This window comes from Paenibacillus sp. FSL L8-0333, from assembly GCF_037965665.1.
GTDB lineage: Bacteria > Bacillota > Bacilli > Paenibacillales > Paenibacillaceae > Paenibacillus_AQ > Paenibacillus_AQ odorifer.
Window position 1 is genome coordinate 1,787,817 of sequence record NZ_CP150186.1, and the last position, 57,671, is coordinate 1,845,487.

Annotated in this window: 45 protein-coding genes (1 of these 45 only partly in view); 36 read left to right on the forward strand and 9 right to left on the reverse strand. The window is 44.9% G+C overall.

Features of this window, described 5'->3' with window-relative positions; translation table 11 throughout:
* The first annotated feature begins 253 nt into the window (after positions 1-253).
* On the forward strand, positions 254-1,171 hold the full coding sequence (locus NYE72_RS07775) for a DUF5692 family protein (RefSeq protein ID WP_036675614.1): 918 nt from the start codon (positions 254-256) through the stop codon (positions 1,169-1,171).
* A gap of 81 nt (positions 1,172-1,252) precedes the next feature.
* Here the strand turns inward: NYE72_RS07775 and NYE72_RS07780 are convergent, their stop codons facing one another.
* A complete protein-coding gene (locus NYE72_RS07780) occupies positions 1,253-2,116 on the reverse strand; it encodes a type II CAAX endopeptidase family protein (RefSeq protein ID WP_036675610.1) in 864 nt (287 codons plus the stop codon).
* A 521-nt stretch (positions 2,117-2,637) separates the two neighbouring features.
* Here NYE72_RS07780 and alaS point away from each other — a divergent pair.
* The 13 genes from alaS to NYE72_RS07845 all read left to right on the forward strand — a co-directional run bounded on the left by alaS (position 2,638) and on the right by NYE72_RS07845 (position 18,146).
* Positions 2,638-5,271, forward strand: a complete 2,634-nt coding sequence (alaS, locus tag NYE72_RS07785) for an alanine--tRNA ligase (protein WP_036675605.1) — start codon at positions 2,638-2,640, stop codon at positions 5,269-5,271.
* 315 nt (positions 5,272-5,586) lie between these two features.
* Positions 5,587-5,862, forward strand: a complete 276-nt coding sequence (locus NYE72_RS07790; RefSeq protein WP_036675601.1) for an IreB family regulatory phosphoprotein — start codon at positions 5,587-5,589, stop codon at positions 5,860-5,862.
* Positions 5,859-6,278: a Holliday junction resolvase RuvX gene (gene ruvX / locus NYE72_RS07795; protein WP_036675598.1), complete on the forward strand. Its 420-nt coding sequence runs from the start codon at positions 5,859-5,861 to the stop codon at positions 6,276-6,278. Before NYE72_RS07790 ends, ruvX begins: the two co-directional genes overlap by 4 nt.
* A gap of 13 nt (positions 6,279-6,291) precedes the next feature.
* Positions 6,292-6,600, forward strand: coding sequence for a DUF1292 domain-containing protein (locus NYE72_RS07800; RefSeq protein ID WP_038569507.1), 309 nt, complete (start codon positions 6,292-6,294; stop codon positions 6,598-6,600).
* Positions 6,593-6,901 (forward strand): DUF1292 domain-containing protein, encoded by a 309-nt coding sequence (locus tag NYE72_RS07805; protein ID WP_036675591.1) that lies wholly within the window; start codon positions 6,593-6,595, stop codon positions 6,899-6,901. The genes NYE72_RS07800 and NYE72_RS07805 overlap by 8 nt, the downstream gene beginning before the upstream one ends.
* A 174-nt stretch (positions 6,902-7,075) precedes the next feature.
* The gene (gene mltG / locus NYE72_RS07810; protein WP_235219365.1) at positions 7,076-8,125 is read left to right on the forward strand and encodes an endolytic transglycosylase MltG; all 1,050 of its coding nucleotides are present in this window, start codon (positions 7,076-7,078) and stop codon (positions 8,123-8,125) included.
* Positions 8,126-8,181: 56 nt separating this feature from the next.
* Positions 8,182-9,114, forward strand: a complete 933-nt coding sequence (locus tag NYE72_RS07815; protein ID WP_038569509.1) for a peptidase U32 family protein — start codon at positions 8,182-8,184, stop codon at positions 9,112-9,114.
* Between the two features lie 100 nt (positions 9,115-9,214).
* Positions 9,215-10,546, forward strand: a complete 1,332-nt coding sequence (locus tag NYE72_RS07820) for a U32 family peptidase (protein ID WP_036675585.1) — start codon at positions 9,215-9,217, stop codon at positions 10,544-10,546.
* Positions 10,547-10,865: 319 nt separating this feature from the next.
* Positions 10,866-13,052 carry a methyl-accepting chemotaxis protein gene (locus tag NYE72_RS07825; RefSeq protein ID WP_244886443.1) on the forward strand — a complete coding sequence of 729 codons (2,187 nt, stop codon included), beginning with the start codon at positions 10,866-10,868 and terminating at the stop codon, positions 13,050-13,052.
* A gap of 169 nt (positions 13,053-13,221) precedes the next feature.
* Positions 13,222-15,102, forward strand: coding sequence for a sensor histidine kinase (locus NYE72_RS07830; RefSeq protein ID WP_036675579.1), 1,881 nt, complete (start codon positions 13,222-13,224; stop codon positions 15,100-15,102).
* Positions 15,103-15,124: 22 nt separating this feature from the next.
* Complete coding sequence (locus NYE72_RS07835; protein WP_052096880.1) at positions 15,125-16,435, forward strand: ABC transporter substrate-binding protein; 1,311 nt, start codon at positions 15,125-15,127, stop codon at positions 16,433-16,435.
* 45 nt (positions 16,436-16,480) lie between these two features.
* Complete coding sequence (locus tag NYE72_RS07840) at positions 16,481-17,545, forward strand: LacI family DNA-binding transcriptional regulator (protein ID WP_038569512.1); 1,065 nt, start codon at positions 16,481-16,483, stop codon at positions 17,543-17,545.
* 40 nt (positions 17,546-17,585) lie between these two features.
* Positions 17,586-18,146 carry a GNAT family protein gene (locus tag NYE72_RS07845; RefSeq protein WP_036675574.1) on the forward strand — a complete coding sequence of 187 codons (561 nt, stop codon included), beginning with the start codon at positions 17,586-17,588 and terminating at the stop codon, positions 18,144-18,146.
* A 62-nt stretch (positions 18,147-18,208) separates the two neighbouring features.
* Here NYE72_RS07845 and NYE72_RS07850 read toward each other — a convergent pair whose 3' ends face one another.
* The 4 genes from NYE72_RS07850 to NYE72_RS07865 all read right to left on the reverse strand — a co-directional run bounded on the left by NYE72_RS07850 (position 18,209) and on the right by NYE72_RS07865 (position 22,965).
* Entirely contained in the window at positions 18,209-19,111 is a 903-nt protein-coding gene (locus tag NYE72_RS07850) for a manganese catalase family protein (protein WP_036675571.1), read from the reverse strand.
* Positions 19,112-19,606: 495 nt separating this feature from the next.
* Positions 19,607-20,779, reverse strand: a complete 1,173-nt coding sequence (locus NYE72_RS07855) for a glycosidase (RefSeq protein ID WP_038569513.1) — start codon at positions 20,777-20,779, stop codon at positions 19,607-19,609.
* A complete protein-coding gene (locus tag NYE72_RS07860) occupies positions 20,779-21,993 on the reverse strand; it encodes an AGE family epimerase/isomerase (protein WP_038569515.1) in 1,215 nt (404 codons plus the stop codon). Before NYE72_RS07860 ends, NYE72_RS07855 begins: the two co-directional genes overlap by 1 nt.
* Positions 21,994-22,014: 21 nt before the next feature.
* Entirely contained in the window at positions 22,015-22,965 is a 951-nt protein-coding gene (locus NYE72_RS07865) for a 1,4-beta-xylanase (protein WP_038569516.1), read from the reverse strand.
* A gap of 296 nt (positions 22,966-23,261) precedes the next feature.
* Between NYE72_RS07865 and NYE72_RS07870 the strand changes: the two genes are divergently transcribed.
* The 8 genes from NYE72_RS07870 (at position 23,262) to NYE72_RS07905 (ending at position 35,265) form a co-directional block, all read left to right on the forward strand.
* Positions 23,262-24,041 carry a response regulator gene (locus NYE72_RS07870; protein WP_036675560.1) on the forward strand — a complete coding sequence of 260 codons (780 nt, stop codon included), beginning with the start codon at positions 23,262-23,264 and terminating at the stop codon, positions 24,039-24,041.
* Positions 24,042-24,360: 319 nt separating this feature from the next.
* On the forward strand, positions 24,361-25,728 hold the full coding sequence (locus tag NYE72_RS07875) for an extracellular solute-binding protein (protein WP_038569518.1): 1,368 nt from the start codon (positions 24,361-24,363) through the stop codon (positions 25,726-25,728).
* Between the two features lie 128 nt (positions 25,729-25,856).
* The gene (locus tag NYE72_RS07880) at positions 25,857-26,738 is read left to right on the forward strand and encodes a sugar ABC transporter permease (protein WP_036675555.1); all 882 of its coding nucleotides are present in this window, start codon (positions 25,857-25,859) and stop codon (positions 26,736-26,738) included.
* Between the two features lie 3 nt (positions 26,739-26,741).
* Entirely contained in the window at positions 26,742-27,575 is an 834-nt protein-coding gene (locus NYE72_RS07885) for a carbohydrate ABC transporter permease (RefSeq protein WP_036675551.1), read from the forward strand.
* Positions 27,576-27,651: 76 nt separating this feature from the next.
* Positions 27,652-28,683, forward strand: coding sequence for a glycoside hydrolase family 130 protein (locus NYE72_RS07890; protein WP_038569519.1), 1,032 nt, complete (start codon positions 27,652-27,654; stop codon positions 28,681-28,683).
* A gap of 1,517 nt (positions 28,684-30,200) precedes the next feature.
* Complete coding sequence (locus NYE72_RS07895) at positions 30,201-31,163, forward strand: alpha/beta fold hydrolase (protein WP_339211677.1); 963 nt, start codon at positions 30,201-30,203, stop codon at positions 31,161-31,163.
* 47 nt (positions 31,164-31,210) lie between these two features.
* On the forward strand, positions 31,211-33,283 hold the full coding sequence (locus NYE72_RS07900; RefSeq protein ID WP_339211678.1) for a methyl-accepting chemotaxis protein: 2,073 nt from the start codon (positions 31,211-31,213) through the stop codon (positions 33,281-33,283).
* A gap of 164 nt (positions 33,284-33,447) precedes the next feature.
* Complete coding sequence (locus NYE72_RS07905; RefSeq protein WP_339211679.1) at positions 33,448-35,265, forward strand: penicillin-binding protein 2; 1,818 nt, start codon at positions 33,448-33,450, stop codon at positions 35,263-35,265.
* Here NYE72_RS07905 and NYE72_RS07910 read toward each other — a convergent pair.
* Entirely contained in the window at positions 35,223-36,416 is a 1,194-nt protein-coding gene (locus NYE72_RS07910) for an AI-2E family transporter (RefSeq protein WP_339211680.1), read from the reverse strand. The two genes, NYE72_RS07905 and NYE72_RS07910, sit on opposite strands and share 43 nt — an antisense overlap.
* 209 nt (positions 36,417-36,625) lie before the next feature.
* Between NYE72_RS07910 and NYE72_RS07915 the strand changes: the two genes are divergently transcribed.
* Positions 36,626-38,026: a polysaccharide deacetylase family protein gene (locus tag NYE72_RS07915; protein WP_076192865.1), complete on the forward strand. Its 1,401-nt coding sequence runs from the start codon at positions 36,626-36,628 to the stop codon at positions 38,024-38,026.
* A 178-nt stretch (positions 38,027-38,204) separates the two neighbouring features.
* Here NYE72_RS07915 and ilvD read toward each other — a convergent pair whose 3' ends face one another.
* Entirely contained in the window at positions 38,205-39,890 is a 1,686-nt protein-coding gene (ilvD, locus tag NYE72_RS07920; protein WP_036680967.1) for a dihydroxy-acid dehydratase, read from the reverse strand.
* 494 nt (positions 39,891-40,384) lie between these two features.
* Here ilvD and NYE72_RS07925 point away from each other — a divergent pair, with 494 nt between their 5' ends.
* The 8 genes from NYE72_RS07925 to NYE72_RS07960 all read left to right on the forward strand — a co-directional run bounded on the left by NYE72_RS07925 (position 40,385) and on the right by NYE72_RS07960 (position 51,569).
* Positions 40,385-41,338: a glycoside hydrolase family 43 protein gene (locus tag NYE72_RS07925; RefSeq protein WP_339211681.1), complete on the forward strand. Its 954-nt coding sequence runs from the start codon at positions 40,385-40,387 to the stop codon at positions 41,336-41,338.
* A 405-nt stretch (positions 41,339-41,743) separates the two neighbouring features.
* Entirely contained in the window at positions 41,744-43,489 is a 1,746-nt protein-coding gene (locus NYE72_RS07930) for an extracellular solute-binding protein (protein WP_036680971.1), read from the forward strand.
* 11 nt (positions 43,490-43,500) lie between these two features.
* Entirely contained in the window at positions 43,501-44,472 is a 972-nt protein-coding gene (locus NYE72_RS07935; protein WP_036680973.1) for an ABC transporter permease subunit, read from the forward strand.
* A 15-nt stretch (positions 44,473-44,487) separates the two neighbouring features.
* Positions 44,488-45,423 (forward strand): carbohydrate ABC transporter permease, encoded by a 936-nt coding sequence (locus NYE72_RS07940; RefSeq protein ID WP_036680976.1) that lies wholly within the window; start codon positions 44,488-44,490, stop codon positions 45,421-45,423.
* Between the two features lie 58 nt (positions 45,424-45,481).
* On the forward strand, positions 45,482-47,263 hold the full coding sequence (locus NYE72_RS07945) for a sugar-binding domain-containing protein (RefSeq protein WP_339211682.1): 1,782 nt from the start codon (positions 45,482-45,484) through the stop codon (positions 47,261-47,263).
* Between the two features lie 27 nt (positions 47,264-47,290).
* Positions 47,291-49,039, forward strand: a complete 1,749-nt coding sequence (locus NYE72_RS07950) for a sugar-binding domain-containing protein (protein ID WP_339211683.1) — start codon at positions 47,291-47,293, stop codon at positions 49,037-49,039.
* Positions 49,040-49,081: 42 nt separating this feature from the next.
* Complete coding sequence (locus NYE72_RS07955; RefSeq protein WP_339211684.1) at positions 49,082-50,476, forward strand: family 43 glycosylhydrolase; 1,395 nt, start codon at positions 49,082-49,084, stop codon at positions 50,474-50,476.
* A 145-nt stretch (positions 50,477-50,621) separates the two neighbouring features.
* Positions 50,622-51,569 (forward strand): ArsR family transcriptional regulator, encoded by a 948-nt coding sequence (locus NYE72_RS07960; protein WP_036680981.1) that lies wholly within the window; start codon positions 50,622-50,624, stop codon positions 51,567-51,569.
* Positions 51,570-51,658: 89 nt separating this feature from the next.
* Here NYE72_RS07960 and NYE72_RS07965 read toward each other — a convergent pair whose 3' ends face one another.
* Positions 51,659-52,699 carry a fucose 4-O-acetylase gene (locus NYE72_RS07965; RefSeq protein ID WP_036680982.1) on the reverse strand — a complete coding sequence of 347 codons (1,041 nt, stop codon included), beginning with the start codon at positions 52,697-52,699 and terminating at the stop codon, positions 51,659-51,661.
* A 193-nt stretch (positions 52,700-52,892) separates the two neighbouring features.
* Between NYE72_RS07965 and NYE72_RS07970 the strand changes: the two genes are divergently transcribed.
* The 4 genes from NYE72_RS07970 (at position 52,893) to mgrA (ending at position 56,316) form a co-directional block, all read left to right on the forward strand.
* Positions 52,893-53,636 (forward strand): alpha/beta hydrolase, encoded by a 744-nt coding sequence (locus NYE72_RS07970; protein ID WP_076104930.1) that lies wholly within the window; start codon positions 52,893-52,895, stop codon positions 53,634-53,636.
* Between the two features lie 34 nt (positions 53,637-53,670).
* A complete protein-coding gene (locus NYE72_RS07975; RefSeq protein WP_076104931.1) occupies positions 53,671-54,435 on the forward strand; it encodes an HAD-IA family hydrolase in 765 nt (254 codons plus the stop codon).
* Positions 54,436-54,469: 34 nt separating this feature from the next.
* Positions 54,470-55,210, forward strand: coding sequence for an NAD-dependent protein deacylase (locus NYE72_RS07980; RefSeq protein ID WP_076104932.1), 741 nt, complete (start codon positions 54,470-54,472; stop codon positions 55,208-55,210).
* A gap of 107 nt (positions 55,211-55,317) precedes the next feature.
* Positions 55,318-56,316, forward strand: a complete 999-nt coding sequence (gene mgrA / locus NYE72_RS07985; protein WP_036680989.1) for an L-glyceraldehyde 3-phosphate reductase — start codon at positions 55,318-55,320, stop codon at positions 56,314-56,316.
* A gap of 86 nt (positions 56,317-56,402) precedes the next feature.
* On the opposite strand, the gene NYE72_RS07990 is transcribed toward mgrA, so the two are convergent.
* Positions 56,403-57,269, reverse strand: a complete 867-nt coding sequence (locus NYE72_RS07990) for an AraC family transcriptional regulator (protein ID WP_036680991.1) — start codon at positions 57,267-57,269, stop codon at positions 56,403-56,405.
* 218 nt (positions 57,270-57,487) lie between these two features.
* Here NYE72_RS07990 and NYE72_RS07995 point away from each other — a divergent pair, with 218 nt between their 5' ends.
* A protein-coding gene (locus NYE72_RS07995; RefSeq protein WP_036680992.1) for a galactokinase crosses the window boundary here: on the forward strand, positions 57,488-57,671 show its beginning. 992 nt of this gene lie beyond the right edge of the window; 184 of the gene's 1,176 nt are visible here — the first part of the coding sequence; the start codon lies at positions 57,488-57,490; the stop codon falls past the right edge of the window.

Genomic DNA, 57,671 nt, shown 5'->3' on the forward strand with positions numbered 1-57,671 from the left:
CAAGGTTTTTTTTACATTCAAGTTAGGTTTGCAGTATATAGTTCTGTAGACATGCATTCTAATAGATTGCTCAGAAGAAAGGTAGAAACTTTGGCGAATCCTAGTGCTATGGTTGTGTAAACTCAACTTGAAATGAAACTAAAAAAACACTGATAAATCAACGTTTTAAGCGATTTGATCGTTCAAAGAGGGATGTACTATATTGGACCTGAGACACAGATTATATACACCAAACTACAAGGAGGAGTAAAAAATGTTTTTATTCGAATCGATTCCCTGGTACTCTGCGCTAATGTGGTTAGTAGTACTAGCAGGATTAATGTTTGTAAATGAAATCGCACGGAAGAGCAAGTGGTTCTCAATCATTCTGTTTATAGTTGTCCCTATTGTTCTTACCATAGCGGTCTGGCCGAATACGGCAGGCGAAGGCTCTAGTACCGGAACATGGTTTCACTGGGTAAAAGTATATTCTGCTTTGGCAGGATGTATAGGGTTTATGGCTATCCGTTATGTTAAAGGATGGGACAAAAATAAATATATATTAATGTTCCCGGCTATTATCCTTGCAGTTAACATTCTTGAAGCAGTTATTCGTGATTTCCAAGTGTACAGCTTGCAAGGTATGGTGGATGGCGTAATGATGGTAGGTGGTCCTTGGAACATTATGAACGGGATCGCAGGTATTCTGAACATTATTACGATTTCTGGTTGGATGGGAATTGTGATCAGTAAAGATAAGAGTAAAGATATGTTGTGGCCTGACCAGCTTTGGTTCTGGATCATTGCTTATGACATTTGGAACTTTGCCTATGTATATAATGCAGTTTCTGACCATTCCTTCTATGCAGGTGCAGCATTGTTGATTTCTTGTACCATCCCGGCGTTCTTCTTCAAAAAAGGGGCATGGCTGCAGCATCGTGCACAGACTTTGGCGATTTGGATGATGTTTACGATGTCATTCCCGGCGTTTGTTGGCGAGTCAAAGTTCTCTGTACAATCCTCTCATAGTGAAACCGCTCTGTGGGTAGTAAGTGCATTATCTTTAGCTGCTAATATTGCAGTGTTTGGTTATCATTTCTATAAAATTATCAAGCATAAACGCAATCCGCTTAAAGAGGAAGTTTATACGGATTTAGCTGCTTATAAGGCTATTGCAGAGGGTGCGAATTAATAGAAATAATATAATAATGAAAGAGGTTCCTCCAGCTTAAAGGGTGGAACTTCTTTTTGTGAGTAATTAAAGTTCTAATTATCAGAGCTCCATATCCGCCTGATGTTGCTGCGCGCGAAACTCTTTCCTTTTTATACAAAGCAAAAGACAGGTCAGTAATAACACACATAATAAAGTTGCCGTATACGTGAAATTGCTATTCCAAAACACTATCTGAATATTCATTAATGAGTGAACGCCGATCACGAAAAATAGATTTTTGGTTAAGATATAGAGTAGAGCGAATATAACTCCTAGAATTAGAAGCATGATAAAATCATAAACAAACTCCATTCCAACTAATCCTGAGTAAATCCGGTTTGGGATATGTATGGCAGCAAAGATCGATTGTGAAATCAGCATTGCCGTGATCATCCGTGTAGTCTTGTTGTTGATTTTTTTTAAGCATAAATAGATTTGAACGAGCAGGAAGCCGCGAAATAAGATTTCTTCCAATAAAGCATTTCCGAAGATTTGACCTAGAATTTCACCGAAAACTAAATTTGAATGACTGAAGATATTATTGTTAAGCGTTAGCTCTGAGTGATTCAAGTGTACCATACACAAATCTACTATATTTATAGCGAGCCAAAACAGAAAGGTGCCCAGCAGTCCAGCTCGTAATTTTTCTATTTTTAACCCAAAATCCCGGGGCGAAACTTTAGCTATCAGAATCAAAAAAATAATTACTTCTAAGAGAAGCCCAACTAGATTGGCGGCTAACGTTTCATTGATCCAGTGGTTTGTGTTTTTGGCGATAAAACTTAAATATCCATGCTCAAAAAGGATAAGATTAACCGCAAGAGTAAAGATAATATGAATAAAAATCAGGTTCGCTATAAAAAGGTAGTGTGTAGGCTTTGCTTCAAAAATCGATGATGGATTGAACTCCTTGGAGTGAAGCATCAACGGCAGTCCTCCTGAATACAAAATATTCCAAATTAACCTTAGATTTCACTATATCCTTTTTGAGGCCAAGTTTACTGTTACAAAAATCATGTGTTATTCTTCACATTCGCCCATCCCCAGATTGACAGAAGCAAGGGCACTGGCTATACTTGAAATGTTAAAATGCAAATCGGACAAATCGTTGATGAAAATGAAGTACACCGGAGGATGGCTTGGTCAGAGAAAAGGTTCCTTTACGAAACGTTTCGTAATGGCTGTGAGAACCTTGAAGACAGGCCGGTGGAAAGCTAATTTCGGAGTGTGAGATCAATGCTCACCGGGGGCGCCCGTTATCAGCCGCGACAAGGCGATCGTCTGCAATTGTCCCATGAGTGGGGTCAAGGCGATAACCAGGGTGGTACCGCGATATTAATCGTCCCTGAATTATTCAGGGGCGTTTTTTTGTTTTTATTTTTTAGGTATTTTGTAATTTCCGGTGTAAATGCCGAAGTAAAAAGATGAGACGGGAGCTGTAAATTATGAAAGCAAGTGAAATTCGTTCCAAATGGCTTAAGTTTTTTGAAAGTAAAGGTCACAAGATTGAACCAAGCGCGTCCCTCGTTCCTCACAACGATCCTTCGCTTCTGTGGATCAATGCGGGTATGGCACCTTTGAAAGTGTACTTCGATGGCCGGGAGGTTCCAGAAAATCCGCGCCTGACCAACTCACAAAAATGTATTCGTACCAATGATATTGAGAATGTGGGTAAGACACGCCGTCACCATACGTTTTTCGAGATGCTGGGTAACTTCTCCATCGGTGATTATTTCAAAGAAGAAGCTATCACATGGGCTTGGGAGTTCCTAACCGGCAAAGAGTGGATCGGCTTTGACCCGGAACGTATTTCCGTAACGGTGTACGCAGAGGATGAAGAGGCATTTAAGCTGTGGAATGAAAAGGTTGGCCTGCCTGCTGAACGCATCATTAAGCTGGGCGACGAAAATTTCTGGGATATTGGCGAAGGCCCATGCGGTCCTTGCTCGGAAATCTTTTATGACCGCGGAGAAGCTTACGGCAGTGATATGAGCGATCCGGAAATGTATCCAGGCGGAGAAAATGAACGTTGGCTGGAAGTATGGAACTTGGTGTTCTCACAATTTAACCATAACAAGGATGGCAGCTATACGCCGCTTCCGAATAAAAACATTGATACAGGTGCTGGTTTGGAGCGTTTTGCATCCATTCTACAGGATGTAGATTCCAACTTCGACACTGATTTGTTCCAACCTATTATTCAAAAGACAGCACAACTCGCGGGTGTAACTTATAAAGATAACGTTGAGCAGGATATCGCGCTTAAAGTAATCGCTGACCATGTGCGTACCGTTACTTTTGCAGTAGGGGATGGAGTACTTCCTTCTAATGAAGGACGCGGTTATATTATCCGCCGTTTGCTTCGCCGTGCTGTTCGGTACGGAAAGACCTTGGGTCTGGATCGTCCATTCCTGTATGAGCTGACTGAAACCGTTGGCGAAATTATGGGTGTCTACTATCCATCCGTTGTGGACAACCGCGAATATATCGCAAAGATTATTCGTACTGAAGAAGAACGTTTCCACGAAACATTGTCTGACGGATTGGCTATTTTGGGTGAGATCAGTGCTAAAGCAAAAGCAGAGGGTCTCAGCAATATTGCTGGAGCCGATGCATTTAAGTTATATGATACTTATGGATTCCCATTTGACTTGACCGAAGATTTCGCAGCGGAGCAAGGATTAACTGTAGACCGTGAAGGTTTTGATGCGGCTATGCAGGAGCAACGTGACCGTGCAAGAGCTGCACGTCATGATGGCGGCAGCATGAAGATTCAGGGAGGCGCACTAGCAGACCTGACGGTTAAAAGTGAATTTGTTGGATATAATGACTCGGTAACAGAGTCGAAAATCCTGGCTATTGTTGTGGGTGATGAATTGGTAGATGTCGCCGGCGAAGGCGCAGAATGCCAAGTTATTCTTGAAGCAACACCGTTCTATGCTGAGAGCGGCGGACAAGTAAGTGACACCGGTGTGCTTACTGGGAGTTCAGTTACGGCTAAGGTAAAAGGACTCTTTAAAGCGCCGCACGGCCAACACGTACATTTGGTAACTGTGGAAGCGGGAGAATTGAAAGTGGGCGAATCCGTTCGCGCGGAAGTGGATCGTGCAGAGCGTGAAGATATCGTGAAGAACCACACAGCTACCCATTTATTGCACAAAGCGCTTAAAGAAGTTCTTGGCGGGCATGTTAATCAAGCGGGATCTTTAGTGGAAGGTGCTCGTTTGCGGTTTGACTTCTCCCATTTTGGAGCGATTACTCCAGAAGAACTGAGCGATATCGAACATCGCGTAAATGCACAAATCTGGCGCGGTCTAGATGTAGTGATTGAGAACAAGCCGATTGATGAAGCTAAAGCAATGGGAGCAATGGCGCTCTTTGGTGAAAAATACGGTAATATCGTCCGTGTCGTTCAAGTGGGCGATTACAGTCTTGAGCTTTGCGGTGGTTGTCATGTATCCAACACGTCGCAAATCGGAATTTTCAAGCTGCTTAGCGAAAGTGGCATTGGATCCGGAGTGCGCCGCATCGAGGCAGTTACCGGACGTTACGCTTACCAGTTCACTGAAAGCCAGCTAGATTTGCTCAAACAATCAGCAGGCCTTCTCAAGTCTTCTCTGAATGACGTTCCGAAACGGATCGAAGCGCTGCATAACCAGGTGCGTGAGCTTTCACGTGAGAATGAATCTCTGCAATCCAAGCTGAGCGCTACTTTTGCTGCTGAACTTACAAGCAGTGTGAAGACAGTTGGCGCAGGTACGCAGCTCCTGGCTGTTGCTGTTCAAGCAGGCAATATGGATGCTTTGCGTTCTACAGCGGATGAATTGAAATCCAAGCTTCCGGATGCAGTGCTTGTATTAGGTGCGGCGATGGATGATAAGGTGAACTTTGTAGTATCTGTACCGCAAGACCTTGTGAAGAAAGGTTTCCACGCTGGTAAACTCGTTAAAGAAATCGCAGCGGTTTGCGGCGGCGGCGGTGGCGGGCGTCCAGATATGGCGCAAGCCGGCGGTAAAGATGCTTCTAAGCTAAACGAAGCATTGGCAAAGGCTGAAGAATTGGTAGCTTCCTTAGCCTAAGTTAAAATTACGAAACCATTTCTCTAACTAAACGTATTACGAGAAAACATAGCGGTACTGAGAGTTTGATATCAGTACCGCTACTCTTTATTAGCAGGATGTTAGATTATTCATGAAGAATTGTGCTTGACAATAGCTTAAAAGCCAAAAATATCATAATTTTTGTAGAGAAAATGCCAAAAAAAGCGTTAATAACGGGCAGGATTTCCTCGTTGGGGCATGAATATGTTATGATAAAGGAAGCAAGCGAGCTGCACAGTAGCAACTTTGCGAAGCCGTCCCAAAAGGCGATTTTGCAGAAGGAAGGTGTCACAAATGGACTCCATGGACAAAACGGTCAAATTCAATGTGAAGGGCGACGAAAAGGAAGCTTCTCCCCAGGAAATATTGCTAGCAGTATACGATGCACTGGTGGAGAAAGAGTATCATCCGATCAATCAGATCGTAGGGTATCTTCTTTCCGGAGATCCGGCTTACATTCCGCGCCATAACAATGCGAGAAGTTTGGTCCGGAGAAAAGAACGTGATGAGCTGATTGAAGAGCTGGTTAGATTCTATCTCGTCAATCACAGGGTGGACAATCCGAAATGAAGAAAAAGTTAGGTTTAGATTACGGCGACCGTAGAATCGGTGTAGCCACAAGCGATGTTTTTGGCTGGACGGCACAAGCTCTTGAAACGATTGAGCGCCGAGGTACGGGTAATGAGTTCGAACGCATTCGTGAACTTGTTGCAGAGCACGAAATTGGAGAGATTGTAGTTGGTCTGCCGAAGAATATGAACGGCTCAGTAGGACCCCGGGGCGAAATCTGTATTGAATTCGCTGATAAGCTACGGGAAGAGTTAGAAATGCCCGTACACCTTTGGGATGAGCGTCTGACGACGGTATCCGCAGAGCGGGTGCTGATTGAAGGGGACGTCAGCCGGAAGAAACGCAAGGGGATTGTGGATAAAATGGCTGCAGCCCTGATTTTGCAAAATTTTTTGGATGCTAACAGTAAAAGGTGAGGGGTGCGAGGATATGACAAACGAACAGATTGGCCAAGAGGAAGAACCGGAAATTATCTATATTCCCGATGAGGAAGGTAATGAAGAGGAATTCGAGGTCATTATGAAGTTTGAGGTTGATGGCTCGGACGCTAAGTATATGATGGTGGTTCCGCTAGACTCCGAGGACGAGGAAACCGATGAGGTATACGCGTTCCGTTATGTGGAAGAAGGCGACGATCTTCAATTGTTCATGATCGATAATGATGAGGAATGGGCGATTGTCGAAGAGACTTTCAACACACTGGTCGACGAGTTGGACGGAGGATCGGAGAATGACTGAGATATCCGCTGATCAAGCGGTGTGGACTTCACGGCTTAAAGAAGCATACGGAGAAACTGTAGAACTGGAAGATGAGCAAGGCAAATCTTCCATTTACGATATTATCGCCGAATTTGAAGTCGGTGATCGCGGATATGCGGTGCTGAAAGGCTCTGGCAAAGACGTGGAGTATGAAATCCTGCGTATCGTTATCTCTTCTGACGGACTTCCGGAATTGGAGAGCATTATGGACGATGAAGAGTGGGAAGACATCTCTGAGCTATACGATGAGATGACTTTTCCAGCAGATGGCGCTGAATAAATCTTAAACATGTACGTTACATTTATGATGGGCACGGAAGAGGGCGGAGAATTCCGCGCTCTTTTTGCTTGAAATGCGAGCAATATCCTGTATAAACATCAATTTAAGGAAATATATATTGAATTCTAGGCAATACACTTTTATACTTTATAGTCGGAAAGTGAGGAACCAGACTTGAAATCCGCAATCCGTACTGTGTTAATCATTATTCTTTTGCTGGCAGCAGCAGGAGGTGGGGGAGCATGGTACATTTGGAACGGGATGCAGCCGGTAGAGCCTGCAGGTCCTGCTGTAACATTTACGATAGAGAAGGGCATGGGAAGTGCGGAGATTGCTGATCTGCTTGAGCAGAATGGCATTATCCGTAAGAGTCTTTTTTTTAAGGGATATTTGAAATGGACTAAAGAAGGTTCTAGCTTCAAAGCAGGTACTTATATCGCTAAGCCGGGTGACAGCTATGATGAACTCATTGCGAGATTAAATGCAGGTGATGTAGTTAAGGAAGAAACTGTGGTCTTTACCATCCCCGAAGGATATACTGCTGAGCAGATCGCTAAGAAGCTCGCTGAAGCTTGGAATCAGGATGCGGCTACTTTTCTTGAAATTATGGATACTGGTGCAGGTTTGAAGGGGATTGATATTCTGGGTATCCCGCAGGATAAGAATCTTCGCCACCGTCTTGAAGGATATTTATTTCCCGAAACCTATGAACTGGCCAAGGATAGCACGCCCCAGGAAGTTGTAGAAGCACTTTTGGATCAGTTCCAGAAGAAGCTGGATACGATTCCCGACTGGCAGCAAAAGCTAGAAACGCGTGGATTGTCTCTGCATGAACTGTTAACCGTAGCCTCGCTGGTAGAGCGGGAAGTTGTGGTGGATAGTGAACGTCCGCTTGTGGCTGGGGTTATTTATAACCGCCTAAAGAAAGAACAGAAGCTGGAGATTGACGCTACCGTTCAATATTTACTCAATAAGCAGAAGGAAAGACTTTTGTATAAAGATTTAGAAGTTGATAATCCATATAATACGTATAAGAATATTGGACTTCCTCCGGGACCTATTAGTAATCCGGGGCTGGAGTCCATTCAGGCGGCACTCGAACCAGAAGCTTCTGAATATTATTTCTATGTGACCAAAAAAGATGGTACACAGGGCCATTTGTTTGCTAAGACCTACAAGGAACATTTAGCCAATATCGAAAAAAGCAAGCAAGAATCGAAGTAAACTATTAAAATGAAGAGTGGTGCGGTTGAAATAACTGTACAAGTAGGAGGTACAACATGACTAACAAACCGGAATTGCTGGTGACGGCAGCGTCCTTAGAGGAAGCTGCTGCTCTGCTGGATGCCGGAGCAGATGCGCTGCTCATTGGGGATGACCGTTTCGGGATGCGGCTTGCTGGACATTTCTCTCTGGAGGATACAGCGACTGTCGTAGAAATGGCGCATTCGCGAGGCTGCAAAGTGTATGCAAGCTTGGGTGGGCTGATGTCTAACCGTCTGCTGGATGAGCTTCCTGACTATGTGAAGGCTTTAGGTGAGCTTGGCATTGATGGTGTTGAATTCGGGGATCCAGCTGTGTTAACCACAGTGAAGAAAGAAGCGCCAGTAATGAAGCTGCACTGGAATGCGGAAATGACTTCCACCAACTATGCGACCGCGAATTATTGGGGACGCAAGGGGGCTTCTCGTGTCGTGCTGGCCCGTGAGCTGAATATGGATGAAATGACGGAAATGGTTCCGCTTTTGGAGATTGAGGCACAGGTGCAGGTTCATGGAATGACTAATATATACCATTCCAAGCGGAAGCTTGTTGAAAGCTATATGTCACATCAAGGCCGTCCTAGTGATGGAGGAAGTCTCGGGAAGGAACGCGGACTATTTCTGATTGAGGAAGAACGAGATGACCAGAAATTCCCGATTTATGAAGACGAGAACGGCACTCATATTATGAGCTCGGATGATATTTGTATTTTGGAGGATCTGCATATTCTGATGGCTGCAGGTATACACAGCCTTAAGATTGAGGGACTCTTGAAATCGATAGCGTATAATGTGACGGTTGTGAAGACTTATCGTAAAGCTATAGATCTTTATGCGGCTGATCCGGAAGGTTATGCCTTCGATGAGGAATGGATGGATGTAATCAGAACGGTGCAGGACCCTGAACGGGAGTTAAGCTTCGGATTTTTCTATAAAGAGCAAGTATATTAAGTTTGACAAAAATAAAGAGGTTATAGGTCCCCACGAAGATTAGGACAGCATTTTATAGCATGTGACTTAGCTTTGTGGGGCGATGGAGGGGAGAACAGGAATGGGAACCATGACAAAGCCGCAATATAAGGGCAAACGTTACCGTCTGGACAAACCGGAGCTCCTCGCTCCGGCTGGTAATTTGGAAAAATTGAAGTTCGCAGTACACTATGGTGCGGATGCTGTTTATATCGGAGGACAACAATACGGCTTGCGTTCCGGCGCAGATAATTTCAGCTTCGAGGAAATGCGCGAAGGTGTTGAATTCGCCAAGAAATATGGCGCTAAGGTATTTGTTGCAACAAACATTTATGCTCACAATGAAGATGTCGCGGGAATTGAAGAATACCTGCGTAACTTATATGAAGCTGGCATTGCTGCTATTATCGTAGCTGATCCAATCATTGTAGATACAGCACGCCGGTTAGTGCCTGGACTTGAAGTGCATTTGAGTACACAGCAGTCTACATTGAACTGGCAAGCGGTGTCCTTCTGGAAAGAAGAGGGGCTTCCGCGTGTTGTTTTGGGCCGTGAGACAAGCCTGGAAGAGATTGCTGAGATTAAAAAACATGTCGACATTGAAATCGAAAGCTTCATCCATGGTGCCATGTGCTCCTCATATTCGGGTCGTTGTGTATTGTCCAACCATTTCACCGACCGTGATTCCAATCGCGGGGGCTGTTGCCAGTCTTGCCGTTGGAAATATGATTTGTTTGAGGATGCACGTCCGGAAGGGACTTGGGTGTCTGAGGAAGAGCAGGCTGAAGCGAAATCTCCAGCTCCTCTGCTTCCAGGTGTAACTCAGATTCCACTGCATCAGCAAGGAGATAATCCCTTCTCCATGGGCTCTAAGGATCTGTGTATGCTGGAAAGTATACCTGAACTGATTGAAGTGGGCATCGACAGCTTCAAGATCGAAGGGCGAATGAAGTCAATCCACTATGTGGCTACTGTCGTAAATGCATATCGTAAAGCCATTGATGCTTATATGGCAGATCCGGAAGGGTATGAATTGAAGCAGGAATGGCTGGATGAGCTTAACAAAGCGGCTAACCGTCCGCTAAACACAGGATTCTTCTATGATACTCCGGATCATGAAGATCATATCTATGAGCCTGAAGAAAAAGCAGCTCCGTATGATTTTGCCGGACTTGTAATTGAATACGATGCTGAAAGTGGTACGGCACTAGTTCAACAGCGCAATCACTTTAAGCCAGGTCAGGAAGTAGAATTCTTTGGACCTAACGATACGTTCTTCAAGCAAACGGTTGGCGAAATATGGGATGAGAAAGGCAATTCGCTTGATGCCGCCCGTCATCCACTGCAACCTATTCGCATGAAGGTAGATCAACCAGTTGCATACTTTGATATGATGCGTAAGAAGAAGTTTTAATAAAAAACAGGGAAGCTTTTGGTCATCCAAGAGCCTCCCTGTTTTTCTTTTTGACAAAGCGAACAATAAGTTATATATATTAGGGATTAACAAATATATCCAAGGGAGGAGGTCCAACAAGCTATTTATTATGATTAAACATACATAGGTTAAAAGTTGTAAAAAAAGTCTCGTAAAGCTAAGGAAAAAGACCTAATACGCCGATATATATATTGGTTAACGCTTTCATGCGTATTCTAATATTAGCGGGTAGGTGATCAAGATGGGGGATCCTGATCAAGATAGTATTAGTGAAAAGCATAATGAGAGAAGGTTTAGCATGAATAAAAAGAATAAGAAATCGGCGATTACAGGAAAGAAGGAAACAAGCAAGATTGAAGGGGCAGGCAAGACACCTAAGTTTAATTTGAAGAATGGAATAGATTTACGGGGACAGATCAAAAGAGTTAATCCTATGGAATCTGTTGGCGTGAAGATATTCCTGATATTTTTGTGTGCAATTGTAATTGTGGTAATGGCACTTGGACTGCTATCTTATTCAAAAGCCAAGAAGACAATTAAGAACAACGTATCGGAAGCCTACCGTCAGACTATTATTCAGACCTCAGAGAAGTTAGATATTACTTTGAAGCAGTACGAGAACTTGGCTTTACAGCTTTATTTTGATGCGCAGATGCAAGAAGATTTGAAGTCTTTAGTGACTGCACAATCTTCCTATGAGAAATTTGAAGCTACAAGCGCAGTAAGTAAAAAGTTGTCCAGTCAGATTACAACGGATTCTAATATTCTTAGTGTTTCTTTGATCCCGGAGTCACCTGATCAAGACATTGTTACAAGTGGCAGTGGCGGCATTAAGTTAGATAACATTAGAGAACAAGAATGGTATAAGAAGATTGTCGACAACACTGCATCTTATGAATCCTACTATTCTAAAGGTGATGGTGATGCGGCCAAGAACATATGGTTCTCTACAGCTGTTCAAGGTGATGGAGACAAAAATATTGCTATGGCAAGATCTCTCAAAACCCTGGGCTCAGGTACAGGATACATAGTCATCCTTGTGTTGAAGAATACATTGCTGGAGGAATCATTCGCAAGTGTCCAGCTGGGAGATGGCTCTCGAATTCAACTTGTCACTCCTGATGGAACCGTAGTAGCTTCTTCGGATTCAAAAGACGATGGTAAACCTTCAGAGTTTGCTTTTATTCAGGCAAGTAAAAAAGATAACAAGAGTTTGGATGAAAAAGATACAAACGGGGAAGAAATCCTTGCTGTCTTTAATCCAATGATCCGGGCGGATTGGAAGTTGGCAGGGGTAGTCCCAACAGATGAGCTAGTGAAAGAAGCACGTCCGATTCTGTTGACTACTTTTATTGCGGCTGCTGGCGCGGCTCTTCTAGCCATAGTAATCGGGATTTGGATGGTGCGTATGATTGCTCGTCCTCTAGCTCGCTTGAAGGATCTTATGGTACAAGGTGCAGGTGGTGATCTTAGTGTACGTACAGAATATGTATCTAAGGATGAAATTGGCCAGCTGTCAGCTTCCTTTAACGTGATGATGGAGCGTATTACTGAGCTTGTATCGCAAACGACAGAAACCGCTCGGGATGTGCTGGAGACCGCTGGTGAGCTTGGTGAAGCCTCACGTAAGACAGCTATTTCTGCGAAGGAAATCGCAGCCGCTACGGAAGAAATTGCCGGTGGGGCAGGCAGCCTGGCGCTCGAAGCTGAACGTGGTAATGAGCTTACAGATGTGATAGCTACGCAAATGCAGACTGTGATTTATGCCAACACTGAAATGGATGAAGCAGCACGTGGGGTTGGTGAAGCTAGTGCTCAAGGTGCTAAGCAATTAACGGACCTGCTGGATCAGACCAGCCGCACTGGAGAAAAAACAAGTGCGCTTGTCGAACGTGTCAACCACCTGAAGGAGACCGTATTCTCCGTAATTAAGGTGTTGGATGTGATGAAGAGTATCACGCAGCAGACGAATATTTTATCATTAAATGCGACAATAGAAGCCGCTCGTGCAGGAGAAGCTGGTAAGGGCTTTATGGTAGTTGCGGGTGAAGTGCGGCAGCTTGCTGACCAATCGAAGCAATCTATTGCCCTTGTTGCTGGAATTACGGATAAGATCATGGCGGAAATGAACGAAACGGAAGCTGTATTATCCGAAGTAGCACCACTGTTTAAAGAACAAGTAAGCTCTGTGAAGAGTACAAGTGATATCTTCTTGTCCGTAAAAGGACAGATGGATGAATTCATAACAAGCTTAGAATCGGTAACAACAGCGATTAGCAGTCTGAATCATTCACAAGGTGTGTTGTCAGAGGCTATGGGGAATGTTAGCGCCGTAGCAGAACAGTCTTCAGCAACTTCCGAAGAAGTAGCTTCCCTCAGTAATGAACAGCAAAATGTAAGTGATCAACTCGTTTCATTATCTGGCAAGCTGGAAAGTGCTTCAGGTCAATTGAAGGACAAGCTGTCATTATTCACTATAAAATGAGTGGATTCATCACTAATCTCTAAATTGTTTACCTAACAAAACCGCTTCTTCAACATGAAGAGGCGGTTTGTTGTTGTGTAATGAAGAACTACACCGTATAATAACTTTGTTAGGTATTTGTTATAATTTAATAACAAGTTAGGTAAAAAGTATTAAGGAGAAGGACCAAATGAAAGGTAGACGCATCTCTGGCTGGTGGTCCGTTATCGGGGACATGAGCATGGAACGCAAGCTGCTCCTCGTCTTTTTAATTATCATTACCCTCCCGCTATCCTTCATCAGTGTATTTACCTTCAAGAGCTACTCAGAATCTATTCAGGGGAACACTATTGCTTATTCTGAGAAATTAATCGATCAAATGATGGATGGAGTAGACGATTATATCGAAGATATGAAGCGTATTTCATCTATGCCCGCCTATGTGAATGATATCAAACTTAATTTAATACGTTCAAACCGCTACCATGAGCAGAAAAAGATTATGGGAGGCGCAACTGGGAGTGCTACTTTATCACCCGGTGATTTTGATCTACTGTTGTCCATTCAACGGGGGATAGAGGGCAACATTTCGTTTATTAACAATATTAAGCGAGGCGCGAACTCGGTTTATATTTTTGACGCTTACGGAAATGGTTATTATTCTGCGAAGGATGGTGGCGTACGGCTCGATCTCGAGCAAAGCTATAAATACTGGAGCCAGCAGACTAAGGATTCCAGCGGAGAAGCATTATTGTTCGGTACTCAGGCGTATACAAGTAATCTGCAGAGCACCCGATATGCTTTTACCGTTGTTCGCAAAATCGTGGATGGCTTGTTAAATCCAATCGGGCTGATTGCGGTTGAAGCGAATATTAGCAATTTGGAGAATCAAGTTACGGAGCTGGATAAAGTCACCCATGGGAAGTCGTTGATTGTGGATGAGAAAGGAATGGTCATCTACGACAGCGACAAGAAGCTGCTGGCCACAGATATTTCTGATTCAGACTTGTTCAAAAGAGTTGGGGGAATTTCTGGAAGCTTCTATGATACAGTCAACGGAAAAGAGCGCTTAAATATATACTCTGGTTCTGCCAAAACCAATTGGAAGGTAATTATCTCTATACCTGTTGATGTACTGATGCGTGATGTGAAGGTGACCCGTAATACAACACTTGCTGCTACATTAAGTATCATTGTACTGGCGTTAATTATTTCGATTATTCTTTCCGTTGCCCTTACTAAATCGCTGACTCAAATGATTCAATTGATGAAAAAAGTTCAGGGTGGCGATCTGGATGTGATGTTCAGAGTTAAACGGCGTGACGAAATTGGTCTGCTGGGGCATCAATTCAATCGTATGTTAGCCCGAATCAGGCAGCTAATTCAGGATATCTACCGCATAGAAGAACAGAAAAAGGAAGCAGAGCTTCATGCGCTGCAGAGCCAAATCAATCCTCATTTTATCTATAACACACTGGAGTCGATCCGAATGACCGCTGAGCTGAATGATGATGTCGAAGCTGCGGATATGATCTCTATTCTGGGCAAACTGCTACGGTATAGTACAAGTGATCTGAGCGGTAATACGACATTGAAGCAAGAGCTTGGATATGTGCGTAATTATGTTGAGCTGCTTAACTATCGTTATCCTAACCGGTTTTTGCTGGATATTGATGTGCCGAAGGCGTTAGATAATTACTCTATTATCAAGCTGGTCTTCCAGCCCATCATTGAGAATGCTGCTTATCATGGCTTAGATGATAATAAGCCGCAAATGCATTTAAGCATCCACTGTGAGATTACAGAGCAAATGCTGTTGTTTCATATCAAAGACGACGGTATCGGAATGGATGAGAAGACTTTGGAGAAATTGAATGATGGGCTGCAGAACGAAAGTCCTCCTAAGAAAAGCATTAACGGGGGCATAGGCATGAAAAATGTACAGCAGCGAGTGCGTCTTCATTATGGAGCGGCATTTGGGATCCAGGTATATAGTGAGCTTGGACGAGGGACCGATGTTATTTTGTCGCTGCCATTACTGGAGCCGGAAATGATTGGCTTACCTGAGTAACGAAATAAGAGGGGGCTGTCCGTTGAAGGGGTTGAAATTAGAATGGACTATGCGAACCATACTGTTACTTCTCTTGGTGTTATTGAGTAGTAGCTGTGCCAATAACAATAAGCAGGCGCAATCCACTCCGCCTCCAGTTGGAGACGAGGTGATGTCTGACTTGTCCGGCACCATAGTCATGATGACCAATCGAATAGATCTGATTGAGAACGGAACTTTTCAAGGATACGCGGACCAGTTTAAACAGAGATACCCCGAAGCCAATGTGGAATTTGAAGGTTTGTCCAATTATGCAACGGATATTCTGGTACGGCTGTCCACGAAAGATGCCGGTGATGTACTGCTGCTTCCGGTGAATCTTCCGGCAAAGGAGCTGGATTATTTTTTCGAACCGCTGGATGAAGAAACCGCTGCTAGTGAGCGTTTCACTTCTTTTGCTACGTATAACGGGAAACGTTATGGGCTGTCCACTGGGACTACTACGGTTGGGATTGTCTATAATAAAAGGGCATTCGAAAAAGCAGGGATAACTACTGTTCCGAAGACACTGGATGAATTCTACGAAGCTTGTGCGAAATTAAAACAAGCGGGTATTATCCCCCTATATATGAATTATGGGGCCGTCTGGCCTTTACGTGAATGGGGGAACAGTCTGGTTAACTATATGACAGGCAATCCAGAGTATCTAAATAATATGGTAAATGAGGATAGCCCATGGCAGCTTGATAATGAGTGGGGGAAATCAATTTCCATTGCTCGAACCTTAATTGGTAAAGGCTACGTAGAAGATGAACTATTCTCGAACAATTGGGAGATATCAAAGACTAGGCTAGCTAAAGGTCAAGCAGGAATGTATTTACTGGGGAATTGGACGATTGGACAAGTCCTTGATGTGGGGGCTGAACCGGATGATATAGGATTCTTCCCGTTTCCTTATGATAATGGCAGCACTCATTATGCACCGATCAATCCAGATTGGTTCATGGGGGTTAGTAAATACACCAAGAACAAAGAGCTTGCTATGGCGTGGTTGAATTTTTTTGTAAAGGAGACTTCCTATCGGGATGACTGGGGATTCCTTCCGGCTGATGGAAGCTTGAATTCCTCTATGTCGCAGTACCGTGAGTTTTTATCTTATAAGCCTAAGCTACTTGATGCTACCGTACAAAGTGATGCGTTCATCGATCTGGCGAATAGAGCCAAGCTGTCCTTTTGGTCCGGGGATTACATTCAGGAGTTACTGGCTGCGCCTGATTTACAAAAGGCTTTTGACGAATTGAATGCAAAATGGAAGGAAGCGCGGGCAGGAACATCAGAAACTTCTCAGCCTTAAAGTTAGTACTACATAAATTTGATGACATTCTCTGGAGGGTTATATATGGCTAAAAAGGTCACTATGCAAAAAATCGCTGATCATCTCGGCGTATCCAAATTCGTTGTTTCCAAGTCACTTTCGGGTAAAGGCGGCGTTAATGAGACGACAAGAGAACGAGTGATTCAAGCGGCATCGCAGCTGGGTTATTTTACGCAAAAAAATGCTTTTGTCCAAGGCATAAAACGCACCCCTCCGGTAGGTGGCGGTGATCGGAATAAGCAATCCGTGCTTGTGTTAATGCCGAATATTCGTTCTCAGACGCAGGATTCCTTGTATTGGGGGAAAATTGTGGATGGTATTGCTATTGCGCTGGATCAGGAAGGGCTTGGGATGGTCATTATCTCTGAGAATCGTGCGGATAATTTCGTCAATATTTTGAATCCAAATGGAATCCTTGGCTTAGTAGGTGTGGGACAAATCTCTACTTCCTTACTGCTTGAGGTGCATCGTATTGGTCTGCCGATGGTGTTGATTGACCATGAAGATCCGCTAATTCCAAGTGATACCGTGTTTGCAAATAATGTGGATTCCATGGCTCGACTTACGAATCATTTGATGGGAACAGGCCATACCCAAATGCATTTTATCGGCAATATTGGATTCTCACGCAGTTTCCGCGACCGGTGGATTGGCTTCCGGAGTGCGCTGGAGGAGAGCGGAATAAGACTGCCTTTGGAAGATGATGCGAATCTTTTTCTGGAAGGGGTGGAGGAAGACTTATTTCAGGAGGATTTTAAAAGCTGGGTGAATAAGCGTAAAAAAGCCAAAACACTCCCGACAGCCTTGGTCTGCGCTAACGACTCCACAGCCCTTTCGGTCAGTGACATTCTTAAGGAAGAAGGGTTTAATATTCCGAAGGATATCTCAGTTACAGGCTTTGATAATATTGAGGATGCCTTAAGAGGAGTTCCACCGCTTACAACTGTTCATGTTCCTAAAGAAGCGATGGGCCGAGCCGCAGTGGAGAAACTTCTGAGCCGTATTCATAATCCTTCTGCGCCGCTTGAGAAAATACTTATCGCAGCGGACATTGTTCATCGTGATTCTGTGGATAAGCCGCGAGACTAGAACTATGTTGTGATTTGCTTGAGTAAGGGGGAGTTTAGCTATGACAGAACCAGTTGTCATGCCAAGGATTGAAGGCGAACAGATTCAACTACGAGGTGTACAAGTATCCGATCTGGAGGCTTATTATAATTTTTTGCTTGATGTTGAGATGGGGCAATTAACAGGATCACAAGGAGATTTCTCCCGTGAGCAAACAGCAGCTTGGATTCGTAAGATTAGTGTTCCAGCCGAGGATCGTGTAGATCTTATGATTATAGTAAAGGACACGGGTGAGCTCATTGGAGAAGTGGTACTAAATGAAATAGATCCGGACAATCGTAGTGCAAATATCCGAATCGGCATTTGTGGACATGAACATCGGGGTAAGGGTTACGGTACTGAAGCTATGACTCAAATGCTACGATATGGCTTTGAAACTTTGAAGCTGCACCGCATCCATCTCGGCGTATATACTTTTAACCCCAGAGCCGTTCATGTCTATGAGAAGCTTGGTTTTCAACGCGATGGTGTGGAGCGGGATGCTCTTTATGTAGACGGAGAGTTTCATAACATGATTCTGATGTCCATGCTTGAGGAGGAGTTCCGCAGTTTGTACAATTAAAAAAAGTGAATCTACGGTAAGGAAGATTGTAAGTAACTTCCTCACCAGATTCACTATGAATATTAGTCTGTAATATTTCCAGCCATTTTGAGGCGTTTGGCAATTTCTTTAAAGTCTTCGGGGGAGATTCCTGGAGCGAATTCCTCTTCGACTGCCGGAGCAACGGGGATCGGAAAACCTTTAGGGGCTCCCTGAATGACTTCAAGCGGAAGATTATCCTCCGGGTGGGTTCCCTTCCAAATCTGATCGATGGCGCCGAAGTCACTTTCACTCCAGGTGTATAGCTTGGTGTGCACGCCTTTTTCTTCATATTTTTTTGCTTCACTGAATGATTTATTATTTAACGAAGGAATCGGCACGAGCTTAGTTACATTAACACCTGTTGCCACTTCGATTGCTTTGGCATAAGCGACCACGTGGACACCACCACGGACTAAAAGGAATCCGACTACAGCGCGTGCAGCTGGATGGTCTGTCATTTCGTAGACCTTCATTTTATGTGTTCTGGCTCCGCATTCGAGGAAGAAGTTATGTAGCAGATCTTCCACTAGGTTGCCGCTATTAAATACGTTTGCTCCGGTCCACGGGTTCCCCGTTGAATCAAAAGGCATAGCCCCTTGTGCACCAGCCAGAAAGTGATAGGATAGACGCGCATCTTTTGCGGACCCTAGAGGGGTGGAATCGGGCTCTTTATAACTTGTTGACCCTCGAAGACATTTGTTGATGGCATGAGAAACCAGCTCGACGTGGCCAAGCTCTTCCGCTGTTATGCTCATCACCAAATCATAAAAGGGCTTCAGTTTGTCTTTTGAACGGAAATTAAAGGATTGAAAGAGGTAATTGTTAAGGGTCGACATTTCTCCGAACTTTCCGCCAAGCAATTCCTGAACAGCGGCAGCAGCATTGGGATCGGGCTTCTCAACTTCAGGAATCTCGATCATGATTTCATCCATACGTTTGAACATTAATATCTCAGCCTCCTTGAGGTTAGGGGTTACTGAGCTATTTTGAGCTTAATCTATAGGAATTACTCATGAATGGGTTGAAAAGTATGGATGTGCGTCATGTAAATGGCTTTTTGTGTCGAAAAGGCAAACTGCAAATACTATCAAATACGCAATCAAATACGCAATCAAATACGCATAGTAACCCGCTAACGGACACAGCTGACCCTATATGCAGTATTATCCGATATTTGCAATACTAACGGACTCCACAGCAGCTATCGTCCTAGAAAAAGCCCCAAATGGACCTCTTTTCAGGGAATAGCTTCATTGGAGTCCGAAAACTTACAATAAAGGCTAAATACATATGAATAACGTCAACTGAGTCCGTAAGCCATGTTGGATAATAGATATACGGTTAAGCAGACAAAGAATGATCAAAAAACGCAGAGCAGCGATCCTCCAATAATAGGAGAATCGCTGCTCTGTTGATTTCTAGGGTTTATGAAACCTTATTTACAATGCTAAATTACGGTCAATAAGAGCAATACGTTGCTGTACACAAGCATAAGAGCGAAGTGGATCCTCTGGAGTGTTCAGCACATAATCTAACATTTGGTCAACGGTAGTTGTAGCCACGTGGATACGAGTGTCGGAGGAAGCGTAGTAAATATAGATTTCACCGTTATCACGTGCAATCACGCCATTACAGAACACGACATTGGAGACATCGCCGACACGTTCTTCACCATCTGGTGCGATGAAATGACCGCCAGGTGAATGAGTGACTTTGTTTGGCTCATCCAGATCAGACAAGAAAGCATATAGCACGTATCGGAGTCCAGCAGCTGTGTTGCGTACACCATGAGCAATATGCAGCCAGCCTTTTGCAGTTTTGATTGGAGCCGGACCTTGGCCGTTTTTAACTTCCTTGATGGTATGGTAGTGGCGTTCATCCATGATGGTCTCACTAGTAATTACGGCATCTTCAATTGTATCCGAGAGTCCCCAGCCGATACCGCCACCTGAACCTGCATCGATAAAGCCATCTTGTGGGCGAGTGTAGAAAGCGTATTTTCCATCTACAAATTCAGGGTGGAGCACGACATTACGCTGCTGAGCAGAGCCTGTTTTGAGATCCGCCAGACGTTCCCAGGTTTTCAGATCTTTGGTGCGAACAATACCACACTGTGCTACTGCGCTAGAAAGGTCACCATGTGGAGCTTCTGGATCTTTGCGTTCTGTACAGAAGAGGCCGTAGATCCAGCCATCTTCATGGCTTACGAGGCGCATGTCGTAGACGTTGATATCAGGAACTTCTGTCTCAGGCAGCACAACTGGATGATCCCAGAAGCGGAAGCCGTCTACGCCATTGTCGCTTTCTGCTACAGCGAAAAAAGATTTGCGGTCATTGCCTTCAACCCGAGCAACAAGATAGAATTTGCCGTTCAGTGCAATAGCACCCGGGTTGAAGACGCCGTTGACGCCAATTCTTTCGGCAAAATTAGGGTTGGTGTCTGGGTTAAAATCATAACGCCAGATTAAGGGCGCATGCTCAGCAGTTAGCAGTGGATGAGTATAACGGTCATAAATGCCGTTTCCATAAGGAAGCTTTTCGTTCTTGCGGGCGATCAGGGCTTCATAACGTTCTGTTAATTGTTGTTTGCGTTCTTGGAATAATGATGACATTAGATAGTCTCCTTTATAGTTGATTTCAGTCGTGCGATCATTTCGAAGCAGGCTCTGCTGTTATGATAAGGACATTTCCAGGCGCTAACCTTTGATCCGTGAGGCAGGGGCTGAAGGTTCTCGTCCACGCCCCAGTACCATTCACCGAGCTTGTGATCCACCATGTATTTATCGATAAAAGTCCAGGAGGCTTGGGCAGCCTCATTAAATTTGCTGTCACCAGTCAGCTGATAAGCATTATAGAATCCAACAACCGCCTCAGCTTGCGGCCACCAATCTTTATCTTTGCTCAGCAGCCCGCTTGGGTCAGCTTCATTCCATATCCCACCATCGCTATCTATACCTTCCGCAAGAACGGCTTCTGCCATGGAGACAGCGACTGTTCGCACACGCTGCAGCAGCAGCTCTTCTCCAAGGGTTTCAGCAGCTTCCACCAGCAGCCAGCTTCCTTCGATGTCATGTCCGTAGGAGATAATATCTGATTTCACATTCCATGCCTCATCTAAGAAAAGATGAAAATGCTGGCCTTCCTGATCAATGATATGATCCAGCATCGTTTCGATTAGCTCGGTTAGCGTGCTCTTTAGCTCCTCCGACTTCCATACTCGATAGAGACCGGTATACGCTTCCAGAACATGCAGATGGGTATTCATAGATTTTTTTTCATTCATATCCTTGCTGCTGAGACTGAGGTTATCAGTGATTTGCCATTCCCGTGATAAAGCTTCGACATAACCTTTATAAATAGAATCATAGCCGTATTTCTCAACTAGCTGGAATAATTGAATCGCATCCTCTAAGACTTCTGGACGTCCGGTCGCATGGTAGAATTCAGCCAGTGCGTAGATAGCAAAGGATTGGCCATAGATCTGCTTTTTCTCTTGAGAAGGTCTGCCCTCAGCATCCACCATCCAGTATAATCCGCCATACTCTTTATCAATGAAGTGTTCCATCAGATAGGTATAAGCACGTTCTGCCATCGCCAGATATTCCGGTTTACCGTAGATCCGGTAAGCGCTCGCAAAGGACCAAAGGATCCGGGCATTAAGCACAAGGCTTTTCTCTGCGTTAGGAGTAATGTTCAGCTGATTGTCGATCTCACCTACAAAACCGCCGTTTACTTCGTCCTTCGTCTGTTTCATCCAAAAACTAAGAATATTATCCTGCAGCTCATCCTCAAGTTGGGTCAACCATAATTCTGGTGAATTAATCATTGTAATCAGTCACTCCTCACATTATTTGGTGATTTTTGAGGTGAAATATTCGTTGATGATCCCAGCGGCTTGCTTACCGTACATACAGTAATCATCATTCTGTGCTGCTTCTTCAATTGGATAAAGATGAGTAGGCCAATCCCAGAGCATAAAGCCCTGAACCCAATCTCTGTGCTCACAGCCTTGAAACATTGCCTGATAGAATTTACTTTGTTCTTCTTGACTTGGTTCGCCCTTTAAGGTCCAATCATTGGGAATCGCAGCGCTCCCGCTCCGGCTTGGGCAACCCGCTTCCATGAAAAAGAACGGCTTATTCTGTGAGCTCACCACTTGCTCAATCCGGTCGAGCTGAGCCTCCCAATCACTAGCTGGATAATACCCACTTGAAGAAATCACATCGAGCGCATCCCACCAGGTTACGTTATCCTCCTGATACTTATCGCAATTATAAGTAAGAATACCTGAGTAGACCTTCCGCACCTCGGCAATAAGCGAACGCCATTCGGCTTCGCGTCTATCCGTCTGTACAAGCTCACAGCCAATACAGAACATTTCACAGCCTGTTTCCTCAGCGATAGCGGCATAGTGCAGAATAAATTTAGTATAAGAGCTGAACCACTCAGACCATTTAGGCTCGCAAGGGACATCCTTATCAAAAAAGTTAATATGGGCACGCCAAGTTCCGTCAGCACAATTAACAATCGGCTTCAGGCATACTTTTAGCTGGAGTGACTTCGCTTTGCTGATAGCCCATTTCACTTCTTCGTCGCTAACGGTTGGAGCCTCCCAGTAGGGAATTTCCGTAGAATGAGCGGTAGCTTGAAGCGCACTGAGCGCAATGGCCGTCCAGTTCGCTCCGGTGACAGAGGACATTAATTCCAGCGAACACTCAGCTTCTTTTGTTGTCCATGAACCACGTCTACCTGAGAAACCCCAGGTTACGCCTGCAATGTATTCGTTGTTTAACATCATCGAGGATCCTCACTTTACAAATGGAAATAGATAAATTAGCAAACTTAATTTTGTTAGATAGTTATTATTGTTTTGTTAGTTTATAATAACAACTTAATTTAGTTATATACTTTTTCGTAGATGATTTCAAGGACAATTTGTAGTTGGAGCTGGGAAATTTGAATAACTTTAGTTATAGTAAATATAAGACTATAAAAGGGCGCAATCGTACATTGACGTAATGCATGGGGAGATACTATTCGTGATGATAGCGCAATCATAATAACTGGCGGATACAACTGGAGGGAATTACTTAAATGATAAATGTTATGATTGCGGACGACGAGGAAGTCATTCGCAGGGGGCTCGAAAAAATCACATCCAGAATGGAAATAGACGTACATGTAATTGGATCTTACGGAAACGGGTTGGAAGCCTGGGAACATTTAGAAAAGTTATCCCGAGAGGATATAGATCTGCTTATTACAGATATCAAAATGCCTAGGATGGATGGTTTTAAGCTGATTGAACAGGTTAGAGACCATATGGAGGATATACCTATTGCTGTCCTTAGCGGTTTTAGTGAATTTGAATATGCCCGTCGAGCGATCCGCCATGGGGTGATGGATTATTTGCTTAAACCGATTGATAAGACTCAGCTATATGAGCTGCTTAAGAGAGTAGAGGATGTAAAGAAAAAGAACGTGACGGAGCATGAGGAGATTTTCTCACAAGCTGCGGATGGTGGGGAACATTATGTAGTTGAGCAGACAAAAAGCATTCTGGAGAGAGAGTATGATCAGAACTTCGAGCTAGAACGCTTAGCGGAGATGGTGGGCATGAATGCGAGTTATCTCAGCCGTTTGTTCAAATTAAAGACGGGGCAGACGATCACAGACTATCTGATTCGGATTAGAATTTCTAAAGCTAAGGAACTGCTAATGGAGCATCCTGACCTGAAGAATTATGAAATTGCCGAGAAGGTGGGTTATAGCGATCCGGTATATTTTAATAAATTGTTCAAGAAAATGTGTGGTATGACACCTAAGGATTATAAAAGCGGCTGTAAATTCCCGAAAATTGAACGAGAGTTTTAGGCATATATAGGAAGCTATTTATTAGGAGGGCGAAAAGCTCTCTTTTTTTGTAGATATTTTTATAAATTAGATAACAAAATTATTATAAGTAAAACAAAAATAACAAATACAAGACCAGAAAAAGCAATTGAAACCATCGTTTTGCGTCAAAAATAGATTTATAATGGGTTTGTAAGCGATATCATCACTTGTTTTCAAGAGTAATTCAGATAATCCGGTATTAATGACTACTCTTTCAAGTTATGAGTGATGATAAAAGTTATTATATTTGTTATTTACCTAAAACTAGAGTTGAATTGAAGAGAGGGGTCGTAACAGCATGAAAAAAGGCAAAACAATGATGGGCTTGATGGCACTAACACTTGTGGCGGGATTGTTTAGCGGTTGTTCCTCAAACAACAACACTAACAATGAAGCTGCTAAAAACACAGGAAACAATGGTTCTTCAGCAGAGGCAACTGCTCCAGCTGATGGTACAGCAGCCAAGGATATCAAAGGGGATATCACAGTCATAACGCAAAGAACAGATATTGTTGATACCGTATTCAAAGAGTATGCGGCTAAATTCAATGAGAAATATCCTGATGTAAAGGTGAACTTTGAAGCGCTAGCTACTTACGAAGACCAAATTAAAATTCGTATGAGCACTAGTGATTATGGCGACGTTCTTTTGTTACCTACTAGCATAGCTGTAAAAGATATTCCTGATTTCTTCGAACCTCTTGGCAAGCTCGAAGAAATGAGCAAACAATACACAGGGCTGGAAGAACGTGCAGTAGACGGAGTTGCCTATGGTATTCCGATGACCATCAACTTTAACGGGATTATTTATAACAAACAAGTCTTCAAAGATGCCGGAATTACAGAGGTTCCCAAAACCCCTGAACAATTCTTGACTGCCCTGCAGACTATTAAAGACAAAACACAAGCTGTTCCTCTTTACACAAATTACGCAGCAGGCTGGACATTGACGCAATGGGAAGCGGATCTGGCTACAGTAGCTGGTGACCGTGATTATGTAAACATTGCTCAAGTGGCTAGCGACGACAACTATGTAGCGGGTCAACCACACTATGAATTGTACAAAATTCTGTACGATGCAGCACAAAAAGGTTTGATTGAAGAAGATCCAACTACAACAGACTGGGAATCTTCCAAAGCTGATCTAGCCAACGGAAAAATTGGGACTATGGTGCTTGGATCTTGGGCGATTGGCCAAATCAAAGGCCTGGCTACAAATCCAGACGATGTTGGATTTATGCCTTTCCCAACCAATGCGGATAAAATCCTTGTGCCGCTTGCTGGTGACTACAATCTGGGTGTCAGCATTCACAGTAAGAACAAAGAAGCTGCTAGAGCTTGGGTGGATTGGTTCATCAACGAATCTAATTACCCTACAACTGAAGGCGGCGGTATGAGCCCGGCTATCGGTGCAGAGCTTCCAGAAATCCTGAAACAATATGAAGGTACAGATGTAACCTTTGATACTCTTGCTCCTGCTAAAGCTGGTGAAGAAGGCTGGTCTGATGAAATCGACAAACAAGCTGAGATCGGTGCTTGGCAGCCAGACTTCAAGAAACGGATTATTGAAGCAGCGATTGGCAACAGAAAAGAATCCTATGATGACATCATGAAAGACCTGAACGACAAGTGGAAAGCCGCTCGCGCTAAAGTCACAGCACAGTAACAACTATAAGCTTCTTAGATGCTATAGGCGGTAGTGAATGTGGGAGGGGATATGCTAACAAGCATTTCCCCCTTCACATTTAAACGAGTCTTAAATAAATGAGGATGCTTTTTCTGGAGGTGTATCGGGTGTTTAAGTTTTCAAATTTGAGCTATAAAAATCAAAGAATCGCTATCATCATCTTATTCTCATTAGTGCCGATATTATTGCTGCTCACATTCGCTTATTATCCAGTCATCAGTATGTTTCGGTACAGCTTCACCAGTTGGAATGGATTGAGCAAAAATATGGAATATGTCGGTTTAGAAAACTACAAGACCATTTTTACAAAACCTGAGTATTTTTCTGTGTTTAAGGTCAGCTTGTATTATTTCTTTACCACTTTTATCCAGATGGCACTTGCTTTGTATTTTGCAACCATCTTAAGCTTTAGTGTTCGCATGAAAAACTTGTTTAAAGGGATTTTGTTCTTCCCGACCTTGCTAAACGGTGTAGCGATCGGTTTTATCTTTCTCTTCTTCTTCAAACCAGATGGAACGCTAGATACGATTCTTAATCTGATTGGGCTTGGCAGTCTGCAGCAGAAGTGGCTTCTGAATCCTAATTTGATTAACTTCTCGCTCGCAGGTGCATCACTGTGGAGATACATGGGAATGAACTTCCTGATTTTCCTTGGAGCTATTTCTTCTATCGGTAAGGATATCTATGAGGCCGCTGAAATTGACGGTGCAAACAGATGGCATCAGTTTATGCATATTATTTTGCCAAGCATTAAACGTATTCTGCAATTGAACTTGATTCTTGCGGTTAGTGGCGCCATTGGGGTATTCGAAATTCCATACGTCATGACAGGCGGATCAAACGGAAGTAGTACATTCGTTATTCAGACGGTCGATGTAGCTTTCAAATACAGCAAGGTTGGTTTGGCATCGGCGATGGCCGTGGTATTGCTGGGTATTGTTATCATAGTTACTATTTTGCAGCGCGTTCTGATCAAGGAGGAGAAATAAACTATGCATTCTGTAAAATATACCACTGCTAGTATATTCAAATATCTCACCTTGATTTTGGGAGCACTTGTAGCTTTGATACCTATCGTGGTCGTGTTTTTCGCTTCATTAAAGACCGGAACGGAATATGCTTCTACCGGACCGTTAACGCTGCCAGAGAATTGGTTGAATTTCTCCAACTACACAAAGGCTTTTGTAGACGGGAAAATGCTGCTCGGTTTTAAAAATACTGTCATTATCGTTGTGATTTCTATTGCGGGTGCCACGTTGACGGGTTCGATGATGGCTTATATTTTATCGCGCTTCAAATTTAAAGGCAGTAAGATCCTAATTAGTATGTTCCTGATTGCTACTCTGATTCCAGGCGTAACTACACAAGTGGCTACTTTCCAAATCATCAATCACTTGGGATTATTTAATACCAGATGGGCGCCAATCGTTATGTACTTGGGCACGGATATTATCGCTGTTTATATCTTCATGCAGTTTTTGGATTCGATCTCCGAGTCACTGGATGAATCCGCGATGCTGGACGGAGCTTCGTATTGGACGATTTATTGGAGAATTATTTTGCCATTGTTGAAGCCGGCGATTGTAACTGTAGTGATCGTGAAGGGTGTTAATATTTATAACGATTTTTACACCCCTTTCCTTTATATGCCGAAAACAGATCTGCAAACGATCTCCACAGCACTCTTTAAGTTTAAAGGTCCATATGGATCGCAGTGGGAAGTAATATGTGCGGCGATTATGATCGCAATTATACCTACATTGGTTGTGTTTACCGCCTTGCAAAAATATATCTACAATGGTTTTTCGCAAGGTTCTGTAAAGTGAGCTCAACAGTAAATTTAATAACAGTACTAGATAAAATAGCATACTGAAAAGTTGCATACATTTGGAGGGAATACTAATGAGTGAAGTAAAATTGGTTGGAGCAAGTGCAATTAACATCCCGAACATGCCTTGGCAAGAAAAGCCTGCTGGCTACGAGAATCCGATTTGGAGACATAATGATAACCCGGTTATCAAAAGAAATCCTGCAAAAGGTGTAGCCCGTATTTTCAATAGTGCGGTTGCTGCGTATGAAGGCAGTTTTATTGGTGTATTTCGTGTAGAAGATAACACGACTCGTCCGCATCTGCGTATGGGACATAGTGTGGATGGTTTGGATTGGAAAATCGATGATGAGCCGATCCGATTTATAGATGAAGAAGGTAATCCTTATCAGCCGCGTTATGCTTACGATCCACGTCTGGTGAAGGTTGAAGATACATTTTATATTATCTGGTGTACAGATTTCTACGGCGCAGCTATTGGTGTAGCTAAAACACAAGATTTCAAAACATTTATCAGCTTGGAAAACCCATTCCTGCCATTCAACCGGAACGGCGTACTGTTCCCTAGAAAAATCAACAATAACTTCGTGATGTTGTCCCGTCCAAGTGACAGTGGCCATACGCCATTTGGTGATGTGTTCCTTAGTGAGAGCCCTGACTTCGTATATTGGGGAAAACACCGCCATGTAATGACCAAGGGTGGTCAAGGCTGGTGGCAAAGTGTCAAAATTGGTGGCGGACCAGCGCCGATTGAAACTACTGAAGGCTGGTTGATGTTCTACCATGGCGTAACTGGAACCTGCAACGGTCTTGTGTATAGCATGGGGGCGGTTATTTTGGATATCAATGAGCCCTCAAAAGTAAAATATCGCTCGAAAAACTTTGTATTAACGCCAGAAGAATGGTATGAGGAAAGAGGTTTTGTGAATAACGTCCTGTTCCCATGTGCCACACTGCATGATGCAGAAACCGGCCATATCGCCATTTATTATGGCGCTGCTGATACTTATGTAGGCGTTGCTTATACAACGGTTAATGAAATCGTCAACTATGTCATCGAAACTCATGAAGAGGTTGGCGATGATGCAGGTTTAGGCAAAATCTAGTTGGACTTAATAACCTATATTTGCAGAGAGCTTGCTTGTCCGGAGAATTGCGTAGCGTAGAGTTCGAAAGAAGTGTTGGGATTGGTGTTGTTAAGTGTGCTCAGTGCGGAGGTTGCCATGTGCGGCCTCCGTTCTGTTGCAGAATGTGCAACAGAACAACTCAATATTGCTTGTAATAGATAAGTAGCAGGTGAGGGGGAATTCGTCTCTGTTGGCGGCTTTGTCAGTCTGTTGCTTAGTTACTCTGTGGCTTGGTTACTCCATGGCTTTGCTACTCAATGGCTCTAACGTAAATAGTTGCACTCTGTGCACTTAAACTAACATTTCTTTGGTTACTAGGTGATATAGTTGCACTTTGTGCAACTGTATCAGCCAAGTAACCTTCAAAAGCTCCTTTTAATGTTTTTTAGTTGTACAAAGTGCAACTAAAAGGGGAAAAAGACATATTCCGCTGTAATAGCTGCACAAAGTGCAACTCTATGGCTCTGACGTAAATAGTTGCACTTTGTGCACTTAAACTAACATTTCTTTGGTTACTAGGCGATATAATTGCACTTCGTGCAACTATATCAGCCAAGTAACCTCCAAAAGCTCCTTTTGCCGTTTTTTAGCTGTACAAAGTGCAACTAAGAGAGAAAACACACATATTCAGCTGTAATAGCTGCACAAAGTGCAACTATCCAGCCAGAAGCTGTTACTGTGCCGATTATAAAGAAGTTAATGGGCAAGGTGGAAAATGTGGGTGTTGTGGAGGTAAGAGGAAGATAGCGGATAAGTGGAATGTGAGTGGTTGTAGAGGTAATAAGAAGGTAGTAGGTACGTGGAGTGTGATTAGTTGTGGAGGTAATAAGAAGATAGCGGATAAGTGGAATGTGAGTAGTTGTAGAGGTAATAAGAAGGTAGTTGGTACGTGGAATATGATTAGTTGTAGAAGTAATAAGAAGATAGCGGATAAGTGGAATGTGAGGGGTTGTAGAGGTAAAAAGAAGGTTATAGGCACGTAGAATATGATTAGTTGTGAAGGTAATAGGCAAGCAGCGAGTGAGTGGTGAATGTGGATCTGTTGGTGATTCTGCTACTCTGTTGCTTAGTTACTCTAGGACTTCGACGTAAATAGTTGCACTCTGTGCACTTAAACTAACATTTCTTTGGTTACTAGGCGATATAATTGCACTTCGTGCAACTATATCAGCCAAGTAACCTCCAAAAGCTCCTTTTACTGTTTTTTAGTTGTACAAAGTGCAACTAAGAGGAAAACACACATATTCAGCTGAAATATAGCTGCACAAAGTGCAACTATCCAGCCTCGGAGCTGCAATTAAACTATTCAGTCGCAGAAAACGCAACTAACCCATCCCACTATCCCGTCCCACTATCCCATCGCAAATATCCATACACCAACGGAAAACCCATATTGGGTTTTCCGTTTCTATCTAGCATAGTAACTGTAACGATGCTTCGCGGTTACGAACAGTAAGCGAACAATATCGTTACATAACTTAAGGAGGAACAATATTTTGGGAAGCGACATGAATTTGTCACAGTTAAAGGAATATAACGGAAGTAGTCCAAAGCCGGGTGATTTCGAGCAGTTTTGGGAGCGGGCATTACGTGATCTGGATGCACAGCCGCTGGATTATGAGCTGGAGCCGGCGGAGTTTGTCAGTGAGCTTGCGGAGTGTTTCCATTTGTATTTTACCGGAGTTGGCGGTGCAAGAATCCATTGCAAATATGTAAGACCGAAGAAAAACGTACATAAAAAAGGCCCCGGTGTAGTGATGTTCCATGGGTACTCCTGTGACAGCGGGGATTGGATGGAGAAGGTGGCTTATGCTGCCCACGGGATTAGCGTCCTGGCGATGGATTGTCGCGGACAGGGCGGCCTCTCCGAAGATAATCTTACCGTAAAGGGCACCACGATACGTGGACATATCATTCGAGGGATTGATGATCCTAATCCAGATAACCTTTATTATCGCAATGTGTTTTTGGATACGGCACAGACTGCCCGAGTTCTGATGTCTATGGATGAAGTTGATCCTGAGCGTGTAGGTGCCTTTGGACTATCTCAAGGTGGAGCGCTGACTGTCGCTTGTGCAGCATTAGAGCCTCGCTTAAAAATAGCCTTGCCTGTGTATCCCTTCCTTTCAGATTATAAACGTGCTTGGGAACTGGATATTACCACCTCAGCTTATGAGGAGATCAACTATTATTTCCGGTTTTTTGATCCCCATCATTTGCGTGAGGATGAGATTTTTAATAGGCTCGGCTATATCGATATTCAGAATCTTGCGGAAAGAATTCAGGCTAAAGTACTGTGGGTTACCGGGTTATCCGATACGATTTGTCCACCTTCAACTCAATTTGCCGCATACAATAAAATACTAGCGTCCAAAGAGCTTATGGTTTATTATGAGTACGGTCATGAGTATTTACCATATCTTGCCGATCGGGCGTTGGAATTGTTCATGACCTTGTAAGAGATAAGCCAGCAGGCATAACTGAAGACAACGGTGGTGAACAATTGATGAAGTCGCAAGCAAAAAAAGAAAAGGCGCATTTCCAGCTGCACCCTGCCAAATCGATTGGGGTGCGGCTTTTTCTCATCTTCTTCATCTCAACAATGGTGCTCGTTCTCTCACTTGGCTACATTTCCTATTCCGTAGCTGAGCAAACGATCGAGAATAACGCGCTGTCAGCCAATCAACAGACAGTCGTCCAAGCTGCAGAGAAGTTTGATGTTGAATTATTGCGTTATGAGGACGGCCTAGGAAGAATTCTTTACAACAATGAGATTCAGGATGCACTCAAACAAGGGAATAATTCCACTACAAGTAATGAGGAACGTAATTTGCAGTCTAACCAGATTAGCGCCGAGCTGAATGCCTGGCTGACCGCATCAAAGGGGGTAGAAGCTGTATACCTCATCCCGATGAATCAGGAAGTCCCCACTTCGTCAGCGGGATCAAAAGACAGCACTTTTATCAAGGGATTCAGAGAGTCCTCATGGTTCAAGCAGCTTGAGGAGCAACCGCAAACATTGTGGATTCCCCGAACAGAACAGGGGCAAGCCGGAAATACTTCGGGTATGTTTCATTTGGCACAATCGATAGCTGGGGATACACAAAGCCCGGGATACATAATTATCTGTGATATTAGAATTAGTGAATTAGAAAATCAGCTTCGTAAAGTTGATCTCGGACCCAGCTCTTACATGCAATTGCTGACGGATAAGGATGAATTGATCGCATCGTCCCAGCAAGTGGGAACAGATACTTATCTAAGTCTGGGAGGAACCCTTCTTCATGGTTTGGAGCATGAGGCTGGGTCATTGCCAACGAAGGATGAGAAAGGAAAATCCATTCTGGCTGTGTACGGGACGATGGAAAGCTCCAGCTGGAGATTGCTTGGTGTTGTTCCGGCTGAGAATCTTACGAAGGACGCCCTTCGTATTCTAAAAACTACATATATTATTGTTGCGGTGGCTGCTATTGTCGCCATTCTAATTGGTTACTGGATGTACAGAATGGTATCTAAACCCTTGACCCGGCTTAAAGATCTAATGTCTAAGGGGGCAGATGGAAATCTTGGAGTACGCACGGAGATTACCTCACGAGATGAAATTGGTCAGTTGTCGGGATCCTTTAATAGGATGATGGAACGGATCACAGAACTGGTAATCCATACTAATGAAACCGCTCGGAAGGTAATGGAAACTGCCGATGAGCTTAGTAGAGTATCGCGTAAGACAGCGATGGCAGCCAAAGAGATTGCCGCTGCAACAGAAGAAATTGCCGGAGGTTCAGGCAGCCTGGCTTTGGAGGCGGACCAGGGCAACGAGCTTACGGGGCAAATTTCGGTGCAAATGAACAAAGTGAACTCAGCTACGCATGAGATGGATCATACCGCACATAGTATCGGCGTGCTTAGTGAAGAAGGTTTTAATGAGTTGAAAGAGCTGCTTGGCAAGACCAATAAGACGGGCGATATGACGAATAAACTTGTGCTGAAAGTGAATGAGCTGCAAGACACCACATCATCAGTGATGAAGGTGCTTGATGTTATGCAGAATATTACACAGCAGACGAATATTTTGTCTCTAAATGCAACGATAGAAGCGGCAAGGGCAGGGGAGTCCGGCCGGGGATTTATGGTAGTGGCCGACGAAATACGCCAGCTTGCAGATCAGTCCAAAGATTCCATTGCTGTGGTGGCTAATATAACAGACACCATTATGAAGGATATGAACGAGACCGTAGGTGTTCTCTCGGAAGTAGCCCCTCTTTTTAATCAGCAGGTGACTTCAGTGGAGAGCACTAGCGATATCTTCGTATCTGTACAGGATCAGATGCGTCATTTTATTACACGCTTGGAATCTGTTGCTTTATCGATGGATAGCTTGAGCCAATCCCAAAAGGTGCTGTCAAATTCCATGGGCAATATCAGCTCCATTGCAGAGGAATCATCAGCAGCTTCGCAAGAAGTGGCTTCGCTTAGCGGGGAGCAACAAAGTGTGAGTGATCATTTAGTGGAGCTGTCTGAGCAGCTTGAGCATGCGTCCCGGCAGTTGCAAGAAAAACTGTCCAAGTTTAATTTGTAACCTTGCATAACCTCAGTAATTATTTTCAATACAAAGACCAGTCTCCAATTATTTGGGACTGGTCTTTGTGCTATTCAAAAGGTTATAAAATAGCTAACTAAGCATGAGTGTAAATAATCCAGCGGGTGGGACATAATAAAGGCTATGAACGTCAGTCAGGAGGAATGGGATTGCACAATAATGTCCACAGACGCATACTCGGCGGACTGATTATTTTATGTTCAGTGGTAGCCGTGTTGGTCCTTAGGCTGGCGTGGATTCAACTGTTTATGAAGGAACAGACGGTCCCTGGAACGAAATATACACTTGCAAAGATGGCGGAAATTCAAAGCGAACGGGAGACTGTATTGGATACTGGGCGGGGGCGCCTGTATGACCGAAAGAGTGAACCCCTTGCCGGGGAAACCATTTGGACGGCTGCTTTTTTTCCTCAAGAGGCGAAGGCTAGGAATACCGTGACGAAGGTTGTATACGAAGAAGCTGAGTCCATGCACCGATTGGCAGCTATCCTTGGAGTGAGTTATGAGCAATTGCTAAACAAGCGCTCTTCCCTTAAAGAACCTCTGCTTTGGCCATCCTCAGTGGGAAAAGGACCGCTCGCACTTACATCCGCACAAGCAAAAGAAGTGAGTGCGCTGGGGATCGACGGAGTAGGCGTGCTTCCCTTTGCTCGCAGATATGATGGAAATTCAACTGGACGGCAGTGGCTTGGATATTTATCGGAAGCGGTCCCAAACACTGATGGGAAGGCATCGCCATCGGGGCTGAGAATTCCGATGATAGGAACGGACGGGTTAGAAAAGACCCTGGAGCCGTTGCTTCGAGGCGTCGGGCATACTGAGGCATACGCTCAGGTTGATGCGCGCGGGCAACGTGTCCCGGGCAGTCCCATTCAAGTGCGGGCCCCGGGCAATCCGTATTATCCGCTGTCTTTATATACAACGATTGATAAAAAGCTTCAGGAACAAATAGAGGAGTTAGCTGTCAAAGCTGGAATGGAGGAAGGAGCCGTGGTGGTGTTAGACACCGGAACGGGAGATATTGAAGCCATGGTATCTTTACCTTTTTACGACCCAGAGAAGATATCCCCTGAAGGGGGAGAGTGGAATAACCGGGCGCTGCAGGCTGCTGTACCTGGATCAATCTTCAAAATCGTCACAGCAGCAGCGGCACTAGAAGCCGGGGTCACCTCAGCGGATGAGCTCTTCTATTGTTCAGGGCAATATGAGAAATATGGATTATCTTGTCTAAAAGGAAAAGGACACGGCGCCCTCACGCTGGCGCAAGGGTTCGCCGTGTCCTGTAATACAGTATTTGCTGCGCTGGCAGAGCGCTTAAGTGGGGCGCAGCTTCAAGCGACAGCACTCGCGCTGGGGCTCGGAAGAGATATTAGCTGGCAAGCGGAGAATACGCTTGGTTTTCCAGTTCTTAAGCCACTATCCGGTGAGCAGAAGGGGACGATCTTCACTTCTTTGCTGCCGGATGATCCAGGCGCCAGAGTGCAGACGGCCATTGGGCAGCGAGATGTGCAAGTGACACCACTTCAGGCAGCCAACCTGGTAGTGACGTTACTGCATGGAGGGGAAGTGAGAGCGCCAAGAATTCTCCAGCGTGTGACCTTTGCAAATGGTCAAAAGCTAGAGGATCTGCCGGGTCATCTTTCCCCTTCAACTGCAGGGAGGATCTCAGAATCTACAGCCCGCCAGCTGCTGTCCTGGATGCGTAAAGTTGTTACGGATGGAACCGGCACAAGTCTGCAGAGTACGAAATGGCCGGTTGCCGGGAAATCAGGTACGGCACAAACCCTTGTTAAGGGTGTGCCGCGTAACAATCAATGGTTTATCGGCTATGGGCCGGTGGATCATCCCAGATATGCTGTGTCGGTAGCGGTTGAGAACGTTGCTCCGGACAGTTCACATCTAGCGGTTAAGCTGTTTGGTCAAGTGTTGGATTTACTATCATCGGTTCCCTCTGGAGCTTGAGGTTCAGGTGGTGGCGCAGAGCTGGTATGATTGGAAGCTGGACCGTTAGCAGCAAAGGGCGAAACGATAAATTCCTCTTGCGGAAGATAGATCCAGCTCTGAAGATACCCTTGTTGAATCAGTTCTTTTATCAGAATAAGCAGAATCGGCGACAGGATCAGACCGGCCATACCGAAAGCAGATGTGGACAGAATGACGAACGACAGCATAAGGAAAGCTGAGGATACGCCAATCGAATTCCCGGTAATCTTCGGCTCAAGCAGCTGTCTAACAATTAGTACAATGGCAAGGAGAATAATTAATCCAATAGCCAGTGAAGTATTGCCCACGATGAACAAATAGATGATCCAAGGGACTAAAATTGTGGTCACGCCAAGAAGCGGCAAAACATCAAATACCGCGCAGACTAATGCCATTGTGATTTCGTTGCCGGTTCGCAGAATAAATAAGCCGACCAGAACTATGACAAAAGTAATGCTGATCAGAATAAGTTGTGCTTTTAAATAGGACCCGATGGCTTTAAAAACATTGCCTTGTAAAAAGGCAAAGGCGTTCTTAAAAGTTTTTGGCATTTTGTCATGCGCGATTTTACGCCAATCTTTGATCTCCATGCTAAGGAAAAATGCCAAAATGATGGCTATCCCGAAATTGGCCATGAAGGTGGAGAAGGAGCCAAGAATACCGGCCATATATTTTAGAAAAGTAATCAGCCATCCTGTTAGGACATCCGTGGCATCTTTAAAGTAGCCGTTGACCTTGTTCGTAATATCGGGTGGCAAGTTATCTATTTTTTGCTGCAGGTAGGTCGTGGTCTCCACAAAATGCTGCTGCACCACATATGTATATTTAGGGAGGTTCTCTTGGAAGTGAAGGGCCTGGAACGTAATCAGTAGACCGGCACCAAATAATGTACCTAACAGCACAATCAGAAAGAGCAACACTGAAATAGCGGAGGCGAAAGGTTTACCAAGACCACGGCGGTTCAAGAAGCGGGCCAAGGGTTCGATAAGCAAAAATACAAAAAAAGACAGGAATACAGGTGCAGCTAACTGATACAGTTTACTAAAGGAGAACATAATTAAATAAACCGTGAGGACAATTAATCCGATGTCAAAAAATGTGCGCCAATATTTTTTGTATAACGGCAGCATAGATATAAACAACTCCCTTTTTTTATAAGTGGATATGCCAGGTTGATTACATTGTACATGATTTTACTTTAAAAGCGTCTATTTCTTTGATACATGTGTTAAAATAGGGGGTAACGTTTTTTTTATTCTACTTCACTTGGCCGTTTCACAGGTTCTGCTTGCAGACATTAGGCGAGCCAAAGTCAACTCTGGAAAAGCGGGGAATTAATATGCAGACTTTGCTGCTCTGGTTATTTTACATCTCATCATTTTATGCTTTTATCCCTGGTATGATCAGCCGGATTTTTGGTTACCGTGTCTTTCGTAAAGGAACTGGGCGAAATGAATTCGCTCTGACCTTCGATGATGGACCTGATCCTCGATTTACACCATTACTGCTGGAATTACTGAAGAGGTATGATGCAAAAGCGACCTTTTTTGTAGTAGGCTCTAATGCTGAACGTTATCCTGATCTTATTCAGCGTATCCATGATGAGGGACATCTCATCGGGATTCATAATTATGTTCACAAGACGAACTGGCTCATGCGGCCAGCAACCGTCCGCCGGCAGATTCAACGTACGAATGATATTATTTATAATATTATTGGCGAACGCAGTACGTATTACCGTCCACCTTGGGGCATTGTCAATTTATTTGATATTTCCAAACGACGCCAAGTTGAAATTGTGCTTTGGTCGGCAATGTTTGGCGATTGGCGTGAGAAGCTCGGCGCCGAAAAACTTACTGAGAAGATGCTGGCCCGTCTAAATCCCGGGGAAGTGATGTTGTTGCATGATAGCGGCACAACGCTGGGTGCAGATGCGGATGCTCCAGGGAATATGCTGGTGGCTCTTGAGCAGACACTGGAGGAAGCCCGTAAACGGGGACTCCGCAGCATTCGGATTGACGAAATGATTAAGATGGCTGAGACGTCACCTATCCGGCGCTTATCTTTTGGTAAACGGGTGCTTGTAGGACTTTGGTTAGCTTGGGAACAGGTATTTCAAGCTCTTTTTCATCTCCAAACGATTACTCCGTCAGATCCTTTCCTGCATTATCGGATGCGGAAATATCAGGGCGAACCGGTTGAACTCGAGGGTGGAGAACTGCTGCGTAAAGGCGACAAAGTCATTGAGCTGCACATCGATAATAAACAGTTGTTCGAATTAGGAATTCATTCACGTTCTTCCGCTCAACTAGCGATTCGAATGATCCGCAGAATGGAAAAGGATCTGCCCATTCTTGCTGAGATCATTGCCAAAGATGTGGATCTTGCAGAAGCCAAAGCGCTTTACGGAGTCAGCATGATTAACCGGGGACCGGAGAAATTCGGCTTTACCGTACGCGATTTGCCGGATGGCTTATTCGCACGTTCCTCCAAATTTTACTTAAGGATCCTGTTAAGTGTGATTCATCCAGCAGGTGGGGCAAGGCTTAAAGAACGGAGCGAGGTCCTTGTGCCGAAGCTTATCCTGATGCCTGTCTCAGAGCTGCTCAAAAAGATGAATCAACAGCTGCCTCATCATCCGAAAACTGCAAAAAAACGTAAATCGCAACAGGAAGAATCGTTGTCACTTAATGATTCGGTTGCGGATGTAGAAATGCCAGGTGCGACAGTAACAAATTGATTCATGATCTTATTGATAAATATTTTACAGTGGACATGTAAAGAGATGTTCTACAATCCAGCGATGGGTTGTGGAACATTTTTTTTTGTTGGGCTAATTAAAAAAGAGCAGCCCGCCAGTAAAAATACTAAGGTGGGACTGCTCTTGCTTGTTTTAATATTCTTTTCTGCTAAAGGGATTAGATCTTCAGCACAGCGCCGTTACTTGCGTTGGTAACCATTTTGGAGTAACGAGCCAGGTAACCAGTTTTAACTTTAGGTTCGAATTCTTTCCAACCTGTACGACGAACTGCTAATACTTCTTCTTCAACCAGCAATTCAATCTTCCGGTTGTTGAGATCCAGCTCAATGATATCTCCATCCTCAACAAAAGCGATTGGACCGCCTTCAGCTGCTTCTGGAGAGATATGACCGATACTGATTCCGCGGGAAGCCCCCGAGAAACGACCGTCTGTAATCAGACCGACCTTAGCACCCAGCCCCATACCCACGATTTGTGAAGTAGGCGCCAGCATTTCCGGCATTCCAGGTCCGCCCTTAGGACCTTCATAGCGGATAACGACTACATGGCCTTCTTTAACTTTACCGTTGGCGATACCTTCCAGTGCAGCTTCTTGGGAATCAAAGCAAATCGCAGGACCTTTATGATATCCGCCTACTGAAGCATCAACTGCACCAACCTTGATGATAGAACCCTCAGGAGCCAGGTTTCCGTAAAGTACGGCCAGACCGCCTCTTTCGGAGTAAGGGTTGTCGATAGTATGAATTACGGAAGTATCTTGGATCTCGTGTCCGATTACGTTCTCGGCTAATGTTTTGCCGGTAACGGTCATACATTCCCCGAACAGAGCACCTGGTTTCTTCAGCAGTTCATTCAATACAGCACTAACGCCGCCCGCACGGTCCACATCTTCGATAAAGATATCAGAAGCTGGAGCCAGCTTAGCCAGATATGGAACACGGTTTGCAACTTCGTTAATGCGTTCAAGCGGATAATCGATACCTGCTTCTTGAGCTAATGCAAGGGTGTGCAGCACTGTGTTAGTAGAACCACCCATTGCCATATCCAGTGCAAATGCGTTATCAAGGGATTCTTTAGTTACGATATCTCTTGGTTTAAGATCCAGCTTAATCAATTCCATCAGTTGTGTTGCGGATCTGCGAACAAATTCTCTACGCTCATCAGCAACAGCCAAAATTGTACCGTTACCTGGCAATGCCAGTCCAAGTGCTTCTGCAAGGCAGTTCATGGAGTTGGCAGTGAACATTCCGGAACAAGATCCACAGGTTGGACAACCGAATTGTTCTAATTCAAGCAACTCTGCATCGTTGATTTTGCCGACTTGGTGAGCACCAACGCCTTCAAATACCGAGGTCAGAGAGAGCTTGTTACCTTTACTATCTACGCCGGCTTTCATTGGGCCGCCGCTTACGAACATGGTTGGGATGTTAACACGCAGTGCGCCCATCATCATGCCCGGTGTAATTTTATCACAGTTAGGGATGCAGACCATGCCATCGAACCAATGCGCGGAAACTACGGTTTCCAAGGCGTCAGCGATGATCTCGCGGCTTGGCAGTGAATAACGCATGCCGATATGTCCCATAGCAATTCCGTCATCTACGCCGATCGTATTGAATTCAAAAGGAACGCCACCAGCTTCGCGAATCGCTTCCTTAACGATTTTACCGAACTCTTGCAAATGCACATGCCCTGGAACAATATCAATATAGGAATTGCAGACCGCAATAAACGGCTTTCCGAAATCTTCTTCTTTTACTCCGGCTGCTCTCAGGAGACTACGGTGTGGAGCACGGTCAAAGCCTTTTTTAATCATGTCTGAACGCATTTTCTTGGCTGCCATAATGACATTCCCCCCTAAATGAATTTCAATCAAATATAGTGTCGCATTAACGCAATGAACTCCAAAGACCTGCGTATATACGGTTTATAGAAAGAACGGGGACCTGCTTCCTCAATAAGAAAAGCGATGCCGTTTCTATAAAAAAAGCCGCTGTTTTGGTATAAACAGTTACCGCCTAAAATGAACGGAGAAGTCATTGTTATTAGTGAGTCTATCACAAAGAGCACGTTTTTTCTACCGGACAATGTGAAGTTTGTCGATTGACGCAAAGCGTGGGAAGTGGAGGAAAAGCTCATTTTCGAAAGGAAAGTGCTTTATTTGGAAAATGGATCAGGGTTCGGATGTATCTATTTACCACTCTAGACAACTTTAGGAGAGCTGAGTATGATGGGAGTTATTATTTTATGGGAGGTGCTGGAAAATCGGGATTTGTGTATTATTATCGCCGCGGTGGATCGTTTTTACGGGGATGAAAAGCTAAGGAGGGAAAGGGAATGTCACAGCGTACAACTTATTTAAATCCAATTGTAGCAAGCTCAGGAGACCCATGGGTATTCAAACATACCGATGGCTATTATTACTTTATGGCCACAAAAGCTAAATGTCTGGAGCTGACGAGATCTAGAACCTTGACCGGCCTTGCGGAGGGCGACAAGAAAGTGATCTGGTCTCCCGAACCGGGGGGCAGCTACAGTTACAATCTGTGGGCGCCGGAAATTCATCATTTGGACAACAAATGGTACATTTACTACACTGCGAATGACGGAGGAGGCGACGATTCACGACGGATTTGCGTGCTGGAGAATGAAGCGGCAAACCCGCTGGAAGGGCAGTGGGTATGGAGAGGTGCTTTGCAGACACCTGTCCCAGGGTTGGATGGAACAGTAATGTCTTTGCGGGATCAGCTGTACTTTCTGTATGCGGGATATGGTCATTTCCCTGATTATGGGTCGGCTATTTACATTATGCGAATGAGTAATCCTTGGACCTTGGATGGGGAGCATCACCTGCTTACCGCTCCAACTCTGTCATGGGAGAAGCAAGGTGGCATGGCGATTAACGAAGGTCCGGTAATTTTGCGGCGCAACAATCGTATTTTCATGGTTTATTCGGCAAGTACGACTTGGTCTGAGGATTATGCACTAGGGATGCTAACCATGAGCGAAGCGGCAGATCCTTTGCAACCGCTGTCATGGGAAAAATCAATGTCGCCTGTATTTTGCAAAAGTGTAGAGAACGGGATTTTTGCCACGGGGCACAATAGCTTCACACGATCTCCTGATGGCAAGGAAGATTGGATAGTCTATCATGCGCTTCCTTCCGCTGGAGCGGATGTGTCTTTGCGAGCAACCCGTATCCAGAAATTTGGGTGGAAGGTGGATGGCACACCGGATTTTGGGGTTCCTTGTAGGGATACGCTTGCTCAGACCGTACCGTCGGGAGAATAAGAATAAAACAGAAAAACAAGATTGAAAAGGCCATTCATTACAGAAAAACTGTAATGAATGGCCTTTTCATGTAATGCAGATATTTTTATTCGCTGTCGATAATAATTGACGAAAAACGCCTGTGTTATAAGGGGTTTTTCGCCAAAATACAGGATGTTTAGTACGTTTTTTTAATAGGTTTGTAGATGGTGTAGCCATATATTTGTTTGAGAAAAGTTCGTAAGATTACAAAATTATTGTATGAAAGCGTTGACATATGGATTTTGGATGCTTATAATTCGATCTGAGATACAGAAAAACTGTATTAATCAAGGGGAGTTATCTACAGGGCAAAAAGGAGCGTGGTTCCAAGCTTTGGATTTGCTTAAGGCGTTGTGGCAAATATTTTATAGTGGGAGGTTAAGTATGAAGAACAATGCAAAGCGTTTTTTTAGTCTTTTATTTGTGTTAATACTGATCATTTCGACTGTAACAGCATGTAGTGGCAACAGTGCAAACAATGGGGCTGATAACGGTGGCTCCAACAACAAAGAGAACGAGAGCACAGCCAAAGACCCGGTTGAGTTTACAGATATCAGCGCAGACATACGCGGCAATACAGCCCCAACGCAAGAGCAAATCGACGAAGTTAATCATTCCTTGAATGATACATACCTCGGCGACGTTTTCGATGAAGTCATTCCAAATGATTACTCAGCTTATCCTGTTAAAGGTGATGTGGTTCTGGATGTATGGATGCCTGCGAATTCCAATATTCCGGATATGAACAATCATGCTGTCCAGAAGCAGGTGGAGCAATTAACGGGAATCAAAGTAAACTTCATCACGCCGCCAATCGGCCAGGAAGCGGATGCCTTCACGCTGATGATCTCCTCCGGTGAACTGCCTGACATTATCATTGAGCCGGGACGTTATCCGGGAGGTTTTGAAGCGGGCGTAAATGACGGCGCTTATATCGATCTGACAGATCTGATGGAGAAAAATGCTCCGAACTATACGAAGTGGCGCAATTCGGATGAATCAAGAAGAAAAACCACGGTCACGGATGACGGCAAGCTGCTTGGCTTTTATGGCATCGCCCCATATTCAGAGTGGACTTGGTTTGGAACGTTGATTAAGCAAGAGGCGCTGGATAAAACAGGGCTTGAAGTTCCAAATACGATTGATGAATGGCATACCTTCCTGACAAAAGCAAAGGAAGTCGGATACAAAGCACCACTTAATTACGGCTCTACTTACGGCCAGATTTTTACCGGCATCATAAATGGCGCATATGGAGTATGGGATTGGACGTTCCTTGATGAGAATGGCAAAGTGGCCTGGGGGCCAGCACAGCCGAAAGCTAAGGAATATTTGACCACCATGCAGCAATGGAACAAAGAAGGATTACTGAACCCGGACTGGGCAACGGCAGACTTTAACCAGAGAATGGCGAGTGCCATTTCGGGAGATACCGCGATGATGATGGACTCTCCGGATACGATGTGGAGTTATTGGAAAGAGCAAAGCGGTATCGACTTTGTGGGGGCACTGAACCCGGTTCTAAACAAAGGAGATAAGTCCGCAACCACGTACAAAAATTTCAAAAGAGCGGGGATCGAAGCTGCGATCACAACGCAAAGCAAAAATGTAGAAGCGGCAATGGCTTGGCTTGATTTTAATTACAGTAAAAAGGGCTGGGAATTGATTAACTTTGGTGAATACGGCACGGTCCACCTGATTGATGACACGGGAATGCCTTATTATCCAGAGAACAGTTATATCTTTAAAGACCCTGAAGGCCAGCCCGTATCGACAACCTTATGGAAATACCGGATGCACAACTGGCCGGATATCCGGGATGAGCATCATTCCAACCCGCTGATCGCTGCCAAAGGAAGTTATTCGGGAGACATTCGCAAGAATTGGACAGAAAATATGGACACCAGTATGGCTATGCCACCTATTTCCTTTACCAAGGATGAAGCTTCGCGGGAAGCCGAGCTTGGAAACCAGCTGTCGACACTGCGCGGAGAGTATTTTGCAAAAATCATAATGGGAGACCTGCCGGTAGATGCCTATGATAAATTTTTGAAAGAAGCTCAGAGCATGGGACTGGAAGAGTTTTTGAGTATCCATCAGGCAGCCTTAGATCGATATAACAAACGATAGGTGGTTGTTTTATGGAAATATTACGAAAAAACAGAGCGATAAAGCCCATTCCTCAGGACGCCAAACCTAAAAATACCAAGCTAGTGATTAAGAAGGATTTGAAAAAGAACTGGTTTGTCTATCTGTTGGCCGTCCCTGTTGTAGCATGGTTCCTGATTTTCTGCTACGGGCCGATGTGGGGGGTTATGATCGCCTTCAAGGATTTTAAACCCCTGCTGGGGTTTGGCCAGAGCGAGTGGGTAGGGTTTAAGCACTTTATTGATTTTTTCCAAGGGCCTTATTTCTGGCGGGTCGTTAAAAACACCCTTCTCCTCAATGTTTGGGGGATTGCCTTTGGATTTACAGCCCCGATTATTCTGTCCTTGATGCTGAACGAAATCCGTGGGGTTAAGTTTAAAAAAGTGGTCCAAACGATCACCTATATGCCGCACTTTATTTCCCTGGTGGTGGTATGCGGGATCATTCATATCTTTGCCGCAGATGAAGGGATTATCACGCAAATCCTGCAATTTATTACCGGAAAAGAGTACTCTTCACTGCTCGGCTACTCTTCGTTCTTCCGGCCGATTTATACCTTCTCCGGCATTTGGCAGAGCATCGGCTGGGATAGCATCATCTACCTTGCGGCGATGAGTTCCATCGATACTTCATTATATGAAGCTGCTGAAATTGACGGAGTGGGACGGATTAAAAAAATGTGGCATATTACGCTGCCGCAGATCAGCCCAGTTATCATCATTCTGTTTATTTTTGCCATCGGCGGGTTGATGTCATCCGGGTACGAGAAGATTATCCTGCTGTACAATCCTCTGATCTATGATACGGCGGATGTTATTGCCTCTTATGTTTATCGTCGCGGTTTAAGAGAAGCCAGTCTTAGTTATTCTACGGCTGTGGGCTTGGTCAGCTCAATCGTTAACTTCGGGCTGCTCTGGATGACAAATACAATAGCCAAACGCAGGTCCGAGGTCAGCTTATGGTAAGAAAGAGGGACAGCTATGAAAGATAATTTGCAGCGTAAAACGAAAAAAAGACGAAAACATAAATCCATCGGCGACAGAGTGTTTGACGGCACGCTTTATACTCTGCTGACCGCATTAACCTTGGTGTGTTTTTATCCGATCCTGCATATCCTGTTTGCTTCCGTCAGCGACCCCGGCATGTTGATTGCTCATAAAGGGATTTTGCTGAAACCGCTGGGGTTCACTTTGGATGGCTATAAGCTGGTGTTTAAAGATAACAGTCTGATCAACGGCTATAAAAACACGATTATATATGTAGGGTTAGGCACATTAGTCAACATGATCATGACCATTCTGGGAGCTTATGTATTGTCCAGACGAGGTTTGTATTTTAAAAACTTCATCATGATCCTGATTACAATCACCATGTTCTTTGGTGGCGGGTTGATTCCTTGGTTCTTATTAATGAAGGATATTGGTTTGTACAATAATTTGTGGGCCATGATTTTGCCAAGTGCTTTAAGCACATGGAACATTATTATTTTACGAACTAGCTTTCAAGCCATTCCGCAGGAATTGGAAGAGGCGGCTACTATTGACGGGGCAAGTCAGGCCCATATTTTAACGAATGTGATTCTACCGCTGTCCAAAGCTACGCTGGCCGTAATCTTTTTATACTATTTAGTGGGGAACTGGAACTCATGGTTTAATGCGATGGTGTTGTTGAAGGACAGACAGCTGTTCCCGCTGCAGCTATTAATGAAGGAAATATTAGTAGCTAATGATGCAACCGCAACCTCGATCGGCAGTGCAGGCGGGGTAGTCATCGATAGTGCCCAGAGCCAGACGGCTTTCCGCGAGCTGGTTAAGTATTGCGCGATTGTCGTTTCTACGCTTCCTATATTAATGGTATATCCTTTCTTGCAAAAATATTTTGTTAAAGGTGTTTACGTAGGTTCGATTAAAGGATAGCGGGCAAAAAAACAAGTTCATCTTATATAGAAATTATTTAATAGGAGTGAAGTACACCATGTTGACAGAAGCAAGCAGCACATCCGTTCCACGTCCAGAATATCCAAGACCCCAATTTGCCCGTAAGGATTGGCTTAGCCTAAATGGAGAATGGGATTTTACGTTTGATGATGAAGATGTCGGTGAGGAAGAACAATGGTATCGGGCGGACACAAAGGGTTTATTTTCACAGGTTATTCAAGTGCCCTTTGCGTTTCAGAGCAAGCTGAGCGGAATTGAAGATCCTTCATTTCATGATGTTGTGTGGTATAGAAGAACTTTCGAAGTTCCTGAGGGTTGGAACGGGAAGCGGATTGTCCTCCATTTCGGCGCCGTTGATTATTTGGCAAAAGTCTGGGTGAATGGTCAGCTGGTGGCCGTGCATGAAGGCGGACATACGCCATTTCAGGCCGATATCACTCCTTCGCTGATCAAAGGAAATAATACCATTATACTGCGCGCAGAGGATTTCAGCCGCGATGTCACCTTGCCGCGGGGCAAGCAATATTGGCTGGAGCAGTCTGCTGCCATCTTTTATACCCGCACAACCGGAATCTGGCAGAGTGTCTGGCTTGAACCGCTGTCTGCAGTGCATCTGAGTAAAACTATGATGACACCTGATATAGACCGCAATGAAATCCGGCTTCGGACCTTTCTGCAAGGATTTAAGTCTGCTGATCCGCTCAAGCTGCGCATAACGGTATCGTATGACGGTGAAGTGATCGCAGAGGATCAATATATGATCAAGAATGCAGAGCAGCTGCGGGCTATCGGCTTGGGGGATTTTGCGGATCATGGTCTTGGACGTTTATGGAGCCCTGAGCATCCGAATTTGTATGATATTCAATTCCAATTGCTTCGGAATGAGGAAGTAATTGATGAAGCGGCGAGTTATTTCGGCATGCGCAAGGTGTCGATTGAAAATGGCAAGCTATGCTTGAATAACCGCCCATATTTCCAGAGACTGGTGCTGGATCAGGGGTACTTCCCTGACGGGATACTAACCGCACCTACAGACGAAGAGCTGAAACGTGATGCCCAGCTGACGAAGGAAATGGGCTTTAACGGGGTGAGGAAACATCAGAAGACAGAAGATCCCCGGTTCCTGTATTGGTGTGATAAGCTCGGCCTGCTGGTATGGAGTGAGGCAGCCAATGCTTACGAATATTCCGAGGAGTATGTCCGCCGCTTCACGAAGGAATGGCAGGAGATCATCGAGCGCGACTATAACCATCCTTGTATCCTGACCTGGGTTCCGCTTAATGAGAGTTGGGGGGTTCCCAATGTCCAGATTGATACACGCCAGCAGCAGCACGGATTGGCAATGTATCATTTAACGAAATCCTTGGATGAGATGAGACCTGTTGTGTATAACGATGGGTGGGAGCATATGACTACAGATTTGGTGACTATTCATGACTATGAGAGCCATCAGGAAGTGCTGGAGGATAGATACGCCACGGTTGAATCTTCTGTAAATGCGATGCCGGCCAACCGCAAAATATTTGTCGGTGGAGCTTCGTATCAAGGCCAGCCGATTCTCGTATCCGAGTTTGGTGGAATTGCCTTCAAGAAAAGTGAGTGGGAGGGCTGGGGTTATTCTGGGGCAGAGAACGAAGAGGATTTCCTGATGAAGCTCAAGGCTGTGGTTGACCCGATGTTCACTTCCCCGGTGATCCAAGGTTATTGCTATACCCAGCTGACGGATGTCGAGCAGGAAATCAACGGACTGCTCACCTATGATAGACAGCCCAAAGCTCCGCTTGAAGCGATCCGCAACATCATGATGCATATCAAATAAATAACATTTATTAAAAGGAGTTACACCATGACACAACAAGCAACGCTTCCGCGTCCTGAATATCCCCGCCCTGACTTTGTTCGACCAGAGTGGATCAATCTGAACGGCCAGTGGCAATTCGAAATTGATCATGGCAAAAGTGGGAAGGAACGCGGATACCCTGTTAACGAACATAATCTCTTAGGGACAATTACTGTGCCCTTCTGTCCGGAAAGCAGGCTGTCCGGCGTAGAATACAAAGATTTTATGGCTGCTGTATGGTATAAAAGGGAGTTTACCGTGCCGGAGAACTGGACAAATGGCAGAGTTATCCTTCATTTTGGCGCCGTTGATTATATGGCGGAGGTCTGGGTGAACGGCGTATCCGTAGGTACGCATCGCGGAGGATATACTCCGTTTAGCTTTGATATTACTTCTAATCTTTTAGCGGGCAGTAATGTGATTACTGTATATGCTGAAGACGACGTTCGATCGGGGCGACAGCCGCGGGGCAAGCAGAGTGAACAGTTCCATTCGCACGGCTGCGACTATACACGCACTACAGGAATCTGGCAGACGGTATGGCTTGAGCAAGTGCCTGAGACCTATCTGTCTAATCTGAAAGTTGTCGCTGATCCCGACAATGGCTGTGTGCACCTCGAAATGAAGGTACAAGGGAACGTTGCGGGGGACACGCTTAGCGCTGCTGCTCTTTATGGCGGCAAACCCGTCGGGGACAGCAGTGTGATTGTTTCCGGGCCCTCTATAAAACTTACGATTCCACTGTCAGAGATTCACTTATGGGAAGTTGGAAACGCCAGATTGTATGACCTGAAGTTATCCTTGCATTGTCAGGGACGGGAGAGTGATGTGGTCCATTCTTATTTTGGACTCCGCACGGTACGACTGGATGGGATGGCATTCCGGATCAATGGGAAATCCTTATTTCAGCGGTTAGTACTGGATCAAGGTTTTTATCCGGAGGGAATCTATACCGCTCCTACTGATGAAGATCTGCGCAGAGACATCGAAATCTCAATGGGGCTTGGCTTCAATGGCGCGAGACTTCACGAGAAGATCTTTGAGCCGCGTTATCTTTATTGGGCTGACCAATTAGGTTATCTTGTCTGGGGAGAACATGCCAATTGGGGGCTGAATATTACTGGAGCGGATAGCCTGTCTCACTTCCTGCCGGAATGGCTCGAAGGTATGCAGCGTGATTTCAATCATCCCGCGCTGATCGGCTGGTGCCCTTTTAATGAGACATGGGATCGGGACGGTGTGAAGCAGCATAACGCCGTGCTACAGATTGTTTACGACGTAACAAAACGTATGGATCCAACACGTCCCGTAATTGATACAAGCGGTAACTTCCATGTGGCTACAGATATCTTCGATCTTCATGACTATGACCAGAATCCGCAGACGTTCCGGGACAGATATGAACCGATGAAGCATGGCGGCGAAGTATTCAATACCTTCCCGGATCGCCAAACGTATGAAGGTCAACCTTACTTCATCAGCGAATATGGCGGAATTTGGTGGAACCCACAGCAGAAAGATGAAAAATCATGGGGGTATGGGGACAGACCGACCTCAGAGCAAATGTTTATCGAACGCTACGAGGGGTTGACGAATGTTCTATTAGATCATCCGCTGATGTTTGGATTCTGCTATACCCAGCTGTACGATGTGGAGCAGGAAGTTAATGGACTGTATACTTATGACAGACAGCCGAAGTTCGATCCTGAGCGTATCCGCCGCATCAATGCGCGTAAGGCTGCAATTGAAGATTAGAGGCGCTACGTAACTATTCATTCGAAAGGAATGTGATAGATTATGAAAGTGAATTTCCGGCAAAAATGTCTGGTAGCCTTAAGTGTTCTTCTTATTCTTCCAATGGGGAAGGTGACCTTAGCTGTCTCTGATCATAATGACTTTTACAACGTGGTTATGCAGGACGGGGCGGACCCATGGGTGTATAAACATACAGATGGCTTCTATTATTTCACCAAAACAACAGGTGGCAATGTTACTCTCTGGAAGTCAGCCCAGTTGACCACTATTGATGCAGCGCCTACTAAAGTTGTCAACACGGGCGGTAGCGGCATCTGGGCGCCTGAGCTACATTATATAAACGGAGCTTGGTATATCTACTATGCGATGGACGACGGAGATAACGTAAACCACCGCATGCATGTAATGGAGAACACAGCGGCAGACCCGATGCAGGGAACTTGGCAGTACAAAGGCCAGATCACAGATTCAAGCAATAAGTGGGCTATAGACGGTACTGTGCTGCAAGTGAACGGCGAGCTGTATTTTATCTGGTCCGGCTGGGAGGGGAATGTTAATGTGCGGCAGAATCTCTATATCGCGCATATGAGTAATCCCTGGACCATTGATTCCGAACGCGTAGAGATTTCAAGACCAACGTATAGCTGGGAAACGATTCATTCCCCAAATGTGAATGAAGGACCGCAGGTGATTATAAATGGAGAAGTCATTAGTTTGGTCTACTCGGCAAGTGGAAGCTGGACCAATGATTATTGTCTGGGACTGATCACCGCAGACATCTCCAGTGATCTGTTAGATCCGGCATCATGGAATAAACGCAATCAGCCTATCTTTTCCTCGGGCAATGGACTTTACGGACCTGGACACCATTCGTTTACTAAGTCTCCTGACGGCCAAGAGGATTGGATCATGTACCATGTCGCCAAATACAATAACGCTGGCTGGAACCGCGAGGTGCGGATGCAGAAATTCAGCTGGAATGCTGATCATACACCTAATCTGGGCATTCCCGTTGACCCTAATCTTCCGATAACTTTGCCTTCAGGTGAAACCATGCATACCCGCTACGAAGCGGAAAAAGGGACATTTGGCGGCGATGCCTATGCCTCTTCGAGTCCCAAGGGATCGGGTGGGCTTAAGGCGGGTCATATTGATACGCCGGACAGTTACGTGGAATTTTCAGTTGATACGGTTGCCGCAGGCGAATATATTCTTTTGGCTCGAACGGCGAATGGAACGGCTGGCGGGAATTGGTCGAATTTTCAGCTTAGTGTCAATGCAGGACCTTCCAGCCCATTCTATATCACCAATAAAGGGTGGGAGAATTGGGGGCTGTCCACAGCCCGGATTCAACTGAAAGCAGGCATGAACAAGCTTCGTTTTACCAAAGGCGAAGGTTACGGAGAAATTGATTTCATTGATATTAAGCCATTGTGAATCGAACAAACCTAAGAGACCTACGAGATGGCTTCCGGTTTTCCGGAGGTCATTTCTAGGTGAAAGAGCCTGTAGTTGTAATTGTTTTTCATCTCATTAAGAAGTAAGATTAGGATAATTATTAGGATACAAGGAGAGCTGATTTGTGCTGGAACTTAGCTTAAACGACCCGGAAAAATTAGTCACAGTAACGCATGCTTTATCAACCCGTTCTAGGGTTGATATACTTCGGCTCTTAAACTCCAAAAACTTAAATATTATTGAAATCGCTGAGAGGCTGAAGCTTCCAGTGTCGACGGTAGCAAGCAATATTAAAGTATTAGAAGCAGCAGAGTTAATTCATACAGAATTGCTTCCGGCTTCACGCGGGGCGATGAAAGTTTGCAGCCGGAATTATGATGATCTTCATATTGCCTTGAATTTAAAAGAGCCGATGCCAAAGGGATTAACTCATGTCTATGAAGTAGAGATGCCGATCGGTCATTATAGCGACTGTGAGGTATCTCCTACTTGCGGAATGGCTAATAGCGAGGGTCTTATTATCAAAGAAGATGAACCGTCGAGCTTTTATCACCCTAAACATGTCAACGCTCAGCTGATCTGGCTCCGCAAAGGATTCCTGGAATATTTGCTGCCTATGGATATCCCCTCCGGAGCACAAATTGAATCGCTGGAATTATCCATGGAGATCTGTTCGGAAGCTCCGAATTATGACCAGAACTGGCCTTCGAACATTTCCGTGTGGGTGAATGGATCGGAGATTGGCATGTGGACCAGTCCCGGTGATTTCGGTGACCGGCGGGGCAAGCTGAATCCGAACTGGTGGTGGGATGGATCCACACAATACGGGTTTCTCAAGACCTGGCGTGTTGACCATGAAAAGACGACACTTGATATGGAGAAGGTGTCGAATGTTTCCTTAAATGATCTTCTGATTAACCGGAGCCCCAAATTGCGGCTGCGCATTGGAATCAATCCCGATGCAGTTCATCAAGGTGGACTTAACCTGTTTGGGCGCCAGTTTGGCGATTATGAACAACATATTATGATGAAGGTAAAATATACAATGGATCAGGATGAAGTAGAACTTTAGCTTAGGAGATGGATAAAGCAAGGCGGTGCCTCGGAAACGAATCTTCGTATCCAGGGAACCGCCTTGCTTTGTTTGTTCTGGATGTAAAATCAGAGTGTGCGGCGTAGGGCGGCACGCTGAAGGGTGATCATCCAGTCAACGGACGGCTCAACCAGCGGGTGAAAGAGCCGTTTAACTGACGGCTGAGCCAGCAATACGGTGAATAATACGGCGGTGAGCAGCAGGACTACTGCCCCAGCAGCATTGCCAATATAGGTGTAAATCCCAGAAACGGCAGCCAGACGAACGATAAAACCATGAAGCAGGAAGACATACAACGTGCGGCGTCCCCAGTCGGTCATGCGGCTCGCTCCGTAAGGTACAAGACCGAGGAAAGCGAGTGAAGCGACAATTTGTAGTCCGTACAGTCCCAGGCGGTATACGCCTGCATACCATACATTGGCATCAAGCTGCATATAGGTCATGTTGCCATATAACCAGCCAAAGGGAAATCCTGCTCCCCATGTAGCCATGATGGCAAGGAGTAGAACGGAGGCTGCTGCTGCAAAGATTTTGATATATTTCTGATAGAGCTTGACGAAGGTTTCGAAGGAGAAATGATAGCCGATAATGAAAAAAGGCAAATATACAAAGGTACGGCTGATGCTAAACCATACACCGTCCAGCTGGAGATATCCCACAGCCACCCCCGCTGTTACAGCGAAGAGGAGCTTAGCGGTTATTGACCATCTGCTCATTCCGAGCATCAGGAGGCGCCAGCAGGCATGACTGGCCAGAAACCATAGGAGCAGATAGGGTGCGAAAATGGAATGCTGGATGTTGCTTACATGAAAGAGGGAAACGTCGAGTGCGGAATATAAGCTTTGAAAAATGAGGTATTGCAATCCAATTTGCAGCAGCATTTTGCGGCCGGTAGTTCCGGCAAGGCTTTTTCTGGCGAAATAGCCGGTCACCAGTACGAACAGCGGCATGTGAAAGCTGAAAATCCACATATATAATCCGTGTATTCCGCTCATTTTGTTAATCAGAGGTTCAATTGCATTACCGGCAAAAACAGTGATAATAAGCATAAAACGCAGGTTGAGAAAAAAGGTTTCTCCGCGCGTTTCCAGCGAGTTTTCCCCTACCATGATTTAGCCTCCAAATTATGCTGTATGCAAATTAATTTAATTTTAAAATACTAGATTTTCTTTGATTTAATTGTGAATTAAATCACAATAGAAAGCGTTATCATGTGTGCGAAATGTGGCGATGTGTTGAAGGTTGTTAGAATAGAGGGATTCCACTATAATTTTTATATGCATTAACATCTGGGAGTGGAACATGTTGAAGAGAAGAATAACTAAGCGTCGCGTCGCTATTTTTGTATTGATTATTTTAGTTGTAGCCGGGTTGCTGTTATGGAAGTATTTAACGCCATATGCACCGGCTCAAGAAGCCGAAACCGCACTGATTTCAAGTGGTGGAGTTACCGTCGAACAGAATGATAATTGGATTTCGTTCGAACCTTCCATTACTAAAGGCGCCTCGATTATATTTTATCCTGGGGCTTTGGTTAAACCGGAAGCTTACTCCCCTCTTGCGAAGAGCGTCGCTGCTGCAGGGCATCCCTTCTACATCGCCAAAATGCCGTTTAATTTAGCCGTAACGAAGGGGGATGCCGCAGAAGAGATTATTCGTGTACATCCGAAACAATCTTTTGTGCTGGGTGGACATTCACTTGGGGGTGTCATGGCCTCACGTTACGCAATTGAGCATACGGACCAGCTGGAAGGTGTATTTTTCTTAGCCTCTTATCCAGATGAAAAGGGCAGTCTACGAGAGACTACTTTGTCAGTGTTATCGGTTGTGGGTACTGAGGATCAAGTGATTGACAGAGACAGCTACAACAAAGGGCGCTCCTATCTGCCAGATAATACAGTTTATAGTTCAATTGTAGGTGGGAATCATGCGCAATTTGGCAGCTACGGGCCTCAGAAGGGGGACGGCGAAGCCACAATATCCGAGCAAGAGCAGCAGAGTCGCACAGTAAGTGCCCTGTTGGATTGGCTGGGAAATCTGAGGTAGTTACGGGTCATTCAACAGAGGGAGGAAACAATTCATGCCAGTATTACACATTAACGATGAATGCGTTCCCTGCTCTGGAATATTGTTTGATAAAGATGGGACGTTACTCGATCTATTAGCCACCTGGGGGAATTGGGCGGAGCTTGTGCTGCGCGGACTGGAAGATCAACTAGCGATCATGGGAGCGGGATTTATTGTAGAGCGCAGCAAGGTGCTGGGTACGCAACATGATCCGCAAGGGAAGTTAATAGGGTACGACCCGGCGGGGCCGCTTACCATGGCTACAGAGGAAGAAAGTTACGGTGTACTCGCGTGGCAGCTATATGCAGCAGGAGTTCCTTGGAATGAAGCGCTGACCCGTGTGAAAAGCATAACTAAAAACGCAATGTACGAATTACGCCGACGCCGTATGGCACAGCCTTTAGCGGGACTTTATTCTTTTTTGGAGCAATGCTCTGCGGCATCCCTTAAGCTTGGCGTGGTTACCTCCGATGGGGCAAAGACCACTGGAGAGCATTTGGAATGGCTTAATGTGGCAGGCTATTTTGATTCGGTAGTTACTAGGGACAGGGTAAAAAACGGAAAACCCGCTCCTGAAATGGCTGAATTGGCCTGCCGGGAGCTAGGGCTTTCGCCTGAAGAGACGATTATTATTGGGGACAGTAATGCCGATATGCAATTAGGTAAAGGTGCAGGGCTTCGCCTCGCAATTGGGATTTCCGCCAGTGGTGATGGGGAGCACCTTATAGACGCAGATGTAATCATTTCCGGTTTTAATGAGCTTCGGATCACTTACTGATCAGCTAATAAAAGGAAAGGATGTGCTACTTAGTATGGATCAATTGCAGACACTTGCTTCTTGGATCAAAGAAAGTGACAACATCGTTTTTTTCGGAGGGGCGGGTACGTCGACAGAGAGTGGAATTCCCGATTTCCGCTCCGCAGCTGGATTATATCAAACTCAGCACAATTCACCTTATCCACCTGAAGTGATGCTGAGCCGCACTTTTTTCATGTCCTCACCGGACATTTTTTTTGATTTTTACCGCAGTAAAATGATTCATCCAGAGGCCCGTCCGAATGGTGCGCACCAGCTACTAGCGGAATTGGAACAGCAGGGGAAGCTGAAGGCGGTGATTACGCAAAATATTGACGGCCTGCACCAGCAGGCGGGTAGCCGTAGTGTACTTGAGCTGCATGGTTCGATCCATCGCAACTATTGTATGGACTGCTCACGGTATTACGGGCTGGATCAACTGCTGGAAATGACTGAGATCGTTCCTCGCTGCCCGGAATGTGGCGGAATTATCAAGCCGGATGTGGTTTTATATGAAGAAGAATTGGATCATTCCGTGCTTATGGGCTCTGTCGCAGCGATTGCCTCTGCAGATATGCTTATTATTGGTGGAACCTCGCTAACGGTTCAGCCTGCGGCCAGTTTGGTGACTTATTTCCGTGGCAAACGTACGGTGCTGCTGAACGGAGATCCCACACCTTATGATGACCGGGCGGATCTGCTGATTACAGATCGAATTGGAAAAGTAATGGGCAGTGTCAAGGATCTATTAAGCTAGATGGAAAAAGCTGTCCTTTGGTTTCTCTTGCCAGATTATTATTACGCTCAGAAGTTTAAAGATAAGGTAGGCTCACAACAGCGTGTAATGAGAGGCAGGGATAAGCAATGGTATATGTAGCAGACGATAAACGGTATGACAACATGCGTTATAATCGTTGCGGGAACTCAGGTCTCAAGCTCCCAGCAATCTCATTAGGATTATGGCAGAATTTTGGTGGAATCGATAATTACGAGAACGGCAGAGAAATGATCACTCGTGCTTTTGATCTTGGAATTACCCATTTTGATCTGGCCAATAACTATGGTCCACCAGCTGGTTCAGCAGAAGAGCTGTTCGGTAAAGTTCTTGCCAATGATATGTTTCCTTATCGTGATGAAATAGTGATCTCTACAAAAGCAGGGTATAACATGTGGCCCGGCCCTTATGGCGAATGGGGTTCGCGTAAATATATGCTGGCTAGTCTGGATCAGAGCCTGAAACGGCTAGGCCTAGATTATGTTGATATTTATTACTCTCATCGTCCAGACCCGGAAACACCGCTTGAAGAAACCATGCAGGCATTGGATTATGCGGTACGTTCTGGCAAAGCTTTATATATAGGACTATCCAACTATAATGCGGAGCAGACGGCTGAAGCCCTCAGCATTCTAAAAAGCCTGGGCACACCGCTCTTAATCCATCAGCCTAGTTATTCTATGCTCGATCGTTGGATTGAGGGCGGCTTACAGGATGTACTGGAACAAAGTGGTGTAGGAAGCATCGCTTTTACACCTCTGGCTGAAGGTTTGTTAACCAACAAATACTTGAATGGTATTCCAGAGGGATCAAGGGCTGCCAAGCCGTCTGCCGCCTTGAATGAGAGCCGGATTACACCGGAGGTGCAGCGGAGGATTCGCGCACTTAATCAGCTTGCGGTTTCGCGAGGACAGAGTCTGGCTCAGTTTGCACTGGCTTGGACACTCCGGGGGGGCAAGGTTACTTCTGCCCTAATTGGAGCAAGCAGAGTGGATCAGATTGAAGAGAATATAGCTGCTTTAGCTAAGCCTGATTTCAGTCCAGAGGAGTTAGAGCGGATTGAAACGATTCTAAAGACAGAACTATAGCGTATTGAACACAGTAACAGCCCGGTTCCTTAAGTTAAGGAAGACGGGCTGTTGTTGTAAGGTGGATTTATGAATTAAAGGTCAAACTAACGTTCAGGTTTCTCTGCTTGTCTCGTTGTAGTCATCCGGTAAGCCGTCGGTGACTGGGCACAAAACCGTTTGAATTGGCGAGAGAAGTATAAAGCATCGGTGAGCCCCACGGATGCTGCTACCTGTTCCACGGACAGCTCCGGTCGTTCACGCAGCAGCTGTCTGGACTTTTCAATACGCAGCTTTAGCAAGTAGGTCACCGGAGATAATCCGGTCTCTTGCTTAAATACACGGGACAGGTAGGCTCGATTATAACCCAGCGTATCACACATTTGTTCAATAGAGACCGGGTGCGCATATTGAGAAGCCATATAGTGGATCATTTGCTTCACAGTACGCTTAACCTGTGATTCTGTTCCGGGAAGACGGGAGAAGGAAGAGAGCAAATCAGCTGCCTCGCCGACAATGAGATAGAGATACCCAAGCGAAGTCAGATGGGCACTTTCTTTGTTGGCGTTGAAGGCTTGCATGATGCTGGACAGGGCACCTGGAATGAGGCTTTCACCTGTTGTGGTCACCACGGGTTGTTGTGGTGTGAACCCCGTCTGCAGCACCAGATCGTCAGCTTCGCTGCCAGTAAATGCTGCCCAGCGATAGCACCAGGGCTGATCTTTATCAGAGACGTAACTGACTAATTGTCCCGGATGGATCAAGAAGCAGTCTCCTTTACCCAACTCATATTTATGATGTTCTGTACGGAATACACCCGAGCCAGATTCTATGAAATGCAGCAAATAATAATCATAGATCTTGGGTCCAGCTTGATGCATGGGCAGTGTCTGACTCTGGCCGGCAAACAGTACATGAAGGTTCTGTTTATCGTAATACACGGGATTGGATCCTACGGAATAAGTATGCTCCATTTGGGACAGCCTTTCTTGTGTTAATGTCATTTAATGGCTTATAGTTTAGAGAGTAACAGTAATATATGTAATTATTATATTATGGGAAGTCACATTTATCCATACATTACACACATGATTGCATTATCAGAGGATGAGTGAATCTATTATAATGAGTACATAAAGAACGCTTTACTAATTCCCACTGGCTGAAGCAGCGAAAGGATGGAGTGGTATTAATGAGCATGCAGGAACTTAATAACAAATTTATTGAAAAATATGGGGTGAGCGAGGAAGAGGCTAAGGTGTTTTATGCACCAGGTCGTGTCAATCTCATCGGAGAGCACTTGGATTATAACGGCGGATATGTACTTCCCGCAGCTTTGGAATTCGGTACAACGCTGATTGTGCGTCCACGTAGTG

Coding starts and splice junctions, on each gene's coding strand:
- NYE72_RS07775 (WP_036675614.1), top strand. CDS start 254: ATGTTTTTATTCGAATCGATTCCCTGGTACTCTGCGCTAATGTGGTTA.
- NYE72_RS07780 (WP_036675610.1), bottom strand. CDS start 2,116: ATGCTTCACTCCAAGGAGTTCAATCCATCATCGATTTTTGAAGCAAAG.
- alaS (WP_036675605.1), top strand. CDS start 2,638: ATGAAAGCAAGTGAAATTCGTTCCAAATGGCTTAAGTTTTTTGAAAGT.
- NYE72_RS07790 (WP_036675601.1), top strand. CDS start 5,587: ATGGACTCCATGGACAAAACGGTCAAATTCAATGTGAAGGGCGACGAA.
- ruvX (WP_036675598.1), top strand. CDS start 5,859: ATGAAGAAAAAGTTAGGTTTAGATTACGGCGACCGTAGAATCGGTGTA.
- NYE72_RS07800 (WP_038569507.1), top strand. CDS start 6,292: ATGACAAACGAACAGATTGGCCAAGAGGAAGAACCGGAAATTATCTAT.
- NYE72_RS07805 (WP_036675591.1), top strand. CDS start 6,593: ATGACTGAGATATCCGCTGATCAAGCGGTGTGGACTTCACGGCTTAAA.
- NYE72_RS07815 (WP_038569509.1), top strand. CDS start 8,182: ATGACTAACAAACCGGAATTGCTGGTGACGGCAGCGTCCTTAGAGGAA.
- NYE72_RS07820 (WP_036675585.1), top strand. CDS start 9,215: ATGGGAACCATGACAAAGCCGCAATATAAGGGCAAACGTTACCGTCTG.
- NYE72_RS07825 (WP_244886443.1), top strand. CDS start 10,866: ATGAATAAAAAGAATAAGAAATCGGCGATTACAGGAAAGAAGGAAACA.
- NYE72_RS07830 (WP_036675579.1), top strand. CDS start 13,222: ATGAAAGGTAGACGCATCTCTGGCTGGTGGTCCGTTATCGGGGACATG.
- NYE72_RS07840 (WP_038569512.1), top strand. CDS start 16,481: ATGGCTAAAAAGGTCACTATGCAAAAAATCGCTGATCATCTCGGCGTA.
- NYE72_RS07845 (WP_036675574.1), top strand. CDS start 17,586: ATGACAGAACCAGTTGTCATGCCAAGGATTGAAGGCGAACAGATTCAA.
- NYE72_RS07850 (WP_036675571.1), bottom strand. CDS start 19,111: ATGTTCAAACGTATGGATGAAATCATGATCGAGATTCCTGAAGTTGAG.
- NYE72_RS07855 (WP_038569513.1), bottom strand. CDS start 20,779: ATGTCATCATTATTCCAAGAACGCAAACAACAATTAACAGAACGTTAT.
- NYE72_RS07860 (WP_038569515.1), bottom strand. CDS start 21,993: ATGATTAATTCACCAGAATTATGGTTGACCCAACTTGAGGATGAGCTG.
- NYE72_RS07865 (WP_038569516.1), bottom strand. CDS start 22,965: ATGATGTTAAACAACGAATACATTGCAGGCGTAACCTGGGGTTTCTCA.
- NYE72_RS07870 (WP_036675560.1), top strand. CDS start 23,262: ATGATAAATGTTATGATTGCGGACGACGAGGAAGTCATTCGCAGGGGG.
- NYE72_RS07875 (WP_038569518.1), top strand. CDS start 24,361: ATGAAAAAAGGCAAAACAATGATGGGCTTGATGGCACTAACACTTGTG.
- NYE72_RS07885 (WP_036675551.1), top strand. CDS start 26,742: ATGCATTCTGTAAAATATACCACTGCTAGTATATTCAAATATCTCACC.
- NYE72_RS07890 (WP_038569519.1), top strand. CDS start 27,652: ATGAGTGAAGTAAAATTGGTTGGAGCAAGTGCAATTAACATCCCGAAC.
- NYE72_RS07900 (WP_339211678.1), top strand. CDS start 31,211: ATGAAGTCGCAAGCAAAAAAAGAAAAGGCGCATTTCCAGCTGCACCCT.
- NYE72_RS07905 (WP_339211679.1), top strand. CDS start 33,448: ATGGGATTGCACAATAATGTCCACAGACGCATACTCGGCGGACTGATT.
- NYE72_RS07910 (WP_339211680.1), bottom strand. CDS start 36,416: ATGCTGCCGTTATACAAAAAATATTGGCGCACATTTTTTGACATCGGA.
- NYE72_RS07915 (WP_076192865.1), top strand. CDS start 36,626: ATGCAGACTTTGCTGCTCTGGTTATTTTACATCTCATCATTTTATGCT.
- ilvD (WP_036680967.1), bottom strand. CDS start 39,890: ATGGCAGCCAAGAAAATGCGTTCAGACATGATTAAAAAAGGCTTTGAC.
- NYE72_RS07925 (WP_339211681.1), top strand. CDS start 40,385: ATGTCACAGCGTACAACTTATTTAAATCCAATTGTAGCAAGCTCAGGA.
- NYE72_RS07930 (WP_036680971.1), top strand. CDS start 41,744: ATGAAGAACAATGCAAAGCGTTTTTTTAGTCTTTTATTTGTGTTAATA.
- NYE72_RS07935 (WP_036680973.1), top strand. CDS start 43,501: ATGGAAATATTACGAAAAAACAGAGCGATAAAGCCCATTCCTCAGGAC.
- NYE72_RS07940 (WP_036680976.1), top strand. CDS start 44,488: ATGAAAGATAATTTGCAGCGTAAAACGAAAAAAAGACGAAAACATAAA.
- NYE72_RS07945 (WP_339211682.1), top strand. CDS start 45,482: ATGTTGACAGAAGCAAGCAGCACATCCGTTCCACGTCCAGAATATCCA.
- NYE72_RS07950 (WP_339211683.1), top strand. CDS start 47,291: ATGACACAACAAGCAACGCTTCCGCGTCCTGAATATCCCCGCCCTGAC.
- NYE72_RS07955 (WP_339211684.1), top strand. CDS start 49,082: ATGAAAGTGAATTTCCGGCAAAAATGTCTGGTAGCCTTAAGTGTTCTT.
- NYE72_RS07965 (WP_036680982.1), bottom strand. CDS start 52,699: ATGGTAGGGGAAAACTCGCTGGAAACGCGCGGAGAAACCTTTTTTCTC.
- NYE72_RS07970 (WP_076104930.1), top strand. CDS start 52,893: ATGTTGAAGAGAAGAATAACTAAGCGTCGCGTCGCTATTTTTGTATTG.
- NYE72_RS07975 (WP_076104931.1), top strand. CDS start 53,671: ATGCCAGTATTACACATTAACGATGAATGCGTTCCCTGCTCTGGAATA.
- NYE72_RS07980 (WP_076104932.1), top strand. CDS start 54,470: ATGGATCAATTGCAGACACTTGCTTCTTGGATCAAAGAAAGTGACAAC.
- mgrA (WP_036680989.1), top strand. CDS start 55,318: ATGGTATATGTAGCAGACGATAAACGGTATGACAACATGCGTTATAAT.
- NYE72_RS07990 (WP_036680991.1), bottom strand. CDS start 57,269: ATGGAGCATACTTATTCCGTAGGATCCAATCCCGTGTATTACGATAAA.